Raw genomic sequence first — 54952 nt, forward strand, 5'->3', positions numbered from 1 at the left:
CGTTGGACGTCCCTCGTGCCGAACTGACGCAGCGAGTTCTTGAAGGCGGCGAGGGTGAGGGTCGTCGTCTGGCTGCGGAAGACGTCGCCTTCGGGCCAGGACGGTGGGGGAGTGGGTCCGCAGGGCGGTCAGCCGCGAGGTGCGGGCGACTTCCGGGTCTTCCTCGTGGGCGTACGCCAGGTCGGGGTCGACGAGTTGCAGAACGTGCACCAGCAGGTCCCCGGTGAGCAGCATCCGTTCGTCGGCCGAGGTCAGAAGCACGCACTGGTGACCGGGCGTGTGGCCCGGGGTGGGCAGCAGACGTACCGCTGGGGTGAGGGCGGTCTCGCCGTCGACCACCCGGAGCTGGCCGGCGGCGCGCAGGGGCGCGATGAGGCCGGCCGGGAGCCCCGGGTTGAGCGTCTCCGCCGCGTCGAGTTCGGCGCGTTGCAGCAGGTAGCTCGCGTTCGGGAAGTACGGCCGCCCCGGCGTGCCGGTGACCGCCCAGCCGATGTGGTCGCTGTGCAGGTGGGTCAGGACGACAGTGTCGACATCGGCGGGGTCGATGCCCGCTGCGGCCAGCTCGGCGGGCAGTCGCCCGGGCACGGGCGCCCAGCTCGCGGCGGGTGCGTCGGCTGGGCCGATCCCGGCGTCGACAAGCGTGACAGGCCCGTCGCCGGCGCGGATCGCGAAGCTGCGGAATGGCAGCCACCACTGCCCGTCGGCGGTCACCGAGCCGGGGTCGCGCCGGTCGGCCTCCGCCCAGTGTGCCGCTGTGGCCTGCGGAAACGCTTCCGCGCGAGGCTGGAAGAAGGCACCCTCACCGTCGGTGAGCGCGGTGACCGTGATAGACCCGAGGGTGCGGTTCAGTGGCATCGGACGATGATTCCAGGGCATTCCTGTTCCGCGCAGCCCGGTTCCGCCGGCCGGTAGAGGCCGGCTGGGGGCTGCCGGCCCAATTGCAGTACGCTCGTACTGCTTGAGCACGTGTCCCCCGAGAGGAGCGCCGGCCGATGGCGAAGATCAAGGTAAACAACCCGGTCGTAGAACTCGACGGCGACGAGATGACCCGGATCATCTGGAAGCAGATCCGGGAGCAGCTGATCCTGCCCTACCTCGACGTCGACCTGCACTACTACGACCTGTCGATCCAGCACCGCGACGAGACCGACGACCAGGTCACGATCGACGCCGCCAACGCCATCAAGGAGCACGGCGTCGGCGTCAAGTGCGCGACCATCACCCCGGACGAGGCCCGGGTCGAGGAGTTCGGCCTGAAGAAGATGTGGCGGTCGCCCAACGGCACCATCCGCAACATCCTCGGCGGCGTCGTCTTCCGTGAGCCGATCATCATGTCCAACGTGCCGCGGCTGGTCCCCGGCTGGACCAAGCCGATCATCATCGGCCGGCACGCCCACGGTGACCAGTACAAGGCCACCGACTTCGTCGTCCCCGGCCCGGGCACGGTGACCATCACCTACACCCCGGCCGACGGCGGCGCGCCGATGGAGATGGAGGTCGCCAACTTCCCCGGCGGCGGCATCGCCATGGGCATGTACAACTACGACGAGTCGATCCGGGACTTCGCCCGGGCGTCTTTCCGGTACGGGCTGGACCGCAACTACCCGGTCTACCTGTCCACCAAGAACACCATCCTCAAGGCGTACGACGGTCGGTTCAAGGACCTCTTCGCCGAGGTGTTCGAGAACGAGTTCAAGGCCGAGTTCGACGCCGCCGGCATCACCTACGAGCACCGGCTCATCGACGACATGGTCGCCGCCGCGCTCAAGTGGGAGGGCGGCTACGTCTGGGCCTGCAAGAACTACGACGGTGACGTGCAGTCCGACACCGTCGCGCAGGGCTTCGGCTCGCTGGGTCTGATGACCTCCGTCCTACTCTCCCCGGACGGTCGTACCGTCGAGGCCGAGGCCGCCCACGGCACCGTCACGCGGCACTACCGGCAGTACCAGAAGGGTGAGAAGACGTCGACCAACCCGATCGCGTCGATCTACGCCTGGACCCGGGGCCTGGCCCACCGGGGCAAGCTGGACGGCACGCCGGCGGTCACCGAGTTCGCCAACACCCTGGAGCAGGTCATCGTCGACACCGTCGAGGGTGGCCAGATGACCAAGGACCTCTCGCTGCTCATCTCGCGGGACGCCCCGTGGCTGACCACCGACGAGTTCATGAACGCGCTCGACGAGAACCTGGCCCGCAAGATCGCTGCCTGATCCAGGCGTACCGCGTCATCGGAGCCCGCCGGCACCTCAGCCGGCGGGCTTCGGCGTGTCAAGCGCCGCCGCGCCGATCGGCGTCACTGCGGCCGGCGCGCCTCGTTGACCAGGATGGACGAGATGCCAGTCGCGTCCAGGAAGGTTGACCACGGTCGACCCGCGGCACCCGTGCGCCGATCAGCCAGCCTTCCCGGCTGTGCCGTGCACAGCCAGCCGTCCCTTCCCTGCGGGGGGCCCTGTCCCGGGCCCCCCGCGCCCTGTTTCCCGCCACGCTCAGGCCGCGCGCCACGCTCAGGCCGCGCGCCACGCTCAGGCCGCGCACCAAGCGCAGGCCGCGCGCACAGCAGGGTTGCTCAGGCGGCGCGCAGCAGGTCCGCGGCGCGTTCCGGAGCGATGTCGTTGATGAAGACCCCCATCCCGGACTCGGAGCCCGCCAGGTATTTCAGCTTGTCCGTGGCCCGTCGGATGCTGAACAGCTGTAGGTGCAGGTGGCCCAGTTCGCGGTCGACCCGCACGGGAGCCTGGTGCCAGGCCGAGATGTACGGCATCGGCATGTCGAACAGGCCGTCGAAGCGGCGCAGTAGATCCAGGTAGAGCGACCCGAAGGCGTCCCGCTCGCTGTCGCTGAGCGCCGGGATGTCCGGCACCACGCGGTGCGGTGCGATGTGCACCTCGAACGGCCAGCGGGCGGCCGCCGGGACGAACGCCGTCCAGTGTTCGTTCTCCGTGACCACCCGGTCGCCGGTGGCGCGCTCGGCGGCCAGCACGTCCGCGTACAGGTTGCCCCCACCGGTCCGCTCGGCGTGCCGGCGCGCCGCGGCCAGCAGCGCGCGGGTGCGCGGCGTCACGAAGGGGTACGCGTAGATCTGGCCGTGCGGATGGTGCAGCGTGACACCGATTTCAACGCCCCGGTTCTCGAAGCAGAAGATCTGCTCGACGCCGGGCAGCGCGCCGAGCACCTCGGTCCGGTCGGCGAGGGCGTCCAGCACCGTGCGGACCCGGCGCGGCGGCAGGCTGGCGAAGGAGGCGTTGTGATCCGACGTGAAGCAGACCACCTCGCACCTGCCGAGGCCCGGCCGGACCGGTGTGAACGGGGTGATCTCCCCGGGCTCCTCGGCCACCCGACCGCTCAGCGACGGGAACCGGTTCTCGAAGACCACCACGTCGTAGTCGGGTGCGGGGATCTCGGTCAGCCGGTCGCCCACCGAAGGGTCGAGAGGGCACTCGTTCGCCGGCGGGAGGAAGATGCGGGTCTGCCGGTGCACGGCGACCGCCACCCACTCGTCGGTCAACGGGTCGTAGCGCAGTTGCGACGCGGGGGGAGGTGGCGGCAGGTCCCGGCGGTCCGGCTGGTCGCGGACCGCGTCGTCGCGCTCGTCGAAGTAGATCAGCTCCCGGCCGTCGGCCAGGTTGATCGCGGTGCGCTTCACGGCGCCGTCCCCTCAGTTGTCGGCGTGCGCGTCACGCGGCCCGCCCCCTGTTGCCTTCACCATGATCAATTCGCCCACGTGTTCGCCGAGTACCCGTCGTGCGGGTGGAGGCAACCGGTCGTCGCTGACCAGTACGTGGGCCGCCGCCAACCCGACAATCGAGGAGATGCCGACAGTGCCCCACTTGGTGTGGTCGGCGAGCACCACAAGCTGGTCCGCCGCCGCCACGAGCGCCCGATCGGTCTCCGCCTCCATCAGGTTCGGGGTGGTGAAGCCGGCCCGCTCGGTGATGCCGTGGACGCCCAGGAAGAGCAGGTCCAGGTGCAGTGACCGGACGGCCCCGACCGCGAGCGGACCGACCAGCGCGTCCGAGGGTGTGCGTACGCCGCCGGTGAGCACCACCGTCTGGTCCGGGCGGCCACCGGCGTGCATGATCTCGGCCACCGGCAGCGAGTTGGTCACCACTGTCAGCTCGGGCACGTCCACCAGCCGGCGGGCCAGCTCGGCCGTGGTGGTGCCGGCGGAGAGCGCGACCGCCGCTCCCGGGCGGACCAGCTGAGCGGCCCGGTCGGCGATGGCGGCCTTCTCGGGCAGTTGGCGGACCGACTTGGCGCGGAAGCCCGGCTCGTCGGTCGAGCTTGGCCCGGTCGTGGTGGCGCCGCCGTGCACCTTGGCCAGCAGGCCGCGCTCGTGCAGCGCATCGAGGTCACGCCGGATGGTCATGTCGGACACGCCGAACTCGGTTGCCAACTCGCTGACCCGGACGCCGCCGGTCGAGCGGACCCGCTCCAGGATGGCAGCCTGCCGCTGCTGAGCGAGCATCCGCCGTGCCTCCCCGAGCCTCCACGTACCCTCACGCGGTCAAACGTGTTCCAACAAAGATGAACACTAGCGCGTGCCGCTCAGCTGTGGAAGGAACGGGTACGGCGACGCCTCAGGCGGTGGCGATCTTCAACTCCACCCAGCCGGTCTCGGTCAGATGGTGCAGCACTGCCTGCACCGCGTCCGCCACGCTCAGGTCGGTGGTGTCGAGCACGAGATCGGCGTCGGTCGGCTCCTCGTACGGGTCGTCGATGCCGGTCATCCCGGTGAGCAGGCCGGCCCGCGCTCGCGCGTACAGGCCCTTGCGGTCCCGCCGCTCGCACACCTCCAGTGGCGTGGCCACGTGCACCAGCACAAAACCCGATCCGGCGGCGAGGGCCATCTCCCGGGCGGTGGCCCGAGCCGCCGCGTACGGAGCGATCGGACAGCAGATGCCCACCCCACGGTGCCGGGCGATCTCGGCGGCAACCCAGCCGATCCGCCGGACGTTGAGATCCCGGTCGGTCTTGCTGAAGCCGAGCCCGGCGGAGAGTTCCCGGCGCACCACGTCCCCGTCGAGCAGGGTCACCGTGCGGTCGCCGCTCTCCCGTAACGCGTCCGCCAGCCCTCGGGCGATCGTCGACTTGCCGGAGCCGGAGAGGCCGGTCAGGAAGACCACCAGCCCGCGCTGCCGACGCGGTGGCCGGGCCCGGGCCAACTCCCGTGCCACAGCGGGCGGGGTGTGCCACTCCGGCAGCGGGAAACCCCGGTCGAGCAGGTCGTCGATCTCCGGCTGGGTCAGCGCGAGCCGGCGGTTGCGCGGTGGGATGTCCTCCCGCCAACGCCACTGCCCGTCCCGATTGTCGTAGGCGAGTTCGCGCGGCACCAGCACCCGCAGCCCGGCGCCGGAGAGCATCTCCCCGGTGGAGAGCAGATGGGTGACCCCGTACGCGGCCGAGACCCGGGCGCGCAGCAGCGCGTCGCTGATCTCCTCGCGTCGGTGCGACAGCGGCACCGCGACCAGGGTGGCGGGTGGCATCCGGTCCCGGGCGGCGAAGATCGTACGGACCAGCGCCTCCGGCGGAAGCCCGTCTGCGCCGCCCTCGCCGACCGGGATCATCACGAGCAGGTGAGCGGCCAGGGTGCGGGCGGCGTGGGCGATCTGGGCGAGCTGTGGACGATGCAGCGGCCGGTCGGCGATCACCCCGAGCACCCGCCCCGGGGGCAGCAGCGCACGGACCTCCTCGGGGTTACGCCGCAGGCGCTGGAACGGACCGTGCCCCCCGTCGCCCAGCCGCCGAACCTGGCCGCCCACTCCCGCCACGCCCTCGCGGACCGGCCAGACGTCGGCCACGTCCAGGGCGGCCGTCGGTGCGCCCTCCCCGTCGGTCAGCACGAGCGCCCGGCGGGCCGGGTCGCGCGGATCGAAGCTCTGCGCCAGGGCGGCCGGCACCTGGAGGACGACAGCGACCTGCCACGGTGTGCCGTCGGCCAGCCGGCCGCGTCGGCTGACCGAGACCAGGTCGGCGCGGGTCATGAAACCGGTCAGAGGGGCGTACGCGCCGGTCAGCAGCAGCTCCAGATCCGCGAGCTCACCGGGACGTGGCGTGTACGCCGGTGCGTCCCGTAGCACCTCGTCGGGCAGCACCCAGCCGTTGCTCATCCACACCCCCCACTCGCTGACCGGCACACAGTTTCGCAGCCGACCGCCCATCGGTCGAGGGCGCCACTCCAAGACCCCCGCGGGCGGATCAGCGCTTGATCCGTCGGCCTACCGCGGACCGCACCCGGTTCCACACCTTCCGCTCGTCGCGGATCCGGGGTCGCGAGCCGTCGGCCCGGCAGATGAACACCAACGGCAGCCGCGCGTCCTCGGTCCAGCCCACGTTGGTGATCCGGGCCTTGAGCTGCCAGCTGCCCCTGGTCCGGCCGCCGTTGAGGGCGGCGAAGTCGATGGTGGCGGTGGCCCGGTGCACCAGGTGGACGGTGTCCGCTCCGGTCGTACCGGTGATCCGCTCGGTCTGGAAGGTGTTCGGAATGAAGATCTCGGCGCCGGTCTCCCGATGGCGGGCCACCAGGTCCAGGCGGGCCTTGCGCACCTGCGCGGTGGCGTCGAGCACCTCGGGGGTGACCTCCTCCATCGGGAGCATCAGCACGTCGCGGCCCTCGTCGGCGCGGAACCCGACCGGCTGGTCCGCGGCGCGCAGCTCGGCGGCGACGGTCACCGTGACGGCGTGGTCGACACGTTGGAATTCATCGACAGTGCCGTGTGCGGCGATGCCCGCCTCCCAACGGGCAAGCCTGCGCAGGTCCGCGACGCGCCCCTGCTCGGCCAGGTACGCCACGGCTCGCAGCAGGGGCGGCAGACCACCGGCGACGCCCGGAGCGAAGCGGTCCTGGATGATCTTCTGGATCTCCAGCGCGACCTGCTCCAGCCACTCCTCGGGGGCGTTCAGCAGCCGCTTGCCGCGCAGTCGGCTGAGCATCTCGTTGCGCATCCAACGCCGGTGCAGCCGGTCCCGCAGCGGGCCCGGCTCGGTGTTGGCGTCCACCACGTCCAGCGCCTCCCGCACGCTGGCGAAGTAGCTCGCCGGGTCCAGCTCGCCCGCTGTGACGTTGCGCGCGTCGCCCCGCTGGACGTGGTGGTAGCAGACGTAGTCGGACAGCACTGAGGTGCGCCGGGACAGGAAGTAAGCCCGGATGACCATCGAGTGGTCCTCCAGCCGACGCTTGCCGCCCTCCGGAAACCGCAGATCATGCTCGTTGAGGAACGACCGCCGGAACAACTTGTGACAGGTCAGGCTGTCGACAAGGGGGGAGTTGCCGAGGGTGGCGTCGAAGCGGTTCTTGCGGAACAGCTCCCGCGGCACCGGGCGTCCGTACCCGGCCATCTTCCCCACCACGATGTCGGCGTCGTTCGCCTTCGCGCAGGCGTAGAGCCGCTCCAGTGCCTCGTCGGCGAACCAGTCGTCGTCGTCGGCGAAGAAGACGTACTCGCCGCGGGCGTGCTCGACGCCGAGGTTGCGCGGCCGCGACGGCCAGCCGGAGTTCTCGATGTGCAGCACCCTGATGTGCGGGTGCTCGGCGGCCAGCCGGTCCAGCCGCTTCGCGGTGCCGTCGGTCGAGCCGTCGTCGACGAAGATGGCTTCGAACTCGTCGGCGGGCAGTGACTGGCGCAGCAGCGAGGCAGCGAGCTTCTCGATGTGTGGACCGCAGTTGTACGCCGGCACCACGACGCTCACCTTGGGGACGCCCACCTCGGCCATCAGGATCCCTCCCGCGTCGTCGGTCGATCACCGGGCGGGTCGAGCCGCCTGGTGAACGGGAGGTGAATGGTGTCACCTTGGACGGGTCTTTCCCAAGGCGGGGTCGGGTCGAGTGCGGGACCGGCGGAAACGTGGCGTGAGCCGCAGCGGGGGACCTTAGGGGTCCGGCTGGGAAAGGATCAGGGGAGTGCCGGGGGCGTGCCGGTGTCCCTGCCGGGCATCGACTCCCTACGCTGGGCGCGTGACACTGATCGCGACCCAGTCGCTCACCAAGACGTACGGAGGTCGGGTCACCGCGTTGGCCGACCTCACCGTCGCCGTCGAGCCCGGGATCATCGGCCTGGTGGGCGCGAACGGCGCCGGCAAATCCACCTTGATCAAGATTCTGCTCGGCCTGATCGCACCGACCAGCGGTCAGGTCTCGGTGCTCGGCATCGACCCGACCGCAGACCCGGCGGCTGTCCGCAGCCGGGTCGGCTACATGCCGGAACACGACTGCCTCCCACCGGACCTGTCCGCCGCCGAACTGGTCACCCACCTCGGTCGGATGAGCGGGCTGCCCCGCACCGCGGCTCGCGAGCGGGCCTCGGAGGCGTTGCGGCACGTGGGGCTCTACGAGGAGCGCTATCGCCCGGTCGGTGGCTACTCGACCGGCATGAAGCAGCGCGTCAAGCTGGCCCAGGCGCTGGTGCACGACCCCGACCTGCTGTTGCTGGACGAACCGACGAACGGCCTCGACCCGGCCGGCCGCGACGCCATGCTGGCCCTGGTACACCGGATCGGCACCGAGTTCGGCATCTCCGTGCTGGTCTGTTCGCACCTGCTCGGCGAGGTGGAGCGGATCTGCGACACGCTGATCGCCATCGACGGCGGCCGGTTGCTGCGCGCCGACAACATCTCCGCGATGACCTCTGCCACCGACGTGCTCGCCGTGGAGGTCAGCGAGGGCACCGAGGAACTCGCCGCCCGGCTCGCCGAGCTGAAACTGCCTGTCGCCCGGGACGGGCGACTGCTGCTCGTGCCGCTCGCCGACGACGACACCTACGACCTGATCCTCGGTGCGGTCGCCGAACTGGACCTGCCACTGCACCGACTCGACCAGCGCCGGCACCGGGTGGCCGAACTCTTCGCCACGAGGGAGCTCACTCATGCCTGAGCCGTCCACCACCGCCGTGCGCGCCACGCCGACAGGCGTGATCCACGACATCGGCTACCAACGCTACGAAGGTCCGAGGCTCGGTCGCCGACAGGTCTTCGGCGCGCTCTACCTGCACGGTCTGCGGACCGCGTTCGGTCTCGGGCGCAGCGCCAAGGCCAAGATCTTCCCGTGGCTGGTGGTCGGCATCGTCGCCCTGGTCGCGGTGGCCCTGGCCGCGGTACGCAGCCAGATCGGCGAGCCGGTCGCCACGTACGCCCAGTTCGCCGACGCGATGAGCTGGCTTGTCATCTTCTTCGTCGCGGTCGTCGCCCCGGAGCTGGTCTCCCGGGACCTGCGCAGCGGTGTGCTGCCGCTGTACTTCTCCCGGCCGCTGCCGCGCTCCGACTACGCGCTGGCCAAGCTGCTGGCGCTGGTCACCGCCCTCTGGCTGTTGCTCGGCGGGCCGCAGCTGCTGATGTTCCTGGGTGCCGCCTTCACCACCAAGCAGGGCATGCGCGGGGTGTGGAACGAGCTGCTCGACCTGCTGCCCGGGCTGCTCTACGCCGGGCTGTGGGCTGTGGTCTTCGCCTCGGTCGGGCTGCTGGTCGCCTCGCTGACCGGCAAGCGCGCCTTCGCCGCCGGTGGGGTGGTGGCGGTCTTCCTGATGACCACCCCGATCGTCGGGGTGCTGAGCATCCTGCCGTCGCGCGCCGCCAACGAGCTGGCCGGGCTCGCCTCGCCCTCCACGCTGGTGCAGGGGGTGGGCATCTGGTCGCTGGGTGACCTGCTGGTCGAGGGCGATCCGGGCGAGATGATGATCGGCGGGTTCGGCCCGGTCTACGCAGTGGCCGCGGTGCTGTTGGTCGCCGGCGCGACAGCCCTCCTGCTGGCCCGCTACCGGAAGGTCGCCTCCTGATGAGCACGCTGAGCCTGACCGGGGTGTCCCGGTGGTACGGCAACGTGGTCGCGGTCAACGACATCAGCATGGCCCTGGGGCCTGGCGTGACCGGGCTGCTCGGCCCGAACGGCGCCGGCAAGACCACCCTGCTGCACATGATGGCCGGGTTCCTCGCCCCGTCGCGCGGCACTGTCACCCTCGACGACGAGCCGACCTGGCGCAACCCCGACGTCTACCGGCGGCTGGGGCTGGTCAGCGAACGGGAGGCGGTGCAGGGTTTCCTCACCGCGTACGAGTTCGTGCTGGCCAGCGCGAAGCTGCACCGACTGCCCGACCCGGCGGCCGCGGCCCGACGGGCGATCGACCTGGTGGAGCTGGAGTCGGCGCAGGACCGCCGGATCGGCACGTACTCCAAGGGCATGCGCCAGCGTGCCCGGGTGGCCGCCGCGCTGGTGCACGACCCGCAGGTGCTGCTGCTCGACGAGCCGTTCAACGGCATGGACCCGCGCCAACGGCTGCACATGATGCAGCTGTTGCACACCCTGGGTGACGCCGGCCGGACGATCCTGTTCAGCTCGCACATCCTGGAGGAGGTCGAACAGGTCTCCGGAACGGTGCAGGTGATGGTGGCCGGCCGGTTGGCCGCCTCCGGCGACTTCCGGACCATCCGCCGGTTGATGACCAACCGTCCGCACGTCTTCGCGGTGCGCTCCACCGACGACCGGGCGCTGGCCGTCGCGCTGATCGCGGAGGCGTCGGTGAGTGGGGTCGAGTTGGACCCGACCGGCTTGACAGTGCGGGCCGGTGACTACGGCGCGTTCACCCGGGCGCTGCCTCGGATCGCGCTGAACAAGGGCATCCGGGTACGCCAGCTGGTGCCGTCCGACGAGTCCCTGGAGAGCGTCTTCTCCTACCTGGTGGAGGCCTGACATGTCGACAGTTACCTGGATCACCGCGCGCGGTTTGTTCGGCCGACGTCGGTTCCTGCTGCTGCTACCGCTGCCGTTGGTGCTGCTCGGACTGGCCGTGCTCTGCCGGTCGCTGGGGGTGGACCCGGGCGAGTGGGGGCCGCCGGTGCTTGTCGGTCTAGGGCTGGCCGTGGTGCTGCCGGTGGTTGCGCTGATCATCGGCACGGGCGTGTTGGGCGCCGAGATCGACGACGGCACCGTGGTGCACATCCTGACCAAGCCGCTGCCGCGCTGGCAGATCGTGCTGCCGAAGCTCGCTGTGGCCGCCGGGGTCAGCGCGGCCACCGTCGCGGTGCCGCTCTACGTCGCGGGCGTGCTCGCCGACTCGGTACGCCTCGGGCTGGCGCTGGCGGTCGCGGCGGCGCTCGGCGCGCTCGCGTACTCGGCGTTGTTCCTCGCGCTCAGCCTGGTCACCAGGCGGCCGGTGCTGCTCGGGCTGGTCTACGTGCTGATCTGGGAGGGGCTGCTGGGCAACTTCGTCAGCGGCACCAAGGTGCTCTCCATCCAGCAGTACGTGATCGCCCTCGCCGACCGGATCGCCCCCACCGGGCTGCTGGAGACGAGCGTGTCGGTGCCGGTGGCGTCGGTGATGACCGCGCTGGTCAGCGTCGGCTTCACAGTGCTCGCCATCGACCGCCTGCGCTCGTTCAGCGTGGCCGGCGAGACGAGCTGACAGCGATGCGAGACGCCGTTCCGGCCAGCCCCCGCGTGGCGGTAGGGCTGGCCGGATGGACCGGGCGGGCCACCTCGGGCCAGGCTGGTGGGCGTGAGCGTCGAAGCGGAGCGGACGTCGTTGGCTGAGCCATACTCCCGGAGCAGCCGGCCGTGGCTGACCAGCCTGGCCGTTGCCGGGCTGGCCTGTGCCACTGTCGCCACTGCGGCTCAGGGCAGCGGCCAGTTCCACTGGTGGGCGGTGTTCATCCTGATCCCGGCCGCGTTGATCGCGGCCAGCGGTGGGCCGTTGCTGGCTCGCGGCGGCGGCCGGGCCTTCGGCGGGTACATGCTCGCCTGCGTCGGCACGATGGTGTTCGCGGTCGGCGCGCTGCTGATGTTCGGCGTGATGGGGCGAGGTTGGCCGCTCATGGTGGTGCTGCCCTGCCTGGCGGTGGCCGGCACCTACGGCTGGCGTGCGGCCCACCCGCTGGCCCGGGGCCTGCACCGGGCGGTGGCCCTGCTCGCGCTGACCGGAGCGCTGCTCGGCGTGACCCTGCAACTGATCCGGGTGGACCTGATCCACCTGGAGACCGGTTGGTGGGGCGCGTTCCTGATGCTGGCCGGGGCCATCGTGCTGGGCAACGCGGGCGAGTTGACCCGACACCGGATGCCGTACCGCCTCCAGGCGATCACCCTGCTGGTGGGGCCCTCCGTGATCGCGTTCCTGCTCGGGCTGCGTTTCCTGCGCGGCTGGTGACCCGCCGGTCCGCCGCCGCCCGCTCGGGCGGCGGCGGACCCGGGTCAGAAGGCGCAGGCGATGACCAACTCCGGGGTACGGTCCGGGAGCAGGTCGAGTTTGCCGATCCGGCCGGCCGCCCGTAGGTCGTCGGCGACCAGCGTGAGCTGCTCCAGCAGCGCCGCCGGGCCGAGCGCCTCCGCCAACGGCACCTCCGCCTTCATCGACAGCTTCCGCTCCGACTTGGCCCGTCGCACCTGGCTCAACGCGTCACCGGCGAGCCGCAGCAGCGCCGGCTCACCCGAGCCCTCGATCGTGCGGGCCACCTCGTAGGTGGTGGGCCACGGCGCCTGGTGCACCGAGCCGTACCGCCACCACGACCAGACCTCCTCGGTCACGTACGGCAGCACCGGGGCGAACAACCGCAGCTGCACCGACAGCGCCGAGGCCAGCGCGGCCCGTGCGGAGTCGGCCGCCGCGCCGGTGCCGTAGGCCCGCTCCTTGACCAGCTCGATGTAGTCGTCGCAGAACCGCCAGAAGAACGCCTCGGTGACCTGCAGGGCCGCCGTGTGGTCGTACGCGTCGAAGGCGGCGCTCGCGGCGGTGACCACGGTGGCCAGCTCGGCGAGCATGGCCCGGTCCAGTGGTGTTGTCGCCGACGACTCCAGGTCGCGGCGTGGCGTCAGACGCGCTGAGCTGGAGTTGTCGTACGGGGCGCGCAGCGCGTCCGCCGCGCCCAGCCCGAGCGCGAACTTGGACGCGTTGAGCAGTTTGGTGGCCAGTCGCCGGCCGACCTTGATCTGCGCCGGGTCGAAGGCCAGGTCCATGCCGGGTTTGCCGCTGGCCGCCCAGTAGCGCACCGCGTCCGAGCCGTGCTGCTCCAGCAGGGCCAGCGGGGTGACCACGTTCCCCTTGGACTTGGCCATCTTCTTGTGGTCCGGGTCGAGGATCCAGCCCGAGAGCACCGTGTCCCGCCAGGGCAGCACCCCGTGCTCGAAGTGCGAACGGACCACGCTGTCGAAGAGCCAGGTCCGGATGATCTCCTGCCCCTGCGGGCGCAGGTCCATCGGGAAGACCCTGGCGAACAGGTCCGGGTCGGTCTCCCAGCCACCGACGATCTGCGGGGTCACCGAGGACGTGGCCCAGGTGTCCAGCACGTCCGGGTCGCCGATGAAGCCGCCCGGTCGGCCGCGTTGCGACTCGTCGTAACCGGGTGCCGGATCGCTGGATGGATCGACCGGCAGCGCCGACTCGTCCGGCGTGAGAGGGTGGGACCAGTCCGGCTCGCCAGTGTCGTCGAGCCGGTACCACACGGGCACCGGCACGCCGAAGAAGCGTTGACGGCTGACCAGCCAGTCCCCGTTGAGGCCGCCCACCCAGTTGTCGTAGCGGTGTTTCATGTGCGCCGGCACCCAGTGCAGCTGCTCGCCCCTGCCCAGCAGCGTGGCTCGCAGCGCCTCGTCCCGGCCGCCGTTGCGCAGATACCACTGTCGAGTCGAGACGATCTCCAGTGGCCGATCGCCGCGTTCGTAGAACTTGACCGGGTGGGTGATCGGACGCGGCTCGCCGATCAGGTCACCGGTGTCGGCCAGCATCCCGACGATCTCCCGGCGGGCGCCGTTGACTGTCTGCCCGGCCAGCGCCGCGTACGGCTGGGTCGGCACCCCGTGCGGCGGCTCGGGGAGCAACCGACCGTCCCGGCCGATCACCACCCGGGTGTCCAACCCCAGCTCACGCCACCAGGTAACGTCGGTCAGGTCACCGAAGGTGCAGACCATCGCGACGCCGGTGCCCTTGCCGGGTTCGGCGAGGGGATGGGCGTACACCGGCACCTCGACGTCGAACAGCGGGCTGCGCACGGTGCCGCCCACCAGGTCGGCGTACCGCTCGTCGTCGGGGTGACAGACCAGCGCCACACAGGCCGGCAACAGCTCGGGCCGGGTGGTGTCGATGAGCACCTCACGCCCGTCGGCCGCGGTGAACCGCAGCCGGTGGTAGGCGCCGGGGCGCTCCCGGTCCTCCAACTCCGCCTGGGCGACAGCGGTGGCGAAGCCGACATCCCAGAGGGTCGGCGCCTCCGACTGGTACGCCTCGCCGCGGCGCAGGTTGCGGACGAACGCCCGTTGGCTGGTGGTCCGGGCGATCCGACCGATCGTCGTGTACGTCAGGGACCAGTCCACCGAGAGCCCGAGCCGCCGCCACAGCGCCTCGAAGGCCTGCTCGTCGGTGACCGTCAGCCGTTCGCACAGCTCGATGAAGTTGCGCCGGGAGATCGGGGTGGGGTTGCGGCGGGCCGCGTCGTCGACCGGAGCCGCCGGTGGCCGCCACACCGGGTCGTACGGCAGCGCCGGATCGCAGCGCACCCCGTACACGTTCTGTGCCCGACGCTCGGTGGGCAGGCCGTTGTCGTCCCAGCCCATCGGGTAGAAGACGGCCTTGCCGCGCATCCGCTGGTACCGGGCTGTGGTGTCGGTGTGCGTGTACGAGAAGACGTGCCCCATGTGCAACTCGCCCGATACGGTCGGCGGCGGGGTGTCGATCGAGAACACGTCGCTGCGCTGCTTCGAGCGGTCGAACGCGTACGTGCCTTCCTCCTGCCAGCGGCGTGCCCAGCTCTCCTCGAGCCCGTCCAGTGTCGGACGCTCGGGAACGCCGGCGCGGGCCGTCCTCGCCGTGTCGGTCATCTTGCGATCGTAGGCACCTGCCGGGTGCGGGGCGACGTAGTTGCGACGGAACACACCGGCCGGCGGTTGTGGCCGCGACGGGGCGACCCGGCTAGATCAGCGAGTCACGCCACTGGCGGTGCAGGGCGGCGTACCTGCCGTCGGCCTCGGCAAGAACAGCGGGTGGGCCGTCCTCGACGACAGTTCCGCCGTCGAGGACGAGTACCCGGTCGGCTGTCTCCACAGTGGAGAGTCGGTGTGCGATCACCAGTGCGGTGCGGTCGCGCAGGATGGTGCCGAGTGCCCGCTGCACAAGGCGTTCCGTCGGCACGTCCAGCGACGACGTCGCCTCGTCCAGGATGAGCACTGTCGGGTCGGCCAGGAACGCGCGGGCGAACGCGACCAGTTGCCGCTGCCCGGCGGAGAGCCGGCCGCCGCGCCGGTGCACTTGAGTGGCGTACCCCTCGGGTAGTGCGGCGATGAAGTCGTGCGCGCCGATCGCCCGCGCGGCGGCCTGGACGGCGTCGTCGTCGGCCCCCGGGCGACCGAACCGGATGTTCTCCGCGACGGTCCCGCTGAAGAGGTGGTTCTCCTGCGTCACCAGCACCACCGCGCGGCGCAGGTCCGCGTCGCGTACGTCGCGCAGGTCGACCCCGTCCAGCCGGACCGTGCCGGTGTCGGGGTCGTGGAACCGGGCGACCAGCTTCGCGATAGTCGACTTGCCCGCCCCGGTGGGGCCGATCAGCGCCACTGTCTGCCCGGCCGGCACTGTCAACTCCAGTCGGCAGAGGATCGGGGTGTCGGCCCGGTAGCCGAAGCCGACCGCGCGGAAGATCAGTTCCCCACGGCCGGGACCGGTGGGCAGCGGTGTGGGCCGGGCCGGTTCGGCGACGGCCGGTCGTTCGTCGAGCACCCCGGCCAGCTTCTCGAGTGCGGCGGTGGCCGACTGCAACGAGTTGTAGAACTGGCTCAGCTCCTGCATCGGCTCGAAGAAGCGGCGCAGGTAGAGCAGGAACGCGGCGAGCACGCCGATCTCGGTCTGCCCGCCGAGCACCCGCCAGCCGCCGTAGCAGAGCACCACCGCCACTGTGACGTTGCCGATCAGCTTGATCGCGGGCGAGTACGTGGCGATCAGCCGGAACGCGTGCAGACTGCTCCGCCGGTAGTCGTCGCCGAGCGCCACGAAGATTCGTTGGTTGCGAGGCTCCCGGCGGAACGCCTGTACCGCCCGGATGCCCCGCATCGACTCGACGAAGTGCACGATGACCAGCGCGACCGCGTCCCGGGTCCGTCGGTACGCGCTGGCCGACGACCTGGCGAACCAGCGGGAGAGCCAGAACAGGAAAGGGAAGGCGAACAGCGTCACGGCAGCCAGCGGCAGGTCCAGCCAGAGCAGGATGGCGGCCACCGACAGGATCGAGAGCCCGGCCAGCACCAGGCTGTCGATCCCGCCGTCGACCAGCTCGGCGATCGAGTCCAGGTCGCTGGTGAGCCGGGAGACCATCCGGCCGGACGTGTACCGCTCGTGGAAGCCCACCGACAGCCGCAGGAAGTGCCCGAACACCCGCTGCCGCAGGTCGAGCAGGACGGCCTGGCCGATCCGGGCGGAGAGGGTGAGGAAGCCGCGGCGGGCCGCGTACTCGGTCACCGCGGCCACCGCGAACGCTCCGGCGACGGCGACCAGCGGGCCGGCGTCGCCGGCGCGCAACGGCGCTATGGTCCGGTCGATGCCGATCATGACCAGGTACGGGCCGGCCATCGCGGCGGCGTTCTGGGCCAGCAGCAGGGCGACCGCCGCGGCGAGACGCTTCCGATGCGGGCGGAGCAGGTCGCGCAGCAGGGCGCGGCTGAGCCGGCGTAGCCGGGCCACCGCCTCGGGGCTGGTGTCCTCGGCTCGACTCCGGTCGGCCTCCGGGTCGGTGGCGGTTCCGCGCCAGCGGGTGAGCTCGGGTTCCTCCTCGGGAGGTGGGTCGGCCTGCTCCGGCACGCTCACGAGCGCACCAGCCCCCACCCGTCCGAAGGGGACGAACTGGGGTCGTTGGCCCCAGCCGCTGGTGGATGCCCGGCGGGCGGCTCGGCGGCGAGCAGTGCCCGGTACGCCGGGACGGTGGCCAGCAGGTCGGAGTGCCGGCCGGTCGCGGTGATCCGTCCGTCCTCCAGCAGGGCGACCCGGTCGGCCAGCGCGATCGTCGACGGCCGGTGCACCACCAGCAGCGCGGTGCTGTCGCGCAGGACCCGCCGTAGCGCCGCTTCGACGAGGGCCTCGGTGTGCACGTCGAGAGCGGAGAGCGGGTCGTCCAGCACCAGCACCGCCGGTCGGCCGAGCACGGCCCTCGCCAGCGCGAGCCGTTGTCGTTGCCCGCCGGAGAGGGACAACCCCTGCTCGCCGACCCGGGTCGCCAACCCCCACGGCAGGTCGTACGCGAAGTCGGCCTGGGCCAGCGCGAGGGCTGCGCGGATCTCGTCGTCACCGGCGTCCGGGCGACCCAGTGTGAGGTTCTCCCGCACCGACATGGAGAAGAGTGTCGGCTCCTCGAACGCCACCCCGACCAGCCGGCGTAGTGAGGCCAGCCGCAGCTCGCGCAGGTCGTGCCCGTCGAGGGTGATCCGGCCGGCGGTCACCTCGTGCAGCCGGGGCACCAGGGAGAGCAGCGTGCTCTTGCCCGAGCCGGTGGCGCCGACCAGGGCCAGCGTCTCGCCCGGCTCGATGGTCAGGTCGATCTCGCGCAGCACCCCAGTGGTGGCGCCCGGGTAGCTGAAGCCGACCCGCTCGAAGCGCAGCCGACCGTGCACCGCCTCGCGTGGCAACGCGACGGCGCCGGGAGAATCCACTATCTGCGGTGGAGTGTCCAGCACCTCCTGGATGCGGTCGGCGGCGGTGGCCGCCTCCTGACCGTTGGCGATGATCCAACCGAGCGACTGCACCGGCCAGATGAGCATCAGTTGGAGGCTGACGAACGCGACAAGCTCGCCGATGGTGAGCGCGCCGTGCGCCACGGCGGCCGCCCCGGCCGCCAGCACCACGCCCAGTGTCACGTTGGGCACCAGGTCGAGCAGCGCCGAGGTGTTCGCCAGCAGCCGCCCCTTGCCGACGCCCGTGTCGTGCAGCCGCCGGGCCGCACCGGCGAAGCGAGCGGCCAGCTCGGGCCCCCGCCCGTACGCCTTCATGGTGCGCAGGCCCTGCGCGGTCTCCTCGACCAGCGTCGCCACGTCGCCCTGCTGATCCTGCATCCGGCGGGACGCGGCGTGGTAGTGCCGGCCGAACCGGCGACTGATCAGCAGCAGCGGCACCGCGCTGGCCGCGACCAGCACCCCGAGCGCCGGGTGCAGGTTGATCAACAGCACCACCACCACCACGTACGTGGTCAGGTTGAGCACCAGGAAGAAGACGCCGAAGGAGAGGAACCGGCGGATCACCGACAGGTCACTGGTGATCCGGGAGAGCAACTGGCCGGACTGCCAGCGGTCGTGGAAGCTGGTTGGCAGCCGTTGCAGGTGGGCGTAGACGTCGGCGCGCAGCGCCGCCTCCATGCCCACCGCCGAGGACGACTGCACCCACCGGCGGATGAAGATGAGCACCGCCTCGACGACGCCGAGCAGCAGGGCCAGGCCGCCGAGCTGGAGCAGCCCGGCCGGTTCGTGTCGGGCCACCGGCCCGTCCACGACCCGCTGCACGACAAGTGGTACGGCGATCCCGGCCGCGGTGCCGGCGAGGCCCGCGACGAGCAGCCAGGCGAACTCGGCGGCGTACGGGCGCAGGTAGGGGCGCAGCCGCCAGAGGTTGTGCACGGGGTGGGTGCCCGCGGCGGCCCGGGCGGCCGGGTCGCCGTCGCTCTCCACAGGCACTACCAGACGGTAGCGTCAATGAGTGTCGGTGCTCCTGTCAGCTTGTTGTCAAGCGCCGCTCATGACCGAGAAGCCACTTCTTCACGTCCAGCCCCCAGCGGTAGCCACCGAGCGTGCCGTCGGTGCGAAGAACCCGGTGGCAGGGCACGAAGAGGGCTGCCGCGTTCCGGGCGCAGGCGGCCGCTGCGGCTCGGACCGCCGGTGGGCGACCGGCCAGTGCGGCGTACCCGGTGTAGGTGACCGGGGTGCCGGGCGGCACCTCGCGCAGCACCTGCCAGGCGTGCGCCATGAACTCTCCACCGGTGCGTTGACGGACCGGCACCGCGTCGATGGCGGCGAGGTCACCGTCCAGGTAGGAGTGGACGGCCGCACTGACCGGGCCGAGGTCGGCCCGCTCCCGTAGCGGTGCCCGCAGGGCCGGGTGGATCAGGGGCGGCAGCGCCGCCGGGTCCGCTGTGAAGCCGGCCGCCAGTACGTCACCGTCGGGGCCGGCGAGGATGCTCAGTGGGCCGGCCGGTGTGCTCAGTACGGTGCTGTCGATGTTCATGCCGCTCTCCAGAGTCTGATCGTGGCGTAGGACCGCCAGGGACGCCACCGTTCGGCGTACCTGTCGAGGGTTGGCGGGGTGTCGGGCAGGCCGAGCGCGGCGGCGCCGCGCCGGACCGCGAGGTCGGAGCTGAGGAGGACGTCCGGGTCGCCGTAGGCGCGCATGGCCAGGTAGTTGGCGGTCCATGGGCCGATGCCGGGCAGCGCGAGCAGCCGCCGGACGGCGTCCTCCCGATCCACCCCGGGAGCGAGGTCCACCGTCCCGTCGCTGACGGCCCGAGCCAGCCCTCGCAGCGCCTCCCGCCGCCCCACCGGCATCCCGAACGCTGAATCCGGGAGGCCCAAAAGCTCCTCCGCCCCCAGAAACCCCCGCAGCTCGCCCGGTTGATCATGAAGTTGTTGCTCCGACACGCCGGTGCCGGTGGCAACAACTTCATGATCAACGCGAGCGTGCGCGGTGAGGAGGCGGGTGAGGGTTGTTCTTGCGGAGGTGACCGAGACCTGTTGGCCGATGATGGCGCGGACGGCCTGCTCGAAGCCGTCGACGGCGCGGGGGACGCGGATGCCGGGTTCGGCGGCGATCGCCGGGGCCAGCGCCGGGTCGGCGGCCAGCGTGGCGTCGATGGCCACCGGATCCGCGTCCAGATCGAGCAACCGGCGGCAGCGGGCCACCGCCGGCGCCAGATCGCGCAGGTCGGCGAGCCGCAACGTCGCCGCCACGTGCCCTTCCGTCGGGGTCAGCGCCACCTGGCCGGTGCCGTGCGGCAACCGCAGACCCCTGTGGTAGGTCCCGTCGTGGACCGCCTCCACACCGGGCAACGCCCGTACCGCGAGGAAGTCCAGCAGAGCCCGGGCGTGCAGCGGCGGGCGGTACGCCAGCCGGAGCGCGATGGTCCCCGCCCCGGCCGGTGCCTGCTGGCGGCCACGGGCCGTGCGCAGGTCCGACGGGGCGCTCGCGTACACCTCGCGAAGCGTGTCGTTGAACTGCCGCACGCTGCCGAAGCCGGCGGCGAACGCGATCTCGGCCATCGCCAGGTCGGTCGTCTCGATCAGGATCCGGGCGGTCTGGGCGCGCTGGGCCCGGGCCAGCGCGAGCGGCCCGGCGCCCATCTCGGCGCTCAGCATCCGGTGCAGGTGCCGTTCGGTGTAGCCCAGCCGGGAGGCCAACCCCGGTACGCCGTCCCTGTCGACGACCCCGTCGGCGATCAGCCGCATCGCGCGACCGACCACGTCAGCGCGGACGTCCCAGAGCGGTGAGCCGGGCGCGGCGTCCGGCCGGCAGCGGCGGCAGGCGCGCAGCCCGGCGCCCTGCGCGGCGGCGGCGGACGGGAAGAACCGGACGTTGTGCCGCTTCGGAGTGATAGCCGGGCAGGACGGCCGGCAGTAGATCCCGGTGGACGTCACACCGGTGTAAAACCAGCCGTCGAACCGCTGGTCATGGCTGTCCACGGCCCGGTAACACCGCTCGAAGTCCATCTCCATGTCACCGATGATGCCCCGCCCGGCCGGTCATCGGCTGGCGGGAATCGGACCTGGGTGTGCGGGCTCGAAGAGGCTCGATCAACGGGGGCGTCGACGACGCCGGTGTGGCTGGCCGGATCGGCTGGGCTGTGCGACGCGGTCCGGCTGTGCGACGCGGTTCGGCTGACCGGTCAGCAGGGCCGATCGGAACACACCGTCCGGGTCGTACCGCTTCCACAGCCGCCGGACCCGGGCCCCGGTCTCGCCCGGGTAGATCCGGGCGAACGCCGCCGGATCCGGCCGGCTCTCGAAGTTGACGTACGCGCCGTCGGCGCGTGCCCCGGCGGCCCGCCACGCGGCGTTCAACGCGGCGTCGGCCTGCGGCGGAAACACCGAGGCCACGATCAGCGTCTCCTGGTGGCGATGCGGGTACGCGGTGGCGTCGGAGGCGACGTCGTTGACCGCCCCAGCCAACGAGCGGAGCTGGATCACCGCCCGCCCCGGCCCGGTCACCGCTCGCGTCACCGCCCGTGCCCCGGCGTCGTCCAGCGTGGTGAACAGGCCGTTTGTGGTAGTGCCACGCTGCTGCCCGACGTTGGGGTTGAGGTGCGCGGTCGGCACCAGCGTCGGGTACGGCAGCAGGTCGGTCCGGTGTTCGAGCACCTTGCCGATGGCGAGCAGCGGTTCCACCGCCGGCCGGGCCCGGCGCAGGCTCTCGGCGGCGACCACGGCCGTGATGGACATGAGGACCGATCGACCCTCGGCGTACACCACGGCGGCTGCGGACAGTTCCCGTGGCGCCTGGGCGAGGTAGCTCGTCCACTCCCGGACGGTGCGACCGTCCGGATGCGCCTCGACGACCAGCTGCGCGACGCCCACGTTGCGCTGCTCGACCGCCTCGATCTCGAAGGCCACCACGATGCCCGCGCCGGCACCGGCGCCACGGACCAGCCAGAACAGCTCCGGCTCGTGGTCGGCGTCGGCGCGTACCAGCGTCCCGTCCGCCAGCACCACCTCGACGGCGCGGACCCGGTCGATGGTGAGGCCGTGGGCGCGGACCAGCCAGCCCACACCGCCGCCGGTGGCCAGGCCGCCGACGCCGACGCCGCCGTAGTCACCCGAGCTGATCACCAGGCCGTACGGCGCGAGCGCCTTCGCCACGTTCGCCCAGCGCGCGCCGGCCTCGACCCGGACCAGCCCGGCCCGCTCGTCGATCACCTGGACCCGGTCGAGCATGGACAGGTCGATGACCACCCCGCCGTTGTTGGACGAGGCTCCGGAGAGGCCGTGCCCGCCGCTGCGGACCGCGATCGGCAGCCGCTGCTCCCGCGCGTAGCGCAGCGCGTCGACCACCTGCGCGGTGGTCTTCGGCAGCAGGACCGCGGCCGGTGACGCCGACCTGGTGTACGTCGAGCGCAGTTGCGCGTACCGGCGGTCGCCGGGGGTGACGATCTGCCCCCGGAGGGAGTCGGGCACCCGGGCCATGGCGGTGCTCATCGTTGCCCCCGCAGCTCGCACCTCGGGTGTCCGGGATCGGTCATGGCCCAAGAATGAGCGGGCAGGCCGGCCTCGACAAATTCGGTGGACCGGTGCCCGCCGGTCGCCGCGGGGCGCGACGCTCCCCGGTACCGGCGAGCGTCGCGGGAGAGTGACCGGAATCTCCGACCGGTTGCCCGCCTCCAGCTCGGGAGGCCAGTGGCGTGTCGGTGCCACAGAGGCCGGCGATGACAGTGGGACGGCCGGTCCGGCCGACGCGAGGAAACCGCCGACCGGACCGGTCCCGCTCAGCGCAACGGGGTCGGCGACGCCGTCGGTCGGCCCGGCGCACCGGGCGGGCCCAGCGAACTCGACGGGCTTGGTGAGGCGGTCGGCCCGGCCGGCACACCCGGTGCCCCCGGCCTGCCTGGCACGCCCGGCGGAGTCAACGGGGTCGGCGAGACCGTCGGCCGTTCCGGTACGCCGGGCGGGCCCGACGGACTCGCGACCCCGCCACCGGGGCGGGGCTCGACAGTGGGCACCGTGGTGGGCGCGGACGGGGTGGGCACGGGTGGGCTGGGCACGGCCGCTGGTCCGGCCGGGCTGGGCACGGCCGGGGGAGGCTCGTCCGACCCGGTAGCGGCCAGGGCGAGCGGGGTGGCGATCAGGATCGCCGCGAGGGTGCTCACCGCCCCCACCGTCACCGTGGCGCGACGTCTGTTGCGCACCCGCCGTTCCGCTCGGCTCAACTGGTCATGCACGATCGGTGCCTCCTCGGCCAGGTCGGTGAGGGTGGAGCGGATGAGGTGCTCGAACGGTTCGGTCATCGCCGTACCTCCAGCCTGTCGACGTCCGGCAGCAGGTCGCGCAGTCGTTTCACCGCTCGGTGGGTACGGCTGCGTACGGTCCCCACCGAGCAGCCCAGCAACTCGGCCACCCGGGCTTCGGGCAGGTCCTCGTAGTAGCGGAGGACCACCACCGCCCGCTGGGTCGGTGGCAGGTGGCGTAGCGCGGCGCGCATCGCCAACCGCACGTCGGTGCCGCTGCTCGGGTCGCCGCCGACCGGTTCGTCGGCCGGGTTGAGCGGTGTCTCCCGCCACCGGCGGAGTCGCCGCCACCAGCTGATCTGCTCGCGGTACATCACCACCCGCAGGTAGCCCTCGGGGTCGGCGTGCCGAATGGTTCCCCACTTCGGGATGGCCCGCGCCAACGCCGACTGGAACAGGTCCTCGGCGGCGTTGCGGTCCCCGGTCAACAGATAGGCGACCCGCATCAGCGCCGGAGTCCGGCTGCCGACGAACTCGGCCAGCCGCGCGCGCTCGTCCTCGTCCACCCACCACCCCCGTTTCGTTGTCACAGATACAGACGCCCCAGGTCATCGTCGCTATCCACCATTGGTGAGGTTTTTCGGCCCGAAAGTGTCGGTCGTGCCGGGTAGCGTCCGGCCACCAACTGAAGAAGGGGTGCGGCGGATGACGAGCGTGGCGGGTTGGGCGGCGGCGTCGACACCGGGTGCGTTCCCGCCGCTGCCCCGCGCGGTGGCGCAGTCCTTCTACCGCCGGATGCGAGCCGTCGCGCCGGCCGCCGTGGGCGCCATCGAACGGGACCGGGCGGGCGACCCCGAGCAGAGTTTCCCCGGCACGGCCTGCGGCCGGTTGGCCGGCTCCCTGGACGACGCTGGCCTGCGGGCGCTCGGGATGTGGACGCACCACTGGTGCATGCGTTTCTACGACGACGACACGAGCGTCGGCCGGCGGTTGATCCGCGAGATCGCCGCGCGGCCGGGGCTGGGCTGGACGGCCGACGAGGTGCGTTGGATGCTGCGCGAGTCGGTCTCGGTCGGGCCGGCCGCCGCCGACCGGTTCACCCTGCCCCGCGCCGCCGCCGGGCAACTGCCGCCGGTCGACCGTCGGGCCCTGGGTCATTGGCCCGAGGTCGAGGTGCCCCGCCAACGGCGGCCCGACCAGGCTAGTTGATCATGAGGCTGGCGGGGTCCGACCACCACCTGCGGATGGCGGTCGGACCCCGCACCGAGCGAACCGGAGACCGGCTGCGGCAGGATGGACGCCGCACCGCCCCCGACGGAAGGACGCCTCGATGCCGGCCAGCGAACCGACCATCATCGCCACCAGCATGGGCTTCCACCGGGGCGACCGAGGGCCCTACGACCTGCGCCCCAGCCCGGTCTTCGAGCTGGCAGCCGAGTTGGCCGAGGCCGGTCCGCAGCCGCGGGTCTGCTACCTCGGGCAGGCCGTCGGCGACCAGCCCACCTCGCTGACCGCCGTCTACGGCGCGTTCGCCGGCACCCGGTTCCGGCTGTCACACCTCGCCCTGTTCCCGATGCCGAACGTCGAGGACGTCCGCGCCCACCTGCTCGCCCAGGACGTGCTCTGGGTCGGCGGCGGCAGCGTTGCCAACCTGGTAGCGGTGTGGCGGGTGCACGGGCTCGACGAGATCCTGCACGAGTGCTGGCAGGCCGGCGTGGTGCTGGCCGGCGTCTCCGCCGGCTCGATCTGCTGGCATGTCGGCGGTGCCACCGACAGCTTCGGCCCCCGGCTGCGCGGCTTCACCGAGGGCCTGGCCTGGCTGCCGTACGGCAACGGGGTGCACTACGACAGCGAGGGCCAGCGCCGCCCGCTCATGCACGAGCTGGTCGGTGACGGCACGCTCCCCACCAGCCACTGCACCGACGACGGCGTCGGTCTGGTCTACCGGGGCACCCAGCTGGTCGAGGCAGTCGCGGACCGCGACGGCGTCTCGGCGTACGAGGTCAGCCGCGGCGCGGACGGCAGCGTCCGGGAGGCGGTCATCGCCCCCCGCCGGCTCGGCTGAGCGTCACGCCTCCTCGACCGGCTGTCGGCGGCGCAGCACCGCGTCGAAGACCTGGGCCAGCTCGGCGGCGTCCTCCCCGGCGTGATGCGTGTGCGGCATGTCGTGCAGGCCCAGCTCGTGCTTGATCGTGTCCTGGCGGGTCTGGGCCCACCTGCTGCCGGTCAACCCCATCCAGTAGCTGCGGAGATCAACGCCGGAGCCGGTCGCGCCGAACGGGCTGTGCCCGACGAAGCGGACGAAGTACCAGTGCACGAACATGCCGTCCCAGACGGCCGGGGCGGCGAGGAAGACCGGACGGCCGACCCCGCGCAGGCCGTCGACCCAGGCCGCCGCGGCGGACATCGCCTCCTGCGCGGTGGGTGCCTCCCGCAGCAGCCGGTCCCGGTCCAGGCCGGAGACGGCCAACGCCGCAGGGACGAACTCGTCGGAGATGGGACGCAGCTCGGTGTAGAAGGTCAGGTCCGGGCGGCCGGCCACTGCCATGCCCAGCGAGATCATGCTGTACGGCCCGGGGATCGGCCCGTCCGCCTCCACATCGACGGCGATGTACAGGTCAGGCAATGTCGAGGTCATCCCACCTCCAACAGCGGAACATCGAACCGGGAGATTAGCAACGTCCGACAGGGCCCGGTGGGAGCGACGATCGACCACCGGCGCGGCGGCGAATCGGAGCCGCCTGGACCGTCCCGGCCGGGACCGGCGTAAGCTGGCCCGTCGTGAGTCTCACCATCGGCATCGTCGGCCTGCCCAACGTCGGCAAGAGCACGCTTTTCAACGCGTTGACCAAGAACGACGTGCTGGCGGCGAACTACCCGTTCGCCACCATCGAGCCCAACGTCGGCGTGGTCGGGCTGCCCGACGAGCGGCTGGGCAAGCTGGCCGAGATCTTCTCCTCGCAGAAGGTGCTGCCGGCGCCGGTGTCGTTCGTCGACATCGCCGGCCTGGTCCGCGGCGCGTCGAAGGGGCAGGGCCGGGGCAACGCCTTCCTGGCCAACATCCGGGACGCCTCGGCGATCTGCCAGGTCGTCCGGGCCTTCTCCGACCCGAACGTGGTGCACGTCGACGGCAAGATCTCCCCGGCCGACGACATCGAGACGATCAACACCGAGCTGATCCTCGCCGACCTGCAGACCCTGGACAAGGCGCTGCCCCGGTTGGAGAAGGAGGCCAAGCTCCGCAAGGACCGGGCCGCCGCTGTCGCCGCAGCGAAGGCCGCTATCGAGGTGCTCGACGGTGGCACCACCCTCTACTCCGGGGCCGCCGCCGCCAAGATCGAGCTGGAGCACCTGCGCGAGCTGCACCTGCTCACCACCAAGCCCTTCCTGTACGTCTTCAACGTCGACGAGGCCGAGCTGGCCAACGAGACATTCCTCGACGAGCTGCGCGCCCTGGTCGCCCCCGCCGAGGCCATCTTCATGGACGCCAAGATCGAATCTGAGCTGGTGGACCTGCCCGAGGAGGAGGCCCGCGAGCTGCTGGAGTCGATCGGGCAGAACGAGCCCGGCCTCAACCAGCTCGTCCGGGTCGGCTTCCGCACCCTCGGCCTCCAGACGTACCTCACGGCCGGCCCCAAGGAAGCGCGCGCCTGGACCGTCCCGGTCGGCGCCACCGCCCCGGAGGCCGCGGGCGTCATCCACAGCGACTTCCAGCGCGGCTTCATCAAGGCCGAGGTGGTCTCGTACCACGACCTGGTCGAGCACGGTTCGATGTCGGCGGCCAAGGCGGCGGGCAAGGTCCGCATCGAGGGCAAGGAGTACGTCATGCAGGACGGCGACGTTGTGGAGTTCAGGTTTAATGTCTGATTCCGGGTCAACGTCGTTCGCCTAGGCTTCGCCCCATGGTGAAGCTCAGGGCGTCGGCCGCGCGCTGGCACTCGGACGACTTTCCTGGCTGGGTTGAGATCTCCGTGCGCGACGCCCTGGGGCAGGATCACCGCGTCATCGAGAAGATCCCCGTCGTCACGACGCTGGACGTCAGAGCTGACTCGTCTTTCCCGATCGGTTTCTGGATCGAGGCGGAGATCGAGGGCGTCGATGGCGGTTCGATGGTCGTGGCGCTGCCGTGCGGGATGGCGACAACGGAAGGTAGGCGGAGCCTTTCCGTTGTCCCGGCTGACATTGACCAAGCGCGCTACCGGCATGATCGCCAATGGCTCGATTACGCGGTTCACGAGCTTCCGGCCGGCGTGCTTTACGGCCCGGATGGCGCGACGCCTGGGCAGTGCGCCGAGATGCTTGTCGCCCTGAACGAGTTCGCAGGTGTCTGTGCTCGTCTCTGGCTTGACGACCACTCGGAGTTCATCGAGGCCTGCCGGTGGCACTTCGACCACTACCCGCACTACCTGGGGCGCCGTCGGCACTTCCGGGACTACGCGACGTACGTCAGGGATCGGCACGGACCGTTGCGGACCCCCTCTCCGGCGTGCCCGGACTGGCTGCGGATTCGCTGACCGAGGATCGCGTGATGTTGTTCGACGGCGGAATCCGGTGGAGTTCCGCTTCGACGTCTGAGCCAACCTGTTCGCCGTCGGGTCGGGTGGAGGTAACGGGCCTCCGGCGCGATCCCGTACCGCTGCACGTGGCCATCGTCGTCACCTGCCGGGCCGACACCCAAGGGGTCAGGGTGACGAGGTCGGGTGTCCGGTAGGACGCCACACCCTGCCGCCCTGGCCCCTTCACCAACGACGTGTGTGGCTAGTCGCTGGGGGAGTGTTCCTTATTGCCTGAGTGAGGTCCGCGATGACGCGGAGCAGGCTTTCAGTTGTAGTGGGCGAACTCCGTATAGTCGTTCCAGATCCAGCCCTTTACGCCAGTGCAGCAGTCCGAGTGCCACCACAGGTTTCCGGCATCGTTCACGCAACGCTTGTCGATACGGAAAAGCGTCTTCGACTTCCAGTGGGCTATCACCGTAGACGACCCCGAATAGCTGGTGTGCACTGCGGCGCTGCCGACGATGACCCGCCTGATGTGCGGCGTCCAGTCCGAGCAGGAGGCGAGTGTTCCGACTTCCGCCGGCACAGCGCCCAGCTCGTCCATCATGGCGGCCGGGACGGGCTGGGCCGCCGCAGATGCCGGTGCGGCGATCGGAAGAATGCCGGCAAATGCGAGCGTGAGTGCGCCACCCGCCGCTGCGAGTTTCCTCGACGTTGCTTTCCTCATAATTCCTCCATATCTGCAGGTGCTTTGGTTTGGACCGTATAGCTACCGCCAATGCCGTGAAGTCCGGTGTTGGTAACGGATAGATAAACGTGGCTTGACCAGGGGCGCGACTCGTAGATCCAGGTAAATGGGCGCAGTGATTATCGCCTTTGCGTGGCGAACCGGTCTCGGCGAGTCAGCGGTGCCGTCGGGCTCGACCTGTGTTCGCTCCGGTCCGGGCCTGCCTGAGGAACTCGCGGCGCTCCTACTGCTGGCCGTGGTGGCGGCTCGGCTTGCGTTTCGTTCCGGCCCTGGCGTTCGTGAGTTGTCGTCGGTGTTGGTCCCGCTGCTGTCGCTGCCAGTCCTGCCGCCGGCGGTCGCGTCGTGTCTCGTAGCCGCGGGCAAGTGCGGCCAGCGCCATCCACCCGGACAGAACCAGGCCGGCCACTCCGACCACCCCTTGCAGTCGGCCCCGGTGCCCGCTGAGGATGCCGAAGTCGGTGACGAAATCCTCTGGATCGTTGGGGTTGACCCAGATTCGCACCGCGCTGCCGGCCGCCAGGCAGACCTCCCAACAGCCAACCTCAGCCTGATGCTGAGCGCCGGCGAATTCGTAGCGCAGGTGCATCGTGTTCCGCCGCTTGTGCACCAGCTCATCGACGACTGCCTGCTCTGGCACACCGTCGACCCGCAGTCGACTTGCCCAGGCGTCGTTGTCCTCAAAGGTCTTGAACGGCAGCCACATCATGACCAGCCCGAGCAGGAGGCCGAGTGTGTAGAGGGGGTAGCGGGCACGCCACCAGCTCCGCAGGATCTGCACGGTGGCCATGGTCGCAGTCGATGTCGACAAGCGGCGGTACGTTGACCGGATGACGGAACAGATGCTCCGATCGTCGTTTGGCGCGGCGGCGACCGCGTACGCCCAGCACCGCCCGGACTACGCGCAGGCCGCGGTGCGGTGGGCGCTGGAGCCCGCCCCTGGCCTGCGCGTGCTCGACCTGGGTGCCGGCACCGGCAAGCTGTCGGCGACGCTGGCGGCGGTGGGCGCGGACGTCGTGGCCGTAGAACCCGACCCGGCCATGCTTGCCGAGCTGCGCCGTACGCAGCCGGGCGTCAATGCCCTGCCGGGTAGCGCCGAGGCCATCCCGTTGCCGGACGCCTCCGTCGATGCCGTGCTCGCCGGCAACGCCCTGCACTGGTTCGACATGGCGGTGGCCGGGGCGGAAATCGCCAGGGTCCTCGCCCCCGGCGGCATCCTGGCCGGTCTGTGGAACATCATGGACGACCGGATCGACTGGGTTGCCGGGCTCGAACGGGTCAGCGGGAGTGCGGCCATCGGCCCACGTGACACGTTGAGCAGTTGGCGCGCCGCGACGGCGGGCATGCTCGTTCCGAGCACCGGCCTGACCGCCCGGTTCGGGTCCGCGGAGCAGGTCGAGTTCCCGCACGGGCAGCGCCGTACCGCCGACTCGCTCGTCGCGACGCTCGCGACGCGGGCCGGGATGCTGGTCATGCCGGACGAGGAGCGGGAGGCCACTCTCGGCCGGATCCGCTCCTTCCTCGGCAGCCGATCCGAAACCGCCCACGGCGAGTTCACGCTGCCGATGCTGACCGGCGTGCTGCGCGCCCGCCGGAGCTGACGGTCGGCGACCCGGTGAACCGGCATCGCCCGGGGGCGCTGAAGGCTGCGCTGGCAGGCGTCGAGGTGGCGCTGGTGGGCCTGTTCTCGGCGAAGGACAAGGAGTTCGACAGCAAGCTCAATCTGCTGGCCAGCGTGGTGGCAGCCCACGGTGGCCAGGTCGTGAGCCGGCACGTGCAGCGGCGGGGAGTCTCTTCCGGCGGAGCGGACAAGATGGGCGACCCGTTCTCGCGGCGGACGTTGCTCAGCCCCGGTAGGGCACGCGAAGTCGCCGATGCCTGCCGGCAGCGCGGGGTCGGCGTCGCGGTCTTCGCGAACCCCTTGACCGACCACCAGCGGGCCGTCCTCGGTGACATGTTCGGCTGTCCCGTCCTGACTGGCGAGGACCTCCGACAGGTCAGTGACGGACGGCCTTCTCGCCGTGGACGACTGCGTACTCCACGGCGAGCCAGGGCCCGAGGTCGTCGATGAGTTCGCGGAGCACACCCGGAACCGGCGAGGGCGTGCGGCCGATGACGGCAGCTCTACGCATCTGCTCTGCGCGTTCCGGATAGTGGAGCCCGAACGCCTCGGCGGACTGGGTGAGGTCGCTCGTCCAGCCTCCCCACCGCGGCATGACCAGCGTGAACCCCGTCCTGACGATGCGCCGAGCGACGAGCCGGCTGAGGGCCTTGCGTTGCTGGTCGGTGGTCGCTTCGGCTGCCTGGCGGCGCCAGCCCCGAAGGGCAAGCGGCAGGTCGCCGTTCGTCTCGCGGGCGAGCAGGGGAGTGGGCCGATAACGGGGAAGCTGGTCGGCGAGGTCGTCGCCCAGCAGGGGAGTGCACAGGCAGGCGACGAAGAAGCCGAGGTCGTGCCGCTCAAGCTCGCTGAGCAGCGTACGTGCACTGAACAGCAGGACGCCCACGCCGTCGATCTGCGTAAAGGACCGGTCGAGGTCCTGCTCGATCCTGGTGGCAGCCGCCCGGTCGGCCTCGGTTGGTTCGCCGTGCAGGGCGAGGAGCAGGTCGAGATCGGAGAGACCGGGGATGGCGGTGCCACGCGGAATGCTGCCGTAGATGTAGGCGCTGTGCAGCCGACGACAGTCGAACGACTCGGCTATCCGAGCGCGTGCCGCGTCGACAACACCGGCGAACGCGACCGGGACCCGGCTCAGGGCACCCTCACGCGCAATCCATCCCTCGCCGTCGAGTCCTCTTCCGAGCATGGCGACAGTCTGCCGGCCTACTGCTCGGCCCAGGCGCCCAGCTCGTTGCCGCTGGGGTCGGTGAAGTGGAAACGCCGGCCACCGGGGAACTCGTACGGCCCGTTCACCACCTGGCCGCCGGCCTCCTTGACGGCCTGCACGGACCGGTCCAGGTCGCTTGAGTACAGCAGCACCAGTGGACCGCCCGCCCGAACCTCGGTGTCCAGACGGAGGCCGCCGACCTCGGGAACGGCGTCGCCGTGTGGGCTGCGGATGCCGGCGTACAACGGCCCGTAGTCGTTGAACTGCCAACCGAACGCGTCGGCGTAGAACCGCTTGGACACGGCGAGGTCGGTCACCGTGAGCTCGACGTAGTCGATGGTGTGGTGGCGGTGCGGCGATGACTCAGACATGCGCCGATCGTGCATCAGGGGTACGACCAAACCACGACGTGCAACGAAAGGTTGCGCGATGGGTGCGGGCTGCCGTAGGTTCAGTGCAACCAAAGGTTGCGAAAGGTTGTGGGCATGGAACAGGGAACTATCGAACGCGACATCCACGTCAACGCGTCCCCCGAGGTCGTCTTCGAGGTGGTCAGCCAACCCGAGCACATGCGGGAGTGGTGGCCCGATGACGCGCGGTTCGAGTCCGTCGCCGGCGCGCCCGGCGAGCTGGTCTGGCGCGACGCCGACACCGGCGAGACGAAGACCGTGGCGCTCGCCGTCGTCGAGGTCGACCCGCCGAAGCGGTTCTCCTTCCGGTGGTGCTTCACCGAGCCGGACCGGAGCGGGCAGGCGCTGTTCGTCACCTTCGACCTGGTGCCCAGCGGCGCGGGAACGCTGATCCGGATGACCGAGACCGGGTTCCGCGAGCTGGGTTGGGAGGTCGCTGCCCTGGAAGAGCAGTACCGCGACCACGAGAACGGTTGGGACCACTACATGCCCCGGCTGGGCGAGTACGTCGCTCGGCTGGTCGCGACCCCATGAGCGCGGTGGTCGACGACGAGCTGTGGTCGGCGATCGGCGACCCGATTCGGCGTACGATGATCGATCTTCTTCTCGCCGACGGGCCCGGCACGGCCACCTCGTTGAGCAGACGGCTACCCGTCACCCGTCAGGCCGTCTCGAAGCACCTGGCGGTCCTCGACCGGGTTGGGCTGATTCACGCCGAGCCGGCCGGTCGCGAGCGTCACTACCAGGTGGACGAGGCGCAACTCGCCCGCGCGGTCGCCCAGTTGTCGACGGTCGGCGCCACCTGGGACGCCCGGCTCCGCCGGATCAAGCGCATCGCCGAGACGATCGAACGCCACCGCACCAACACCCAGGGAGGCTGAGAATGGTCGACATTCTGCACCAGGTCGGCGTCGTCGCTCCGCTTGCCGACGTCTACCGTGCGGTGGCAACCCCCGAGGGCGTCGCCGGCTGGTGGTCGGTCGACACGACAGGCAAGAGCGAGGTCGGCGGGCAGTTGACCGTCCACTTCGGGGACGAGGGCGGGTTCGACCTGGAGATCCTTGAGCTGAACCCGGCTGGCCGGGTGCGGTGGCGGGTCGTCGGTGGCCCCAAGGAGTGGATCGGCACCGAGATCGGCTGGCGTCTCGGCCAGCGAGGCCGGTACACGATCGTCGACTTCACGCACTCGGCCTGGCGCGAGCCGACCGAACTCATGCACGAGTGCAGCACCAAGTGGGCGATCTTCCTGATGAGCCTCAAGGAGCTGGTCGAGACGGGGCGCGGCCGGCCGGCGCCGGACGACGTGCAGATCAGCGACGGGCACTGACCTCGGTGCCGGTTAGGCCGCCGGGGGACCGCACGCTTCGCCGCAACATCGCGATCCCCCCGGCGGCCAGGCCGAGAGCAGCTATCGCCACCGCACAGAGCAGCAGCGTCGGGCGTGCGCCGATGGCGCTCACCAACGGCCCGCCCAGCATGGTGCCGAGGGGCACCGCCAGTACGAGGATGGCACCGTTCGCGGCGAGCACCGCCGGGAGTTGCTCGGTCGACGTGCTGCGCTGGAACAGCGCCATCGATGTGGACATGTACGGCGCCCAGATGAGGCCCGCCAGGGCGAACGCCGGCAACGACACGCCGACGGGTGCGCCCATGCCGAGGGGCAGCATGGCGACGCCGAACGCCACGACGATGGCGATGGTGGTGGTTCCCAGTGGCCAGCCGCGAAGGTAACCGGCGACCAGACCTCCGGCGAGGCCGCCGAGGCCGAACGCGGCGTAGTACGCGCCGAACAGCGTCGCGGAGGCGTGCAGGTCGTCGGTGATGTGGATCGGCATCGCCACGTACACCGGTCCGAAGAGGAAGAAGAACCCGAGACTCAGCACCAGCAGGCCCAGCAGGGCCGGGTTCTGGCGGATGACCGCGAAGCCGGCCGCTCGCGAAGCGCCGCGCTCGGACCGCGTGGGTCCGCCGTTGGCGGGAAGGGCGAGACGGTACGTGAGGGCCAACACGGCGAAGGTGGCGGCGTCGATGGCGATGACCCAGACCGGCCCCACCCAGCCGATCAGGATGCCCGCCAGTGGCGGGCCGACGATGGTGGCGAACCCTCCGATGGTGCTGAGCACGGCATTGGCCGGCAAATGGTGTTGCTGCGGCAGCAGTTCGGCGATCAGGGTGAATCGGCCGGCGGAACCCCACGAGTGCAGCAGCGCCGACGCGGCCAGCAGGAAGACGTACAGCCCGATGGTGAGCAGGCCGGCGAGGTGCGCGAGGGGGATCGCCCCGAGCGCGCCGGCTCGCAGAATCGCGTCCCACCCGGCGAGTTGCGCCCCGCTGCGCCCGCGCAGCAGCCGACCGAAGACGACAGTCCCGGCCGCGCTGGGCAGTGTGTACGCCGCCACGGCCAGCGCGATCCAGGTGCGATTGTGCGGGGCGAGTTGGATGGCGAGCCAGATCACCGCGACCAACGCCAGGCCGTCGCCCAACGCGGAGACGGCCAGCCCAGGTAGGACCCGTCGAAGCTGAGGGTGACTGACCACCGGCCAGTACGGAGAGGAGCGCGGGAATCGGGAGGCGTCTGACGGCATGGTGTCAGCTCACCCGGCGCGGGCCCTACGGATCAACAACTACTGCCACCAGCAGAATCAGCCGAGGGCGAAAGGCTGGCTCACCGGTCCGGGCCCTTGTTTCCGCGGGCAGCGCGGGAGGACGAGCCGATGCTCGCCACGATCGAACCCACCGAGGCGAGCGACACCGCCACAGTGCCGGCCGTGTCGGCCCCGCCGTCCCCGGTCACCTTGAGGATGATGCCGGTGACCATCAGGACGACCGACAGCGCCAGGACCACATGGATGGCTCGTCTGTTCATGGCCGCAGCTCACTCTCGGTCGGCGGGAGATCGACTCGGGTTCCTTGAAGTCGGGGCGTTGACACCTCGGCTTTCCGGAACCCGAGCCGATCAAACCGTTACTCCGCCCGGTAGACGGAGATGTGCGACGGGCTGTCGGCCTGGAACGGTCGTCGCTGCCAGTCGGCGTACCGCTCGGTGAGCCGGAGCCCGGCCTGCTGCGCCATCTCATCGATCTGGTGCGGCCAGGCGTACCGCATGGCGAACGGCTTCAGGTGCACACCGTCTGCGTCGAACGTGATCGTCTGCCGGATGAACCGCTGCGCTGGTCGGTCGTACCGGTGCAGTCGGATCGTCGCGGAGTCCTCGGTGACCTCACGGACCTGTACCTGCTCGTCCGAGTCGAAGCCGCGCGGGTCGGGCACGAACGTCTCGATGACGAACGCGCCGCCGGGCGACAGCACCCGGGCGACGTTGCGGAAGCAGTCCGCCTGTCGCTCGGCGTCCACCAGGTTGAACAGGGTGTTGAAGACCAGGTACGCGAGCCGGAACTCACCGGCCACCGGCACGTCCGCCATGTCGGCGACGACCACCGGGATCTGGTCGCCGCCGGGCTTCGCCCGCAGATGTGCGAGCATCTCCTCGGACGCCTCGACGCCGTGCACGGCGAGGCCGCGTTCGGCCAGCGGCAGCGCGACCCGTCCGGTGCCGATCGCCAGTTCGAGAACCGGACCCCCGTCGGCCAGGTCGGCCAGGAAGTCCACCGCCGGCGCGGGGTCGGGGTTTCCTGGGCTGTCGTAGTCGGAGGCCCAGAGCCGGCCGAAGAGGCCGGGATCGTCGAAGACCGACATCAGCGGCCTCCGGGGTTGGTGTCAGTGGCGCCCAGCAGCGCCAGGGGAACAGTCCTGCTCACGAAGTCTCGATTCCTCGGGTCGGATGACGGTTGGTTCGGGGGACTTCGTTGTGTTCGGCATGGTGGCTGCTCCCTTCGCGTGGCTGTCGACCGAGGACACCAGAAACGTCGTGGGCCCGGCAAGGCAATTACGCCACCCGGGCCCACGACGGCACATCCGGTCAGGAGATGTGGTGCAGGATCACGTTGTGCACGTGGTGGCTCTTCTGCGCGCCACGGAACTCCACCTCGTACGTGTGCGTGCCGACGTGGATGGCGATGGCGCCGGTGGAGAAGAACGAACCACCCCACGACTTGTTGCTGACCACGCTCACGCTGGTGATCTTCGAGTACGGGATGCTGGTGATCGCGAACCGCTTCCCGACGAAGGACCGGTCCTGGATGATCACGCGGCGGTCGGTCAGCCCGATGAACCCGGTGCCGGTGCCGACGGCGTCGTAGACGGCGATGATCTGCTCGCCTTCGAGGAGGCCACTCTCAATCTGCTGGACCTGCTCTTTGCGGTCGTACGCGATGTTCGCCATGTGCTCCAGGCTAGAAAACCGGTGCCAGGGTGCCCGCCCGGGCGATGACCACGAACTCGCCGTCGCCCTGGCCGACGGGCTCCCCGTGCCAGCCCCCGTGGACGCGGTCCACAATGAAGCCCGCGCTGGTCAGAGACGTGCGCAGCTCGGCCTGGGTGCGGAAGCGCAGGCTCGCCGAGCTGAGGAGTTCTTCCCCGCCGCCCCCACCGGCACTCCGCGTCGTACACCTGGACCAGCCTGTGATGGCGGAACTCGGCGTGCCTCATCGGGGGTTCGCGTCCGTCGCGGCGCTGACGAACTCGCGTACCCGGGTGGTGGTGTTGCTGGGCAGCCAGACCGGCCCTCGTTCGATCGGTGGCGCGTCGTGGATGGGCACGTACGCCACGTCGGGGCGCGGGTAGTAGCGCCGCGTGTGCTCGCCCACCGGCAGGACTCCCCGGCCCAGCGCGACCAGGGACAGCATCTCGGAGAACGTGTTCCCGGCGGGCCCCTTCGGCACCGCCCGGCCGGCCGGGGTGCGTTCGGGGGTGCGGTCGCGCTTGAACTCCACCGAGGTCACCGTCGGGTACTGCACCACCGGGTGGTCGGCGAGCACCTCCAACGACACCGACCGCTCCCGGGCGAGCCTGTGACCCGCGGCCACCGCCAGCACCCGGCCCTCGGAGATCAGCGCCGGGCCGGTGGACATCCCGTCGAACGGGTACGAGGCGATCAACACGTCTGTCGAGCCGTCGAGCAGCCCGGATCGGGTGGTGGACAACTGCGCCTCGTGCACCTCCACCCGGCAGTCGGGGTGCCGTTCACCAAACACTGCCACCGCCCGGAGCAGCACCGGCGCGGTCCACTCGCCGAGGAACGCCACCCGTAGCGTCCCGGTCACACCCCGGGCGGCGTCTGTCGCCCGGCGGACGGCCTCGTCCATGCCTGCCACCAGCGGAGCCAGCTCGTCGGCGAGCTGCCGGCCGATCGGGGTGAGCCGGACGACCCGACTGGTACGGGCGAACAGCGGTGCGCCGATCCGGCGCTCCAGCTTCTTCACCACATGGCTGACCCGGCCGGTGCTGACTGTCAACCACTCGGCCGTCCGGCCGAAGTGCAGTTCCTCCGCGAGGGTCAGGAACGTCTCGACCTCGTAGCGCTCCAGCACACAGTTCCCATCGTTGACCTGTGGGCAACGATCGTAGCGGCATCGGGTCTTGGTCGGCGGCCCTCGCCCGGGGATCGTGAACGCGGCAGGGAAAACCGAGCGAAGGGCTCTGACATGAGCGTTGACGACTACCTGGCCGGCCTCGCCGGCCCACTGCGCGAGATCGGCGAGAAGCTGACACCGGTCATCGCGGCGGCCCTTCCCGGGGCGACCGGGGCGATGTGGCACGGGCACCCGGTCTGGAGCCTGGGCGACCGGCCCGGCCAGCGCCCGCTCTGCCTGATCAAGGCGTACGGGTCGTACGTCACCTTCGGGCTGTGGCGGGGGCAGGAGATCACCGACCCGTCGGGGCGGCTGATCCCCGGTGCGCGGGCGATGGCGGCGGTGAAGTTGCGCGACGTCGCCGACATCGACCCGGCCCTGTTCAGCGACTGGCTGCGCGCGGCGGCCCACCTGGAGGAGATGTGAGCACGGTGCGGGTAACCGGATTCGACCACCTGGTGCTGACAGTCGCCGACGTGGAACGGTCCCTGGACTTCTACTGCGGCCGGCTCGGGCTGGCGCCGGTACGGGTCGACGAGTGGCGTGCGGGCAGCGTCCCGTTCCCGTCGGTGCGGATCAGCCCCGACAGCATCATCGACCTCGTCCGCGGTGAGCCGCAGGGCGCGAACGTGGACCACTTCTGCCTGGTGGTGGCACCACTGGACTGGGCGCAGGTGATCGAGTCGAAGGTCTTCACGGTGCTGACCGGCCCGGTCAGCCGGTTCGGCGCCCGCGGATCGGCGACCTCGATCTACGTACGGGACCCGGACGGCAACTCGGTGGAGTTGCGCTGGTACCCGCAGGACGCGGGGTCGGATTCGGGTCCGGTCGTCAGGCCTCGGTGACCGCCCGGTACGCGTCCTCGATGCGGGCGGCCAACAGCACCTCGCCCTCGGTCAGAGGCTCGCCGCTGCCGTGCCCCACCCGGATCTGGGTGCTGTCGGCCCGGCGGCTGATCTCGGGTCGCAGATGCAGCGCATCCGCGACGACCTTGACCCGTTCAGTGAGTGCGGCGTGTTGGGTATCGTCGATCACGAGCGTCCGTCGGATCTGCTCGCCCTCGCGCGTCCAACCAGATAGCAAGGTCAACGCGTCGGACAGGTAGTCGTGCTTGGCCCTGCTGTTGAACAGCACGCGCATCACCGCACCCCCCAAGCGCCGTTGCCGGCTTGTGGCCAAGTCGTCGCCATCCCGTGTCTTGTCGGTGCCTCCTAGTCTCCCGCTGCTCGGAGGGGGTGTCCACGCCCACACTTCCGTGTCTTGTTGGCCTAGCGGACGGCTACGGTACCCAAACCGCCGATTGATCTGGCACCCTGGACGCCCGTGCGGACCGAACGGGCGAATGATGGCGGGCAGGCCGAACGACGGGACCTGAAGGTGATCGTCGGTGCGGCGATCATCCGGGATGGGCGGGTGCTCGCCTGTGCGCGTTCCGCCCCACCCGAGGTAGCGGGCATGTGGGAGTTTCCGGGCGGAAAGGTCGAGCCGGGGGAGGCCGAGACCGACGCGTTGATCCGGGAGTGCGCCGAGGAGTTGGCCGTACGCGTCGAGATCGGCGACCGGGTCGGCCGCAACGTACGGATGGCGCACGGCCGGTCGGTGCTCAAGGTGTACGCGGCCCGCCTGCTCGGCGGCGACCAGCCACAGGCGCTGGAGCACGAGGCGCTGCGTTGGCTCACCGCCGACGAACTGGACTCGGTCACCTGGCTCCCCGCCGACGCCCCCATCGTGGCCGCCCTCCGCCCCCTCCTGCGCAGCTCTCGTTGATCATGAAGTTACTGCCACCGCGCGCGGCGTGTCGTGGCAATAACTTCATGATCAACGTGGGGTGGGGGTGGGGACCGGGGGTTGGGTGGGGCGTGGGACGGGGGCCGTGGCGACTGCCACGGCCCCCGTTGTTGTTCAGGTGATCAGTGCTTGTTGTCCTGCTCCGGGTGAGCGAAGTTGAGGTGCTCCGGAGGCAGCGGGAAGGTCACGTCGTCGCCGAACGGCGACGGCGCGGCGGCCCGGTCGAAGGTGAGCTCGGTCAGCGGCAGCTTGCCCCTGTCGTCGACCGCCGGAGCGGTCGGGTGCGGCACCTCCCGGTCCCAGTTGACGCCACTCTGCGCCTGCGCCTCGGCCCGCTTGTCGTGCGAGCCGCCCGCGTGCGAGTGGACCCCGGCCCTGGTCGCGCCCGACGAACTCGCCGAGCCCTGACGGGCGGTGGTCACGCTGGTCTGGGGCGTCTCGCCCCGACGGAAGATCTTGCTACCAAGCCACACAAGGGGATCGTACCTGCGGTCGACGACCCGTTCCTTCATGGGGATGATCCCGTTGTCAGTGATCTTGATGTGCTCGGGGCAGACCTCGGTGCAGCACTTGGTGATGTTGCAGAAGCCGAGGCCCTGTTCGGCCTGCGCGTACTCCTTGCGGTCGGTCCGGGCGTCCAGCGGGTGCATGTCCAGCTCGGCCGCCCGGATGAAGTACCGCGGGCCGGAGAACGCCTGCTTGTTCTCCTCGTGATCGCGGATCACGTGGCAGACCGTCTGGCACAGGAAGCACTCGATGCACTTGCGGAACTCCTGCGAGCGCTCCACGTCGACCTGCTGCATCCGGTAGTCACCCGGAGCCACGTCCGCCGGAGGGGCGAACGCAGGGGTCTCCCGTGCCTTCTCGTAGTTGAACGAGACGTCGGTGACCAGATCCCGGATGACCGGGAAGGTGCGCAGCGGGGTGACAGTGACCGTCTCGTCGTCGCCGAAGGTCGACATCCGCGTCATGCAACCCAGCCGCGGCTTGCCGTTGATCTCCATCGAGCAGGAGCCGCACTTGCCGGCCTTGCAGTTCCACCGGCAAGCCAGGTCGGGCGCGTCGGTGGCCTGCAGGCGGTGGATGACGTCGAGGACGACCTCGCCCTCGTTCACCTCCACCATGTAGTCCTGGAGGTCACCGCCGCTCTCGTCGCCCCGCCAGATCCGGAACTGACGCTTCCCGCTCATCGGTTGTCCGCCTCTCCAGCGTCGGCGACGAGGGCGTCGAAGTCGGCGAGCTCCTCGTCGGTGAGGTACTTGGCCAGCTCGGCCCGGTCGAAGAGGCCGATCAGCTCCGGCCGCATCTTCGGCAGCGGCTTGCGGGTCAGCTGCACCGTGTCGCCGTCCAGCGCGCAGACCAGGTTGACCTGCCGCCACTTCGGCTCCATCGCCGGGTAGTCCTCCCGGGTGTGCCCGCCGCGCGACTCCTGCCGCTCCAGCGCCGCCTTCGCCGTGCACTCCGAGACCACCAGCATGTTGCGCAGATCCAGGGCCAGGTGCCAGCCCGGGTTGTAGCGTCGGCCGCCGGCAGCGCTCACCTTGGCCACCCGCTCACGCAGCTCGGCGAGCCGGACCAGCGCGTCGGCCAGCTCACCCTCCCGGCGGATGATGCCCACCAGGTCACCCATGACCGCCTGGAGGTCCTGCTGAAGGGTGTACGGGTTCTCGCCAGTGTCCCGTTGCAGCGGCGCGAGGGCCGTCTCCACTGCCGCCTCGACCTCGTCCACCGCCACCTTCGGCCGGGCGGTCAGCCCGTCGGCGTAGCTGGCCGCGTGCCCGCCCGCCCGCTTGCCGAAGACCAGCAGGTCGGACAGGGAGTTGCCACCGAGTCGGTTCGAGCCGTGCATGCCACCGGAGACCTCACCGGCGGCGAACAGCCCGCGTACGTGGCCGAAGGCGGCACCCGAATCCGGGTCAACCTCGACGCCGCCCATCACGTAGTGGCAGGTCGGGCCGACCTCCATCGGCTCGGCAGTGATGTCGACGTCGGCCAGCTCCTTGAACTGGTGGTACATCGACGGCAGCCGGCGGCGGATCTCGTCGGCCGACCGTCGGCTCGCGATGTCCAGGAAGACGCCACCGGCGGGGGAGCCCCGGCCGGCCTTGACCTCGCTGTTGATGGCGCGGGCGACCTCGTCGCGGGGCAGCAGCTCCGGCGGGCGTCGGTTGTTGTCCGGGTCGGTGTACCAGCGGTCCGCCTCCTCCTCGGTCTCCGCGTACTGCTTGCGGAAGACGTCGGGGACGTAGTCGAACATGAACCGCTTGCCGTCGGAGTTCTTCAGGACGCCGCCGTCACCACGCACCGACTCGGTGACCAGGATGCCCTTCACCGAGGGCGGCCAGACCATGCCGGTCGGGTGGAACTGGAGGAACTCCATGTTGATCAGCGTCGCCCCGGCCCGCAGCGCCAGCGCGTGCCCGTCCCCCGTGTACTCCCAGGAGTTCGAGGTGACCTTGTAGGAGCGCCCGACGCCGCCGGTGGCCAGCACGACCGCCGGCGCCTCGAAGAGGATGAACTCGCCCGACTCGCGGTAGTAGCCGAACGCGCCGGCCACCCGGTCACCGTCGAGCAGCAGCTCGGTGATCGTCGTCTCGGAGAACACCCTGATCCGGGCGTCGTACGAGCCGAACTCCCGCTGGTCCTCCTGCTGGAGCGAGACGATCTTCTGCTGGAGGGTGCGGATCAGCTCCAGGCCGGTCCGGTCGCCCACGTGCGCCAGGCGCGGGTACTCATGGCCACCGAAGTTGCGCTGCGAGATCTTGCCGTCCTTGGTGCGGTCGAAGAGCGCACCGTACGTCTCCAGCTCCCAGATCCGCTGCGGCGACTCCTTCGCGTGCAGCTCGGCCATCCGGAAGTTGTTGAGGAACTTGCCGCCGCGCATGGTGTCGCGGAAGTGCACCTGCCAGTTGTCCCGGCTGTTCACATTGCCCATCGCGGCGGCGGCGCCGCCCTCGGCCATCACCGTGTGCGCCTTGCCGAACAGCGACTTGGAGATGATCGCGGTCTTCTTGCCGGCCAGCCGGGCCTCGATCGCCGCGCGCAGACCGGCGCCGCCGGCCCCGATGACGACGACGTCGTAGTGGTGTCGTTCGATGCGAGTGGTTGTGGTCATGTCAGGGGCCCTTTAGTTGATGAACCGCAGGTCGGAGAACCAGCCGGCCGCAAGCGCCATGATGTAGAAGTCGGCCAGCGCCAGGGTGCCGAGGGTGATCCAGGCGAGCTGCATGTGCCGGACGTTCAACGCCGAGACGAAGGTCCAGGCCTTGTACCGCACCGGGTGCTTGGAGAAGTGCTTGAGCCGGCCGCCGATGATGTGCCGGCAGGAGTGGCAGGAGATCGTGTACGCCCAGAGCATCACCACGTTGAGCAGCAGGATGATGTTGCCCAGCCCGAAGCCGAAGCCCTTCGGCGAGTGGAAGGCGAGTATCGCGTCCCAGGTGTTGATCAGCGAGATGATCGCGGCGGCGTAGAAGAAGTAGCGGTGCAGGTTCTGCCCGAGCAGCGGGAAACGGGTCTCACCGCCGTACTCCTTGTGCCCGTCCGGGACGGCGCAGGCCGGCGGCGACAGCCAGAACGACCGGTAGTACGCCTTGCGGTAGTAGTAGCAGGTGAGCCGGAACAGCAGCAGGAACGGCAGGGTCAGCGCGGCGTCCGGGATGATCCACCAGCCGGGCAGGAACCGGCCGAAGTGCGAGGCTTCCTCGACACACCGGTCGGTCACGCACGGGGAGTAGAACGGGGTCAGGTAGTGGAACTGGTCCACCCAGTACCACTTGTGCATGAAGACCCGGACCGTCGCGTACGCGACCCAGGCGCTGAGCCCGATCACGGTGATCAGTGGGGCGAACCACCATCGGTCGGTACGCAACGTCTTCGCCGCGATGGCGGCGCGCGCCCGCGCCCCCCTCGGCCTCGTTGCCGTTGAAGTCATTCGAGTCGTCTCCTCGACGGGCCCGTACGGGCGGGCTGGTCTCTCTCCGGTCGGCACGCGGACCGGCGAACCCGCACCCGCTGCCACGTCATGCGCACACCAACGACCACGCCGGATCGACCGACGCAGCTAAGTGACACACGTTACGCCGATCTCCGCGAGCCGTCCGCGCAAGGGAGTGTCCCGTGTGTCTGGCCTGCGGAAAAGCCCTCGACGCGCCGGTTGGCGCGCAGAATCGGGAACGTCAGCCGGAGGCTCCTCCGGTGAAGTGCCAGGAACCCAGCCGCAGCGACGGCGCCGCCCACCAGGCACCGTCCACCCGGTCCGGTTGGCGGACCGCCCGCGCCCCCAGCCCGAGCACCGCCCCCGGCCCGAGCGCCCGCGGGTACGACTCGGTGAACCGCAGGTCGCGGACCGCCCGGACCACAGTGCCGTCCTCGATCAACCAGACGCCGTTGCGGGTCAACCCGGTGACGACGAGGCTCTTCGGGTCGAGCACACGCGTGTACCAGAGGTCGGTGACCAGCAGGCCCCGGCGCACGCCGGCCACCAACGCGGCGGTATCCGCGTCGACGACCGCCCCGGCCGCCGCGCCGGTGGTGCTCCGGCCCACCGCGCTGGCCGGACCCGCCGACGCGCCGGTCAGCCGCAGGTTGCGGGGCATCGGGCCCCAGGTGGCACCGCCCGCTACCGCGTGCCCGGTGGACTCCGCACCCGCCTCGGCGGCGGTCCGGCGGTCGTGCGCCACCGCCCGGGTGGTGCCCGCCTCGACCAGCGTCAGCGCCCCTCGGCCGGTGCCCTCCGCGTCGAACGGCAACCCGGACCCGCCCAGCGGGTCGTCCACCACCGTCACCGCAGTGTCGAACTGGGCCGCGCCCGGCTCGGCGAACGACTGCCGCTCGGCGTACCGCTTGCCGTTGAAGCCGTAGAAGGACAAGTTCTGCAGGAGGTCCGCCACGGCGGCCGGCTCGAACACCACCTCGTAGTGCCCCGGCGGCAACTCGACCGGGTCGGCCGCCGCCTGCGCCTTCGCGGCCGCCTGCGCGCCCAACTCGGCGCCGTCGAGGTCGGACAGCCGGTCGGCGCTGCGCCGGGCCACCCCGTCCACGCCGTCGTGGCGGGCGATGCCGTCCATCGCCGCCTCCACCGAGCGGCCGTACGCCGAGTGCCCGGCCGAGTTCGCGAATGCCGACGAGCGGTGCGCGGTGCGGCAGTAACCGGCGGTGCTGAGGCCGCCGGCGGCGGCCACGAACGCCCCCACCCGATCGGCCCGCTGATCTGGCTCCGCGTGCGCGGTGGCCTCGTCGACGGGCGGGGCGTCCGGCGTGGGCATGGGCGGGGTCAGCCCCGGCCAACCCGCGTCGGGCGGGCAGAGCCGGGCCGCGGCCAGGGTGCGCTCCACCAGGGCGGACAACCCGTCGGCGGTGACCACGCTGCCGCCACCGGCAGCCGTCCGACCGTCGACGTGAACCCGCAGCCGAACCCCGACAGTGGACTCGGAGACGTTCTGGTGGATGCCCGAGTTGGCGAACCGGGTCAGCGCCAGGTCCGCCCGCGTCACCACCGCCTCGGCCTGCGCGGCCGGCCCGCCGAGACGGCGAACCAACTCCACGACCTGCCCCGCCAGCTCCACCTCCGTCGGCCCACTCATGCCGAGACCCCTACGCGGACGTTGCGGAACCGGGCTGGCGCGGCCGGGTGGCCGGTGTGCCCGACCTGGCCGGGTTGCCCCTTGCCGCAGTTGGGTGTCCCCCAGGAGACCGTCTCGCTGGAGAGCATGTCCATCGAGCGCCAGAACAACGGCCCGATCCCGGTGTACGTGGGGTTGCGCAACATCCGCCCCCGCCGCCCCTTCTTGATCTCCCAGCCGACCTCGCAGCCGAACTGGAAGTTGAGCCGCTTGTCGTCGATCGACCAGGACCGGTTGAGGTCCATCAGCACGCCGTCGTCGGTGGCCGCGATGATCTCCTCCAGCGTGTGTGGGCCGGGTTCCAGGCCGACGTTCGTCATCCGCACCATCGGCAGCCGGGCCCACCCGTCGGCCCGTACGCTGCCGCCGTAGTCGAGGCTGGCCATCGCTGCGGAATCCCGGCCGGCGAGCACACCCACCCAGCGGCCGTCCCGGACCGCGTCCCGCTTGACCGCCGGGGAGCCCTCGTCGTCGAAGCCGAAGCTGCCCAGCGCTCCCGGGATGGTCGGGTCGATGGTGATGTTCATCAGCTCCGAGCCGTAGCGCAGCGAGCCGAGCTGGGCCAGGTCCAGCCAGGACGTGCCGGCGAACGCCGCCTCCCAGCCGAGGATCCGGTCCAGCTCGATGGCGTGTCCGACCGACTCGTGAATCTGCAGGGCCAACTGCTCGCCACCGAGGATCAGATCCGTCTCGCCGGCCGGACAGAGCGGCGCGGTGAGCAGCGCCCGGGACTCCTCGGCGATCTGCGCGGCGTGCGCGGCCAGGTCCAGCGACTCGACAAGCTCCCACCCGGTGGTGCCGTACTGGCCCCGGTAGCTCGGCCAGGACCGGCGCTGCGTCTCGCCGTCACCGATCGAGGTGGCCGAGATGCCGCCGCCGCACTCGCGGATGCGCTGGTCGATCCGGTGACCCTCGCTGGAGACGAACCACTTCGCGGTGTCCCAGATCTGGTACAGGCCCTCGGCCAGGTCCGCGCCGTGCTCGGCCATCGTGCGGGTCGCGTCGACAAGCAGATCGCCCTTGTCCGACAGGGGAACCCCGAGCGGGTCGATCTGGCAGCCGGAGGCCCAGCTCGCGGTGACCGCCTCGACAGGCGCCAGGTCGACCGAAGGGCCCGGCACCCGCGCGCTCGCCATGGCGGTCCGCGTCGCGCGCCGGCCGGCGTCGCGGGCGGCGGCGTCCGACAGATCGGGTACGGCGTGGAAACCCCAGCTCGCCCCGACCAACGCCCGGACGCCCAGCCCGATGCTCTCGTCCTGCGTCAGCTCCTCCACGTCACCGTTGCGCGCGGTCATCGACTCGTAGCGGCGGTGCATCACCCGGGCGTCGGCGTACCGGGCGCCCGCGTCGAGGGCGGCCTGGACGGCGGCGGTGGCCGCGTCGAACTCGGTCATGGACCGACAGTAGGCCAGCCGACCGACACCCGTCAGGCCAGCAACTCCTCCGGCCGAATGGTGGCCCGCACCGGCTCCGTCAACTCCAACGCCTCGCCGCGCTTTGCGGTCGCCGCTTCGACGTAGTGGCCGCCTTGACGTCGGTAGAGGCGTAGCGTGCCGGTCTCCTGCTCCACCAGCAGGTACCACCCGATGCCGGCAGCCGCGTAGTAGTGCATCTTCAGCACCTTGTCCGTGGACGCGTTGCTCGGCGAAATGATTTCGCAGACCAGTTGGACGTCGGTCGCCTCGATGGTGAGCTCGTCGAGATCGATCGGGTTGGTGACGACGAGATCAGGGATCGGTATCCGACCGGGCCGGAGCCGGACGTTCACCGCCTCCAGTAGTTCGAGGCCGGCGGCCTTGGAGGCTGCTTCGAGGATGTTGCCGAGTCTGCGGGAAATGCGCTGGTGTCGGGGGGTGGGCGCTGGGGTCACGTGGAGGCTCCCGTCGAAGAGTTCGACGCGTTGCTGCGTCTCGCCGAGGGCGAGGTACTCCTCTTCGGTCCACGGGCCTTCGTGGTTGAACACCGCCGCGGTCATCGTCACCTCCACCTCGTGCCACGGGCATCCTCTGCTGGTTGCTCTCGCCATGGTCGCACCTGAAGTGCGGTAACGGCATGAACAGCCGTGGATGGCGAGGTGACGGGGGTGCGGGGCCGATGCCGACTCGTTACGCTCGGGCCCGCTGACACGTGCCGGCTTTGTAGCTTATTTTCACCCTCGGGACTTTGCTGTAAGTTCTCTTCGTCACTGAGGGAGGTGGCCGTGGACAGCTCGGAACCCTCGCCGTCCGGGGACCCGGACGACCGTCCCGCCGTGCCGGCGCAGCGCTCCGACCAGGACGCCTACCTGCGGGTGCATGATCTTCGGGTTCGGTTCGACACCGAGGACGGCGTGGTGCGCGCGGTCGACGGGGTGTCGTTCGCCGTCGAGCGGGGCCGCACCCTCGGCATCGTCGGTGAGTCCGGCTCCGGCAAGAGCGTCACCTCGCTGGCCATCCTCGGCCTGCACGACCCCAAGCGGACCACCATCACCGGGGACATCTCGGTGGGTGGCCGGCAGGTGGTCGGCCTTCCAGATGAGGAGGTACGCCGGCTGCGCGGCCGGGACATGGCGATGATCTTCCAGGATCCACTGTCGGCGCTGCACCCGTACTACACGGTGGGCCGGCAGATCGCCGAGGCGTACCGGGTGCATCACCCGAAGGCCAACCGGCGCGAGGCCCGCCAGCGGGCGGTCGACATGCTGGACCGGGTCGGCATTCCGCAGCCGGCGCGTCGCTTCGACCAGTACCCGCACGAGTTCTCCGGCGGCATGCGCCAGCGGGCGATGATCGCGATGTCCCTGGTCAACGACCCGGCACTGCTGATCGCCGACGAGCCGACCACCGCGCTGGACGTCACCGTCCAGGCGCAGATCCTGGACCTGCTCGCCGACCTTCAGGCCGAGTTCCACTCCGCGATCATCCTGATCACCCATGACCTCGGCGTGGTCGGCCAGGTCGCCGACGACGTGCTGGTCATGTACGGCGGGCGGGCCGTCGAGCGGGGCAGCGTCGAGCAGGTGCTCCGAGCGCCGCAGCATCCGTACACCTGGGGGTTGCTCTCCAGCGTGCCGTCGCTGCACGGCGACGCGGACGCGGACCTGCTGCCCATTCCCGGCAACCCGCCCAGCCTGATCAACCTGCCGCCGGGCTGCGCGTTCCACCCCCGCTGCCGGTACGCGGACCGCGCGGGCAGCCGCTCCCGCACCGAGGTGCCCGAGCTGCGAGCGGCCGGGGCCGACGGCCACCTGGTCGCCTGTCACCTGAGCGCTGAGGAGCGCGCGGCGTTCTACGCCGAGGACGTCGCATCCGTGGGGGTGGCCCGATGACCGATGAACCACTGCTGCGGGTACGCGGCCTGACCAAGCACTTCCCGGTACGCCAGGGGCTGCGCGCCACCGGTCTGGTGCGGGCGGTGGACGGGCTCGACTTCGACGTGCGCCCGGGTGAGACGCTCGGCCTGGTGGGGGAGTCGGGCTGCGGCAAGACCACCACCGGTCGGATGCTGGTGCGGCTGCTGGAGCCGACGAGCGGCAGCATCGAGTTCGCCGGGCGGGACATCACGCACGCCGGACGCCGGGAGCTGCGCCCGCTGCGCCAGGAACTTCAGATCATCTTCCAGGACCCGTACGCCTCGCTGAACCCTCGGCACACGGTGGGCCGGATCGTGGCGATGCCGCTACAGGTCAACGGGATCAAGCCGCCGGGTGGCATCAAGGCCCGGGTGCAGGAGTTGCTGGAGCTGGTCGGGTTGAACCCGGAGCACTACAACAGGTACCCGCACGAGTTCTCCGGCGGTCAACGTCAGCGCATCGGCATCGCCCGCGCGCTGGCCCTTCGGCCCAAGCTGATCGTCGCCGACGAGCCGGTCTCCGCGCTGGACGTCTCGATCCAGGCGCAGGTGGTCAACCTGCTGCGCAACCTGCAACGGGAGCTGGGCCTGGCGTTCGTGTTCATCGCGCACGACCTGGCGGTGATCCGGCACTTCAGCCAGCGGGTCGCGGTCATGTACCTGGGTCGGATCGTGGAGATCGGCGACCGGGCGGACATCTACGAACGACCCCAGCACCCGTACACCCGGGCGTTGCTCTCGGCGATCCCGGACGTCACCCAGCTCGGCCCGGCGGGCCGGATCCGGCTGACCGGTGATGTGCCGACCCCGCTCGACCCGCCCTCGGGCTGCCGGTTCCGTACCCGTTGCTGGAAGGCGCAGGACATCTGCGCCACCGAGGAGCCGGCGCTGGTGCCGCGCGACGGTGGTCGGCAGGCCACGGCGTGTCACTTCCCCGAGGTGGCGGCTCCGATCTTCGAGGAGGTGCCGTCGTGAGCCTGTCCCCGGTGGAGGGTGTGGCGCTGGCCGAGATCGAGTCCGACCCGGACGCGACCATGCCCGCCGCGAAGGGCGTCGTCGGCCGCTCACCCGGTCAGCTCGCCTGGATGCGACTGCGTCGCGACCGGACGGCAGTGGTCAGCGGCGTACTCCTGGTGTTCTTCCTGTTGTTGGGGTTGGCCGCCCCGCTGATCGAGATGGCCTACGGGATCGGGCCGCGGGAGCAGTTCCAGAACCTGCTGGATGGTTTCGGCATGCCGCTGGGCTACGCCGGCGGTGTCACCGGGGACCATTGGTTCGGTCTGGAGCCGAACCTGGGTCGGGACATCTTCATCCGGTTGATCTACGGGTTGCGGACGTCGCTGTTCATCGCGTTCGCGGCGGCGCTGATCACCGCGACGATCGGGGTCGTGCTGGGCGCGCTCGCCGGCTACCTCGGCGGCTGGCTCGACGCGGTGATCAACTGGATCACCGACCTGACCCTGGCCATGCCCTTCCTGATCATTGCGCTGGCGCTCACCCCGACCATCACGCTGCGCTTCTACGGTGAGCGGGGGCAGGTGTCGTCCGCCTTCGGGGTGGGCGTGCTGATCGCCGTCTTCGCCATCTTCGGCTGGACCAGCACTGCCCGGCTGGTTCGCGGGCAGGTGATCGCACTGCGCGAGCGGGAGTTCGTGGAGGCGGCCAGGGCCAGTGGGGCCGGGCTGGGGCACATGCTCTTCCGGCAACTGCTGCCCAACATCTGGGCGCCGATCCTGGTGTCGTTCTCCCTGGCGGTGCCGCAGTTCATCACCAGCGAGGCCGCGCTGTCGTTCATCGGTGTCGGTCTCAGCGACGAGACCCCGAGCTTCGGCCGGATGATCTACGACAGTCTGGACTTCCTCCAGACCGACCCGGCGTACGTGTTCTTCCCGGGCATCACGATCTTCGCGCTGGTGTTCGCCTTCAACCTCTTCGGCGACGCGTTGCGGGACGCGCTCGACCCGAAGTCGTCCCGGTAGGGGTGGACTCATGTCACGGTTTCTGATCAAGCGGCTGTTCTCCGCCACGCTGACCCTGTTCGCGGTGAGCGTGTTGACCTTCCTGATGTTCTTCGCTCTGCCGCGTGACCCGGTCAGCAGCATCTGCTCGAAGAACTGCAACCCCGAGCGGCTGGAGCGGGTCCGCGACGACCTGGGTCTGAACGACCCGCTGATCAGCCAGTACGCCGGTTACATGAAGGGCATCGTGACCGGACGCGACCTGGGCAGCGCCCAGGGCGGCCGGTGCGACGCGCCCTGCCTGGGCTGGTCGTACGTCACCAACGAGGCGGTCTCGGACACCATCGCCCGGGTGCTGCCGGTGACGTTGAGCATCGTGATCCCGGCGGCGATCCTCTGGTTGCTGCTCGGGGTCGGCCTCGGCATGGTGTCCGCGTTGCGGCGGGGCACCTGGCTGGACCGCCTGGCGATCGGCTTCTCGCTGACCGGGGCCTCGTTGCAGCTCTACTTCGTGGGCGCGGTGCTGCTGCTGGTGTTCGTCTACAACCTGCGGCTGTTGCCGGTGCCCAGCTACACGTCCCTCTTCGACAATCCGGCGAAGTGGGCCAGTGGGCTGGTGCTCGCCTGGGTGGCGCTGGCCTTCCTCTTCTCGGCGATCTACGCCCGGTTGTCCCGGGCGCAGATGTTGGAGACGCTGTCGGAGGACTTCGTCCGGACCGCGCGGGCCAAGGGCCTGGCCAAACCCACTGTGTACGGAAGGCACGCGCTGCGTGCGGCGATCACTCCGGTGGTGACCATCGCCGGCCTGGATGTGGGCGGGGCGCTGGGCGGCACGGTGATCACCGAGACGACCTTCGGCATCCAGGGCTTGGGGCGTACGGCGGTGGACGCGGTGCGCTCGGGTGATCTGCCCACCATCATGGCCACCGTGCTGATCGCCGCGGTCTTCGTGGTGTTGGCGAACGTGCTGGTGGACCTGCTCTACGCGGCCATCGACCCGCGGGTGCGGCTGCGCTGACCTGTCGATGTCCAGCGTGTGGCTGGTTGCTGGGCTGTGGCGGAAGTTATCGACAACTGTTACACAACTCGAAGGTTTTCTTCCTTACGATCCTCGGGACGTCGGCGGTTCTCGCCCCGACGAAATCGCACGGCACATGGGTGAAGGGGGTACTTCATGAGACCACGCGTGGTGGCTGCCGCAGGCGGCGCGATCGCTCTGGTTGTGGCATTGGGTGCGTGCTCGAAGAACACGGGCGAGGGCACCACCGTGAACACCGAGCGGCAGCAGACCGGGGTCATCGCGACCGACCCCAAGGACTCGCAGGGCCCGGCCGCCGAGGTGAGTGGGGCGCAGAAGGGCGGCACCTTCACCATCATCCGGGAGTCGCCGATCTCCCACCTCGACCCGCAGCGGACGTACTCGTTCGCCGGTCTGATGGCCAACCCGCTCTTCGCCCGCTATCTGACCACCTGGAAGGACGACGGCAAGGGCGGCCTGGTCCTGGTGGGTGACCTGGCCGAGACGCCGGGCAAGAACGTCAACAACGACTGCAAGGTCTGGGAATTCACCGTCAAGGACGGGGTGAAGTTCGAGGACGGCCGACCGATCACCTCCAAGGAGATCGCGTACGGCATCGCCCGGTCCTTCGACCCGGACCTCTCCGGTGGCCCGACCTACATCCAGGAGTGGCTGGCCGACACCCCGCAGTTCGACACCAAGTGGGACTTCAAGAAGAACAAGACGTCGCTGCCGCCGGGCCTCAGCACGCCGGACGCGAAGACGCTGCGCTTCGAGTTCGCCAAGCCCCGCTGTGACCTGCCGTTCGCGGTCTCGCTGCCGACCACCGCGCCACTGCCCGCCGACAAGGACACCGGCGTCGACCTGGACAAGCAACCGTTCTCGTCCGGCCCGTACAAGATCGCCAAGAACCAGGTCGGCGTGTCGATCACCCTGGACCGCAACCCCAACTGGGACCCGAAGACCGACGCCGTCCGGCACCAGTACCCGGACCAGTTCGTGTGGACCTTCGGCCCGACCGCGGACGCCGCCAACAACCGGGTGATCGCCGACAACGGCGCCGACCAGAGCGCGCTCGCCTTCAACACCGTGCCGGCCTCGCTGGTCGCGAAGGTCGCCGGGGACGCCGCGCTCAAGTCGCGGACGATCCTCTCCCCGACCCCGAGTGCCAACCAGCTCGTCATCAACAACCAGCGGGTCACCGACCTGAAGGTCCGGCAGGCGCTCAACTACGCCGTCGACCGCGAGGGCATGATCAAGGCGCTCGGCGGCCAAACCGTCGCCGCGCCGCTGACCACGCTGATGCCGCCGGCCACCATCGGTTACAAGGCGTACGAGGCGTACCCGGCCGGCCCCAACGGCAACGTCGACAAGGCCAAGGAGCTGCTCGGCGGCAAGACGCCGGAGCTGGTCCTCGGTGTCGCCGACAACTCCACCGAGCAGCAGCAGGGCGCGCAGCTCAAGGCCAACCTGGAGCGCGCCGGCTTCAAGATCACGCTGCGGAACATCTCGGACGACGCGAAGCTCGACGAGATCAAGAAGAAGGACAACCCCTGGGACCTGTACATCGGTAACTGGGCGGCGGACTGGCCGAGCGGGGCCTCGATCCTGCCGGTGCTCTACGACGGTCGCACCATCAAGGCCGAGGGCAACAGCAACCAGTCCTACTTCAACGACCCGGCGGTCAACGCCGAGATGGACCGCATCCTCGCGCTGGCCCCGGCCGAACAGGGCCCGGAGTGGGCCAAGCTCGACGAGCGGATCATGAAGGAGCACGCGCCGGTGGTGCCGTTCTACGTCGACGTGGCCTACAACGTGCACGGTTCCAAGGCCGGCGGGATCTTCATCTCCAGCGTCTTCGGCTACCCGTCGTTCGTGAACGCGCACGTCAAGCCGTAATTCACACCGCACACATTCAGGGGTCCCCTTCCGACAACGTCGTCGGGAGGGGACCCTTCTGTTCCTGCCGATCCGCTGCGACTTCAGCACGGCGTGCAGTGAGCACCGGGCAGAACTCGCACCCCCCAGATCGAACGTAACCTTGTGGGTACGTACCCGCGCGGTTACATTCGTGGTCATGGACGCCGTGTTGCACGCGCTGGCAGACGAGAGCCGGCGCACGGTTCTCGATATTCTCCGCGACCGCCCGGCGAGTGCAGGAGAGCTGGCCGAGGCTCTCCCGATCGCTCGCCCGGGCGTGTCCCGGCATCTCCGCGTGCTGCGGGAAGCCGGGCTTGTCGACGTACGCCAGGACGCGCAGCGCCGGATCTACACACTCCGCCCGGAGGCGCTCGTCGAGGTCGACGAGTGGCTGGGGGAGTACCGCCGACTCTGGGAGAACCGGCTCGACGCTCTTCACACCGAGATCGCACGAGGAAAGAAGGCGCAACGATGACCACGATCGCGACGATGCGAACGCTCGACGAGACCCGCGGAGCAGTCCGGGTCGAGAACCTCTACGACACGGACATCGGCGACCTCTGGCAGGCGTGTACGACACCCGAGCGGCTGGCCCGCTGGATGGCCCGGGTCGATGGCGACATGCGGGTCGGCAGCACGATCCAGGCCGTCTTCACGAGCAGCTGGACCGGTCCGGCGCGCATCGAGGTGTGCGATGCGCCCCACCACCTGCTGCTGACGACGAAGCCGGGTACGGACGACGAGGGGCAGATCGAGGCGTGGCTGACCGACGAGGGCTCCAAGACCCGGCTGGTGGTCGAGGAGCGCGGACTGCCGATAGGGCATCTCCCGTTCCACGCCTCTGGTTGGCGGGTCCACCTCGACGATCTCGGTCGGTCGCTGGAGGTCGACGGCCCGGTCCATCCGGAGGGCTGGAGCTCCGATGTCAGAGCGCGCGGATGGGAGGAACGCTGGGAAGAGCTCACGCCGGCATACCAGCAGATGGAGATCGTTCGATGACGGACCTGATCAGGCTCAGCTTGACGACTGTCAATGCGCCCGACGCAATCGCACTCGCGCGGTTCTACGCCGAGATCACCGGCGGGGTGGCGAAGGGTGACGAGTCCTGGGCGCTTGTAGAAGGGCCGAACGGTGACATCGGGTTCCAGCAGGTCGCCGACTACCGGGCGCCCACCTGGCCGGACGGCGAGATGGGGATGCAGATGCACCTCGAGTTCCTCGTCGACGACCTGGAGGCGACCGGAGCGCGTGTGCTGGCGGCCGGCGCTACCCGATTCGAGCATCAGCCCAACGCGGACCACTGCTTCGTCTACGCCGACCCGGCCGGGCATCCGTTCTGCCTGTCCACGTGGGGGACCCCGAGAGTCGGCGACTGACTCAGCTCGTTCGGGCACCTGTTGGTCAGGCGCGGACCAACGTGCCGGTGCCGGAACGGGCCGAGCGTGGATTCGGGGGTGTCAGGCGATGACGGGACCGCGGGGGTTGAATGATGGACTGGTATCCGCCCGTCGAGCCGTACGACTCCGGGATGCTCGACGTCGGCCACGGCAATGAGCTCTACTGGGAACTGTGCGGAAATCCCGACGGCAAACCCGCGGTGTTCCTGCACGGCGGTCCCGGCGGTGGCCTGCTTCCGGACAATCGGCGGTACTTCGACCCGTCCGGTTACCGGGTCGTGCTGTTCGACCAGCGAAACTGCGGTCGTAGCCGGCCCTTCGCGGGCGACCCGAAGACGTCACTGGAACACAACACCACCCCGCACCTGGTGGCGGACATCGAACGGCTACGCGAGCACCTGGGGATCGAGCGATGGCTCGTCCTCGGCGGCAGTTGGGGCAGCACCCTCGGCCTGGCCTACGCCCAGGCCCATCCCGAGCGGGTCACCGAACTCGTGCTCCGTGGCGTGTGGCTGGTTCGCAGGTCGGACGAGGCCTGGTCGTTCACCCCGGCGGGCGCGGCGCACCTTTTTCCCGCCGAGTGGGCGGCCTTTTGTGCCGCGATCCCCGTGACGGAACAGGACGACCTTGTCGGCGCCTATGGCCGCCGCATTTCCGACCCCGACCCCGCGGTCCACGGCCCGGCGGCCCGCGCCTGGATGAGCTGGGAGCTCTCGGCCAACACCCTGCTGCCGATGACGCCGCCCGTCATCGACGACAGCAGCCTGCTGGCGTTCGCCCGCATCACACACCACTACATCAGCAACGGCGGCTTCCTCCCGCCGGAAGGTCTCCTGGCGGGCGTCGACCGCATTCGACACATCCCGACTGTCATCGTGAACGGCCGTTACGACATCAAGACGCCGCCGAACCAGGCCTGGGACCTGCATCGGGTCTGGCCTGAGGCAAAGTTCCACATCGTGGAGGACGCAGGCCACAGCGGCTCCGAACCTGGCACTCGCAGCCTGCTCATCGAAGCCACCAACCAGTTCCTCGCGCCGATGTGATCTTGAGCCGACGTAATAGCCTGTTGAGGGCGAATCCGTACTACGCCATCCGCAAAGCCAA

57 protein-coding genes are annotated in these 54952 nt (G+C 70.4%); 27 read left to right on the forward strand and 30 right to left on the reverse strand.

Going from position 1 to position 54952, the window contains the following annotated elements:
- Positions 1-855, reverse strand: an 855-nt coding sequence (locus AB0B98_RS29255) for an MBL fold metallo-hydrolase (protein WP_357366753.1), incomplete at its 3' end; no start/stop codon positions are given.
- Positions 856-992: 137 nt separating this feature from the next.
- On the opposite strand from AB0B98_RS29255, the gene AB0B98_RS29260 reads away from it, so the two are divergent.
- Positions 993-2210 carry an NADP-dependent isocitrate dehydrogenase gene (locus AB0B98_RS29260; RefSeq protein WP_238668321.1) on the forward strand — a complete coding sequence of 406 codons (1218 nt, stop codon included), beginning with the start codon at positions 993-995 and terminating at the stop codon, positions 2208-2210.
- 356 nt (positions 2211-2566) lie between these two features.
- Here AB0B98_RS29260 and galT read toward each other — a convergent pair whose 3' ends face one another.
- The 4 genes from galT to AB0B98_RS29280 form a co-directional block, all read right to left on the reverse strand.
- Positions 2567-3643 (reverse strand): galactose-1-phosphate uridylyltransferase, encoded by a 1077-nt coding sequence (gene galT, locus AB0B98_RS29265; RefSeq protein WP_357366754.1) that lies wholly within the window; start codon positions 3641-3643, stop codon positions 2567-2569.
- A gap of 12 nt (positions 3644-3655) precedes the next feature.
- Positions 3656-4465, reverse strand: a complete 810-nt coding sequence (locus AB0B98_RS29270) for a DeoR/GlpR family DNA-binding transcription regulator (RefSeq protein ID WP_357366756.1) — start codon at positions 4463-4465, stop codon at positions 3656-3658.
- A gap of 112 nt (positions 4466-4577) precedes the next feature.
- On the reverse strand, positions 4578-6107 hold the full coding sequence (cysC, locus tag AB0B98_RS29275; RefSeq protein ID WP_238668318.1) for an adenylyl-sulfate kinase: 1530 nt from the start codon (positions 6105-6107) through the stop codon (positions 4578-4580).
- An 88-nt stretch (positions 6108-6195) separates the two neighbouring features.
- Positions 6196-7710 carry a glycosyltransferase family 2 protein gene (locus AB0B98_RS29280; RefSeq protein ID WP_357366758.1) on the reverse strand — a complete coding sequence of 505 codons (1515 nt, stop codon included), beginning with the start codon at positions 7708-7710 and terminating at the stop codon, positions 6196-6198.
- A gap of 241 nt (positions 7711-7951) precedes the next feature.
- Between AB0B98_RS29280 and AB0B98_RS29285 the strand changes: the two genes are divergently transcribed.
- The 5 genes from AB0B98_RS29285 (at position 7952) to AB0B98_RS29305 (ending at position 12125) form a co-directional block, all read left to right on the forward strand.
- Positions 7952-8866 carry an ABC transporter ATP-binding protein gene (locus AB0B98_RS29285; RefSeq protein ID WP_238668316.1) on the forward strand — a complete coding sequence of 305 codons (915 nt, stop codon included), beginning with the start codon at positions 7952-7954 and terminating at the stop codon, positions 8864-8866.
- Complete coding sequence (locus AB0B98_RS29290) at positions 8859-9764, forward strand: ABC transporter permease (protein WP_357366760.1); 906 nt, start codon at positions 8859-8861, stop codon at positions 9762-9764. The genes AB0B98_RS29285 and AB0B98_RS29290 overlap by 8 nt, the downstream gene beginning before the upstream one ends.
- Positions 9764-10675, forward strand: coding sequence for an ABC transporter ATP-binding protein (locus AB0B98_RS29295; protein ID WP_091406310.1), 912 nt, complete (start codon positions 9764-9766; stop codon positions 10673-10675). The genes AB0B98_RS29290 and AB0B98_RS29295 overlap by 1 nt, the downstream gene beginning before the upstream one ends.
- Position 10676: 1 nt before the next feature.
- Positions 10677-11387, forward strand: a complete 711-nt coding sequence (locus tag AB0B98_RS29300; RefSeq protein ID WP_238668314.1) for an ABC transporter permease subunit — start codon at positions 10677-10679, stop codon at positions 11385-11387.
- 93 nt (positions 11388-11480) lie between these two features.
- A complete protein-coding gene (locus AB0B98_RS29305) occupies positions 11481-12125 on the forward strand; it encodes a hypothetical protein (protein WP_238668313.1) in 645 nt (214 codons plus the stop codon).
- A 44-nt stretch (positions 12126-12169) separates the two neighbouring features.
- On the opposite strand, the gene valS is transcribed toward AB0B98_RS29305, so the two are convergent.
- The 8 genes from valS to AB0B98_RS29345 form a co-directional block, all read right to left on the reverse strand.
- Positions 12170-14788: a valine--tRNA ligase gene (gene valS, locus AB0B98_RS29310; RefSeq protein WP_357366763.1), complete on the reverse strand. Its 2619-nt coding sequence runs from the start codon at positions 14786-14788 to the stop codon at positions 12170-12172.
- A 91-nt stretch (positions 14789-14879) separates the two neighbouring features.
- On the reverse strand, positions 14880-16760 hold the full coding sequence (locus AB0B98_RS29315; RefSeq protein ID WP_357366765.1) for an ABC transporter ATP-binding protein: 1881 nt from the start codon (positions 16758-16760) through the stop codon (positions 14880-14882).
- The gene (locus tag AB0B98_RS29320; RefSeq protein ID WP_357366767.1) at positions 16757-18613 is read right to left on the reverse strand and encodes an ABC transporter ATP-binding protein; all 1857 of its coding nucleotides are present in this window, start codon (positions 18611-18613) and stop codon (positions 16757-16759) included. The genes AB0B98_RS29315 and AB0B98_RS29320 overlap by 4 nt, the downstream gene beginning before the upstream one ends.
- Before the next feature lie 37 nt (positions 18614-18650).
- Entirely contained in the window at positions 18651-19160 is a 510-nt protein-coding gene (locus AB0B98_RS29325) for a methylated-DNA--[protein]-cysteine S-methyltransferase (RefSeq protein ID WP_238668309.1), read from the reverse strand.
- Complete coding sequence (locus tag AB0B98_RS29330) at positions 19157-20641, reverse strand: AlkA N-terminal domain-containing protein (protein ID WP_357366768.1); 1485 nt, start codon at positions 20639-20641, stop codon at positions 19157-19159. Before AB0B98_RS29330 ends, AB0B98_RS29325 begins: the two co-directional genes overlap by 4 nt.
- Before the next feature lie 78 nt (positions 20642-20719).
- Positions 20720-22117 carry an FAD-dependent oxidoreductase gene (locus tag AB0B98_RS29335; protein ID WP_357366770.1) on the reverse strand — a complete coding sequence of 466 codons (1398 nt, stop codon included), beginning with the start codon at positions 22115-22117 and terminating at the stop codon, positions 20720-20722.
- 287 nt (positions 22118-22404) lie between these two features.
- Positions 22405-22923 carry a hypothetical protein gene (locus AB0B98_RS29340; RefSeq protein ID WP_357366772.1) on the reverse strand — a complete coding sequence of 173 codons (519 nt, stop codon included), beginning with the start codon at positions 22921-22923 and terminating at the stop codon, positions 22405-22407.
- Entirely contained in the window at positions 22920-23429 is a 510-nt protein-coding gene (locus AB0B98_RS29345) for a SigE family RNA polymerase sigma factor (protein WP_238668305.1), read from the reverse strand. The genes AB0B98_RS29340 and AB0B98_RS29345 overlap by 4 nt, the downstream gene beginning before the upstream one ends.
- A 139-nt stretch (positions 23430-23568) precedes the next feature.
- Here AB0B98_RS29345 and AB0B98_RS29350 point away from each other — a divergent pair, with 139 nt between their 5' ends.
- Entirely contained in the window at positions 23569-24072 is a 504-nt protein-coding gene (locus tag AB0B98_RS29350) for a hypothetical protein (RefSeq protein ID WP_357366774.1), read from the forward strand.
- A 121-nt stretch (positions 24073-24193) separates the two neighbouring features.
- Positions 24194-24928 carry a peptidase E gene (locus tag AB0B98_RS29355; RefSeq protein ID WP_357366775.1) on the forward strand — a complete coding sequence of 245 codons (735 nt, stop codon included), beginning with the start codon at positions 24194-24196 and terminating at the stop codon, positions 24926-24928.
- 3 nt (positions 24929-24931) lie between these two features.
- Here the strand turns inward: AB0B98_RS29355 and AB0B98_RS29360 are convergent, their stop codons facing one another.
- Entirely contained in the window at positions 24932-25501 is a 570-nt protein-coding gene (locus AB0B98_RS29360) for an exonuclease (protein WP_357366777.1), read from the reverse strand.
- Between the two features lie 143 nt (positions 25502-25644).
- Here AB0B98_RS29360 and ychF point away from each other — a divergent pair, with 143 nt between their 5' ends.
- Positions 25645-26730 carry a redox-regulated ATPase YchF gene (ychF, locus tag AB0B98_RS29365; protein ID WP_238668301.1) on the forward strand — a complete coding sequence of 362 codons (1086 nt, stop codon included), beginning with the start codon at positions 25645-25647 and terminating at the stop codon, positions 26728-26730.
- Positions 26731-26765: 35 nt separating this feature from the next.
- Entirely contained in the window at positions 26766-27377 is a 612-nt protein-coding gene (locus AB0B98_RS29370; RefSeq protein ID WP_357366779.1) for a hypothetical protein, read from the forward strand.
- A 307-nt stretch (positions 27378-27684) separates the two neighbouring features.
- Here the strand turns inward: AB0B98_RS29370 and AB0B98_RS29375 are convergent, their stop codons facing one another.
- Positions 27685-28086, reverse strand: a complete 402-nt coding sequence (locus AB0B98_RS29375; protein ID WP_238668285.1) for a hypothetical protein — start codon at positions 28084-28086, stop codon at positions 27685-27687.
- A gap of 244 nt (positions 28087-28330) precedes the next feature.
- Positions 28331-28894, reverse strand: coding sequence for a DUF3592 domain-containing protein (locus AB0B98_RS29380; protein WP_357366781.1), 564 nt, complete (start codon positions 28892-28894; stop codon positions 28331-28333).
- A 40-nt stretch (positions 28895-28934) separates the two neighbouring features.
- Here AB0B98_RS29380 and AB0B98_RS29385 point away from each other — a divergent pair, with 40 nt between their 5' ends.
- Positions 28935-29705: a class I SAM-dependent methyltransferase gene (locus AB0B98_RS29385; RefSeq protein WP_238668283.1), complete on the forward strand. Its 771-nt coding sequence runs from the start codon at positions 28935-28937 to the stop codon at positions 29703-29705.
- A gap of 14 nt (positions 29706-29719) precedes the next feature.
- Entirely contained in the window at positions 29720-30175 is a 456-nt protein-coding gene (locus AB0B98_RS29390; RefSeq protein WP_357366784.1) for a hypothetical protein, read from the forward strand.
- Here AB0B98_RS29390 and AB0B98_RS29395 read toward each other — a convergent pair.
- Positions 30102-30908 carry a hypothetical protein gene (locus AB0B98_RS29395; protein WP_357366786.1) on the reverse strand — a complete coding sequence of 269 codons (807 nt, stop codon included), beginning with the start codon at positions 30906-30908 and terminating at the stop codon, positions 30102-30104. The genes AB0B98_RS29390 and AB0B98_RS29395 overlap by 74 nt on opposite strands.
- A 17-nt stretch (positions 30909-30925) precedes the next feature.
- Positions 30926-31300 carry a VOC family protein gene (locus AB0B98_RS29400; protein ID WP_357366788.1) on the reverse strand — a complete coding sequence of 125 codons (375 nt, stop codon included), beginning with the start codon at positions 31298-31300 and terminating at the stop codon, positions 30926-30928.
- Between the two features lie 114 nt (positions 31301-31414).
- Here AB0B98_RS29400 and AB0B98_RS29405 point away from each other — a divergent pair, with 114 nt between their 5' ends.
- From AB0B98_RS29405 to AB0B98_RS29415, 3 genes are read left to right on the forward strand one after another with little or no spacing between them, the layout of a single operon-like run.
- Positions 31415-31873 (forward strand): SRPBCC domain-containing protein, encoded by a 459-nt coding sequence (locus tag AB0B98_RS29405; protein WP_238668280.1) that lies wholly within the window; start codon positions 31415-31417, stop codon positions 31871-31873.
- A complete protein-coding gene (locus tag AB0B98_RS29410) occupies positions 31870-32220 on the forward strand; it encodes a metalloregulator ArsR/SmtB family transcription factor (protein ID WP_238668279.1) in 351 nt (116 codons plus the stop codon). The genes AB0B98_RS29405 and AB0B98_RS29410 overlap by 4 nt, the downstream gene beginning before the upstream one ends.
- Positions 32221-32222: 2 nt before the next feature.
- Positions 32223-32666, forward strand: coding sequence for an SRPBCC domain-containing protein (locus AB0B98_RS29415; RefSeq protein WP_357366790.1), 444 nt, complete (start codon positions 32223-32225; stop codon positions 32664-32666).
- On the opposite strand, the gene AB0B98_RS29420 is transcribed toward AB0B98_RS29415, so the two are convergent.
- From AB0B98_RS29420 to AB0B98_RS29440, 5 genes are all read right to left on the reverse strand, one after another.
- Entirely contained in the window at positions 32650-33924 is a 1275-nt protein-coding gene (locus AB0B98_RS29420; protein WP_357366792.1) for an MFS transporter, read from the reverse strand. The two genes, AB0B98_RS29415 and AB0B98_RS29420, sit on opposite strands and share 17 nt — an antisense overlap.
- Positions 33925-34004: 80 nt before the next feature.
- The gene (locus AB0B98_RS29425) at positions 34005-34205 is read right to left on the reverse strand and encodes a hypothetical protein (protein WP_357366794.1); all 201 of its coding nucleotides are present in this window, start codon (positions 34203-34205) and stop codon (positions 34005-34007) included.
- Positions 34206-34303: 98 nt separating this feature from the next.
- Positions 34304-35035, reverse strand: coding sequence for a class I SAM-dependent methyltransferase (locus tag AB0B98_RS29430; RefSeq protein WP_357366796.1), 732 nt, complete (start codon positions 35033-35035; stop codon positions 34304-34306).
- 223 nt (positions 35036-35258) lie between these two features.
- Positions 35259-35621 carry a PH domain-containing protein gene (locus tag AB0B98_RS29435; protein WP_030337500.1) on the reverse strand — a complete coding sequence of 121 codons (363 nt, stop codon included), beginning with the start codon at positions 35619-35621 and terminating at the stop codon, positions 35259-35261.
- Positions 35622-35883: 262 nt separating this feature from the next.
- Positions 35884-36768: a LysR family transcriptional regulator gene (locus AB0B98_RS29440; RefSeq protein ID WP_357366798.1), complete on the reverse strand. Its 885-nt coding sequence runs from the start codon at positions 36766-36768 to the stop codon at positions 35884-35886.
- Between the two features lie 114 nt (positions 36769-36882).
- Here AB0B98_RS29440 and AB0B98_RS29445 point away from each other — a divergent pair, with 114 nt between their 5' ends.
- Positions 36883-37236 carry a DUF1801 domain-containing protein gene (locus AB0B98_RS29445; protein ID WP_357366800.1) on the forward strand — a complete coding sequence of 118 codons (354 nt, stop codon included), beginning with the start codon at positions 36883-36885 and terminating at the stop codon, positions 37234-37236.
- A 5-nt stretch (positions 37237-37241) separates the two neighbouring features.
- Positions 37242-37655, forward strand: coding sequence for a VOC family protein (locus tag AB0B98_RS29450; RefSeq protein ID WP_238668271.1), 414 nt, complete (start codon positions 37242-37244; stop codon positions 37653-37655).
- Here the strand turns inward: AB0B98_RS29450 and AB0B98_RS29455 are convergent.
- Positions 37642-37950 (reverse strand): 4a-hydroxytetrahydrobiopterin dehydratase, encoded by a 309-nt coding sequence (locus tag AB0B98_RS29455; protein WP_112604995.1) that lies wholly within the window; start codon positions 37948-37950, stop codon positions 37642-37644. The genes AB0B98_RS29450 and AB0B98_RS29455 overlap by 14 nt on opposite strands.
- A gap of 183 nt (positions 37951-38133) precedes the next feature.
- Here AB0B98_RS29455 and AB0B98_RS29460 point away from each other — a divergent pair, with 183 nt between their 5' ends.
- Positions 38134-38577, forward strand: coding sequence for a (deoxy)nucleoside triphosphate pyrophosphohydrolase (locus tag AB0B98_RS29460; RefSeq protein WP_357366802.1), 444 nt, complete (start codon positions 38134-38136; stop codon positions 38575-38577).
- 143 nt (positions 38578-38720) lie between these two features.
- Here the strand turns inward: AB0B98_RS29460 and AB0B98_RS29465 are convergent, their stop codons facing one another.
- From AB0B98_RS29465 to AB0B98_RS29490, 6 genes are all read right to left on the reverse strand, one after another.
- Entirely contained in the window at positions 38721-39788 is a 1068-nt protein-coding gene (locus AB0B98_RS29465) for a succinate dehydrogenase/fumarate reductase iron-sulfur subunit (protein WP_238668269.1), read from the reverse strand.
- Complete coding sequence (locus AB0B98_RS29470) at positions 39785-41713, reverse strand: fumarate reductase/succinate dehydrogenase flavoprotein subunit (RefSeq protein ID WP_238668268.1); 1929 nt, start codon at positions 41711-41713, stop codon at positions 39785-39787. The genes AB0B98_RS29465 and AB0B98_RS29470 overlap by 4 nt, the downstream gene beginning before the upstream one ends.
- A 12-nt stretch (positions 41714-41725) precedes the next feature.
- Positions 41726-42532 (reverse strand): hypothetical protein, encoded by an 807-nt coding sequence (locus tag AB0B98_RS29475; RefSeq protein ID WP_112583731.1) that lies wholly within the window; start codon positions 42530-42532, stop codon positions 41726-41728.
- 244 nt (positions 42533-42776) lie between these two features.
- Positions 42777-44183, reverse strand: coding sequence for a metallopeptidase TldD-related protein (locus tag AB0B98_RS29480; RefSeq protein WP_357366804.1), 1407 nt, complete (start codon positions 44181-44183; stop codon positions 42777-42779).
- Positions 44180-45616 (reverse strand): TldD/PmbA family protein, encoded by a 1437-nt coding sequence (locus AB0B98_RS29485; protein ID WP_357366806.1) that lies wholly within the window; start codon positions 45614-45616, stop codon positions 44180-44182. Before AB0B98_RS29485 ends, AB0B98_RS29480 begins: the two co-directional genes overlap by 4 nt.
- 32 nt (positions 45617-45648) lie before the next feature.
- Positions 45649-46197 carry a Uma2 family endonuclease gene (locus AB0B98_RS29490; protein WP_357366808.1) on the reverse strand — a complete coding sequence of 183 codons (549 nt, stop codon included), beginning with the start codon at positions 46195-46197 and terminating at the stop codon, positions 45649-45651.
- A gap of 276 nt (positions 46198-46473) precedes the next feature.
- On the opposite strand from AB0B98_RS29490, the gene AB0B98_RS29495 reads away from it, so the two are divergent.
- From AB0B98_RS29495 to pip, 9 genes are all read left to right on the forward strand, one after another.
- Positions 46474-47529, forward strand: coding sequence for an ABC transporter ATP-binding protein (locus tag AB0B98_RS29495; RefSeq protein WP_357366870.1), 1056 nt, complete (start codon positions 46474-46476; stop codon positions 47527-47529).
- On the forward strand, positions 47526-48527 hold the full coding sequence (locus AB0B98_RS29500; protein WP_357366810.1) for a dipeptide ABC transporter ATP-binding protein: 1002 nt from the start codon (positions 47526-47528) through the stop codon (positions 48525-48527). Before AB0B98_RS29495 ends, AB0B98_RS29500 begins: the two co-directional genes overlap by 4 nt.
- Entirely contained in the window at positions 48524-49531 is a 1008-nt protein-coding gene (locus tag AB0B98_RS29505) for an ABC transporter permease (protein ID WP_238668264.1), read from the forward strand. The genes AB0B98_RS29500 and AB0B98_RS29505 overlap by 4 nt, the downstream gene beginning before the upstream one ends.
- 10 nt (positions 49532-49541) lie before the next feature.
- Positions 49542-50528 carry an ABC transporter permease gene (locus AB0B98_RS29510; RefSeq protein ID WP_238668263.1) on the forward strand — a complete coding sequence of 329 codons (987 nt, stop codon included), beginning with the start codon at positions 49542-49544 and terminating at the stop codon, positions 50526-50528.
- 156 nt (positions 50529-50684) lie between these two features.
- Positions 50685-52427, forward strand: coding sequence for an ABC transporter substrate-binding protein (locus tag AB0B98_RS29515; RefSeq protein WP_238668262.1), 1743 nt, complete (start codon positions 50685-50687; stop codon positions 52425-52427).
- 178 nt (positions 52428-52605) lie between these two features.
- Positions 52606-52923 carry a metalloregulator ArsR/SmtB family transcription factor gene (locus AB0B98_RS29520; RefSeq protein ID WP_145789175.1) on the forward strand — a complete coding sequence of 106 codons (318 nt, stop codon included), beginning with the start codon at positions 52606-52608 and terminating at the stop codon, positions 52921-52923.
- Positions 52920-53447 (forward strand): SRPBCC domain-containing protein, encoded by a 528-nt coding sequence (locus tag AB0B98_RS29525; protein WP_357366813.1) that lies wholly within the window; start codon positions 52920-52922, stop codon positions 53445-53447. Before AB0B98_RS29520 ends, AB0B98_RS29525 begins: the two co-directional genes overlap by 4 nt.
- A complete protein-coding gene (locus AB0B98_RS29530) occupies positions 53444-53824 on the forward strand; it encodes a VOC family protein (RefSeq protein WP_357366814.1) in 381 nt (126 codons plus the stop codon). The genes AB0B98_RS29525 and AB0B98_RS29530 overlap by 4 nt, the downstream gene beginning before the upstream one ends.
- A 113-nt stretch (positions 53825-53937) precedes the next feature.
- The gene (gene pip, locus AB0B98_RS29535) at positions 53938-54891 is read left to right on the forward strand and encodes a prolyl aminopeptidase (RefSeq protein WP_357366815.1); all 954 of its coding nucleotides are present in this window, start codon (positions 53938-53940) and stop codon (positions 54889-54891) included.
- The last annotated feature ends 61 nt before the right edge of the window (positions 54892-54952 follow it).

Origin of the sequence: Micromonospora sp. NPDC048947, from assembly GCF_040649495.1 — a bacterium.
Lineage (GTDB): Bacteria > Actinomycetota > Actinomycetes > Mycobacteriales > Micromonosporaceae > Micromonospora > Micromonospora alfalfae.

Excerpts from the sequence above, each read along its gene's own strand:
- AB0B98_RS29260 (WP_238668321.1), top strand. The coding sequence starts at position 993 with ATGGCGAAGATCAAGGTAAACAACCCGGTCGTAGAACTCGACGGCGAC.
- AB0B98_RS29270 (WP_357366756.1), bottom strand. The coding sequence starts at position 4,465 with ATGCTCGCTCAGCAGCGGCAGGCTGCCATCCTGGAGCGGGTCCGCTCG.
- cysC (WP_238668318.1), bottom strand. The coding sequence starts at position 6,107 with ATGAGCAACGGCTGGGTGCTGCCCGACGAGGTGCTACGGGACGCACCG.
- AB0B98_RS29280 (WP_357366758.1), bottom strand. The coding sequence starts at position 7,710 with ATGGCCGAGGTGGGCGTCCCCAAGGTGAGCGTCGTGGTGCCGGCGTAC.
- AB0B98_RS29290 (WP_357366760.1), top strand. The coding sequence starts at position 8,859 with ATGCCTGAGCCGTCCACCACCGCCGTGCGCGCCACGCCGACAGGCGTG.
- AB0B98_RS29295 (WP_091406310.1), top strand. The coding sequence starts at position 9,764 with ATGAGCACGCTGAGCCTGACCGGGGTGTCCCGGTGGTACGGCAACGTG.
- AB0B98_RS29300 (WP_238668314.1), top strand. The coding sequence starts at position 10,677 with ATGTCGACAGTTACCTGGATCACCGCGCGCGGTTTGTTCGGCCGACGT.
- valS (WP_357366763.1), bottom strand. The coding sequence starts at position 14,788 with ATGACCGACACGGCGAGGACGGCCCGCGCCGGCGTTCCCGAGCGTCCG.
- AB0B98_RS29325 (WP_238668309.1), bottom strand. The coding sequence starts at position 19,160 with ATGAACATCGACAGCACCGTACTGAGCACACCGGCCGGCCCACTGAGC.
- AB0B98_RS29330 (WP_357366768.1), bottom strand. The coding sequence starts at position 20,641 with ATGGAGATGGACTTCGAGCGGTGTTACCGGGCCGTGGACAGCCATGAC.
- AB0B98_RS29335 (WP_357366770.1), bottom strand. The coding sequence starts at position 22,117 with ATGAGCACCGCCATGGCCCGGGTGCCCGACTCCCTCCGGGGGCAGATC.
- AB0B98_RS29340 (WP_357366772.1), bottom strand. The coding sequence starts at position 22,923 with ATGACCGAACCGTTCGAGCACCTCATCCGCTCCACCCTCACCGACCTG.
- AB0B98_RS29350 (WP_357366774.1), top strand. The coding sequence starts at position 23,569 with ATGACGAGCGTGGCGGGTTGGGCGGCGGCGTCGACACCGGGTGCGTTC.
- AB0B98_RS29355 (WP_357366775.1), top strand. The coding sequence starts at position 24,194 with ATGCCGGCCAGCGAACCGACCATCATCGCCACCAGCATGGGCTTCCAC.
- AB0B98_RS29360 (WP_357366777.1), bottom strand. The coding sequence starts at position 25,501 with ATGACCTCGACATTGCCTGACCTGTACATCGCCGTCGATGTGGAGGCG.
- AB0B98_RS29370 (WP_357366779.1), top strand. The coding sequence starts at position 26,766 with ATGGTGAAGCTCAGGGCGTCGGCCGCGCGCTGGCACTCGGACGACTTT.
- AB0B98_RS29375 (WP_238668285.1), bottom strand. The coding sequence starts at position 28,086 with ATGAGGAAAGCAACGTCGAGGAAACTCGCAGCGGCGGGTGGCGCACTC.
- AB0B98_RS29380 (WP_357366781.1), bottom strand. The coding sequence starts at position 28,894 with ATGGCCACCGTGCAGATCCTGCGGAGCTGGTGGCGTGCCCGCTACCCC.
- AB0B98_RS29385 (WP_238668283.1), top strand. The coding sequence starts at position 28,935 with ATGACGGAACAGATGCTCCGATCGTCGTTTGGCGCGGCGGCGACCGCG.
- AB0B98_RS29395 (WP_357366786.1), bottom strand. The coding sequence starts at position 30,908 with ATGCTCGGAAGAGGACTCGACGGCGAGGGATGGATTGCGCGTGAGGGT.
- AB0B98_RS29400 (WP_357366788.1), bottom strand. The coding sequence starts at position 31,300 with ATGTCTGAGTCATCGCCGCACCGCCACCACACCATCGACTACGTCGAG.
- AB0B98_RS29405 (WP_238668280.1), top strand. The coding sequence starts at position 31,415 with ATGGAACAGGGAACTATCGAACGCGACATCCACGTCAACGCGTCCCCC.
- AB0B98_RS29410 (WP_238668279.1), top strand. The coding sequence starts at position 31,870 with ATGAGCGCGGTGGTCGACGACGAGCTGTGGTCGGCGATCGGCGACCCG.
- AB0B98_RS29415 (WP_357366790.1), top strand. The coding sequence starts at position 32,223 with ATGGTCGACATTCTGCACCAGGTCGGCGTCGTCGCTCCGCTTGCCGAC.
- AB0B98_RS29420 (WP_357366792.1), bottom strand. The coding sequence starts at position 33,924 with ATGCCGTCAGACGCCTCCCGATTCCCGCGCTCCTCTCCGTACTGGCCG.
- AB0B98_RS29425 (WP_357366794.1), bottom strand. The coding sequence starts at position 34,205 with ATGAACAGACGAGCCATCCATGTGGTCCTGGCGCTGTCGGTCGTCCTG.
- AB0B98_RS29430 (WP_357366796.1), bottom strand. The coding sequence starts at position 35,035 with ATGTCGGTCTTCGACGATCCCGGCCTCTTCGGCCGGCTCTGGGCCTCC.
- AB0B98_RS29435 (WP_030337500.1), bottom strand. The coding sequence starts at position 35,621 with ATGGCGAACATCGCGTACGACCGCAAAGAGCAGGTCCAGCAGATTGAG.
- AB0B98_RS29445 (WP_357366800.1), top strand. The coding sequence starts at position 36,883 with ATGAGCGTTGACGACTACCTGGCCGGCCTCGCCGGCCCACTGCGCGAG.
- AB0B98_RS29455 (WP_112604995.1), bottom strand. The coding sequence starts at position 37,950 with ATGCGCGTGCTGTTCAACAGCAGGGCCAAGCACGACTACCTGTCCGAC.
- AB0B98_RS29465 (WP_238668269.1), bottom strand. The coding sequence starts at position 39,788 with ATGAGCGGGAAGCGTCAGTTCCGGATCTGGCGGGGCGACGAGAGCGGC.
- AB0B98_RS29470 (WP_238668268.1), bottom strand. The coding sequence starts at position 41,713 with ATGACCACAACCACTCGCATCGAACGACACCACTACGACGTCGTCGTC.
- AB0B98_RS29475 (WP_112583731.1), bottom strand. The coding sequence starts at position 42,532 with ATGACTTCAACGGCAACGAGGCCGAGGGGGGCGCGGGCGCGCGCCGCC.
- AB0B98_RS29480 (WP_357366804.1), bottom strand. The coding sequence starts at position 44,183 with ATGAGTGGGCCGACGGAGGTGGAGCTGGCGGGGCAGGTCGTGGAGTTG.
- AB0B98_RS29485 (WP_357366806.1), bottom strand. The coding sequence starts at position 45,616 with ATGACCGAGTTCGACGCGGCCACCGCCGCCGTCCAGGCCGCCCTCGAC.
- AB0B98_RS29490 (WP_357366808.1), bottom strand. The coding sequence starts at position 46,197 with ATGACCGCGGCGGTGTTCAACCACGAAGGCCCGTGGACCGAAGAGGAG.
- AB0B98_RS29500 (WP_357366810.1), top strand. The coding sequence starts at position 47,526 with ATGACCGATGAACCACTGCTGCGGGTACGCGGCCTGACCAAGCACTTC.
- AB0B98_RS29510 (WP_238668263.1), top strand. The coding sequence starts at position 49,542 with ATGTCACGGTTTCTGATCAAGCGGCTGTTCTCCGCCACGCTGACCCTG.
- AB0B98_RS29515 (WP_238668262.1), top strand. The coding sequence starts at position 50,685 with ATGAGACCACGCGTGGTGGCTGCCGCAGGCGGCGCGATCGCTCTGGTT.
- AB0B98_RS29520 (WP_145789175.1), top strand. The coding sequence starts at position 52,606 with ATGGACGCCGTGTTGCACGCGCTGGCAGACGAGAGCCGGCGCACGGTT.
- AB0B98_RS29525 (WP_357366813.1), top strand. The coding sequence starts at position 52,920 with ATGACCACGATCGCGACGATGCGAACGCTCGACGAGACCCGCGGAGCA.
- AB0B98_RS29530 (WP_357366814.1), top strand. The coding sequence starts at position 53,444 with ATGACGGACCTGATCAGGCTCAGCTTGACGACTGTCAATGCGCCCGAC.
- pip (WP_357366815.1), top strand. The coding sequence starts at position 53,938 with ATGGACTGGTATCCGCCCGTCGAGCCGTACGACTCCGGGATGCTCGAC.